This is a genomic window from Streptomyces sp. NPDC045955 (assembly GCF_056430805.1).
Map to the genome: position 1 here is coordinate 382,229 of NZ_JBWKKY010000004.1, position 56,618 is coordinate 438,846.

Annotated in this window: 51 protein-coding genes and 2 pseudogenes (2 of these 53 running past the window's edge); 27 read left to right on the forward strand and 26 right to left on the reverse strand. The window is 71.4% G+C overall.

The window, feature by feature from the left end; all coding sequences use genetic code 11:
• The 7 genes and pseudogenes from AC07F0_RS10945 to AC07F0_RS10975 form a co-directional block, all read right to left on the reverse strand.
• Positions 1 to 253 (reverse strand): annotated as a pseudogene (locus tag AC07F0_RS10945) (hypothetical protein) (its annotated part extends 326 nt beyond the left edge of the window); the annotation flags it as partial.
• 86 nt (positions 254 to 339) lie between these two features.
• Positions 340 to 960 (reverse strand): Uma2 family endonuclease, encoded by a 621-nt coding sequence (locus AC07F0_RS10950; protein WP_478976978.1) that lies wholly within the window; start codon positions 958 to 960, stop codon positions 340 to 342.
• Between the two features lie 152 nt (positions 961 to 1,112).
• A complete protein-coding gene (locus AC07F0_RS10955) occupies positions 1,113 to 1,892 on the reverse strand; it encodes a succinate dehydrogenase iron-sulfur subunit (RefSeq protein WP_010047069.1) in 780 nt (259 codons plus the stop codon).
• Positions 1,892 to 3,646, reverse strand: coding sequence for a succinate dehydrogenase flavoprotein subunit (sdhA, locus tag AC07F0_RS10960; RefSeq protein ID WP_436729919.1), 1,755 nt, complete (start codon positions 3,644 to 3,646; stop codon positions 1,892 to 1,894). The genes AC07F0_RS10955 and sdhA overlap by 1 nt, the downstream gene beginning before the upstream one ends.
• A gap of 19 nt (positions 3,647 to 3,665) precedes the next feature.
• A complete protein-coding gene (locus AC07F0_RS10965) occupies positions 3,666 to 4,148 on the reverse strand; it encodes a succinate dehydrogenase hydrophobic membrane anchor subunit (RefSeq protein WP_020273764.1) in 483 nt (160 codons plus the stop codon).
• Positions 4,149 to 4,153: 5 nt separating this feature from the next.
• Positions 4,154 to 4,534, reverse strand: a complete 381-nt coding sequence (gene sdhC, locus AC07F0_RS10970; RefSeq protein ID WP_010047075.1) for a succinate dehydrogenase, cytochrome b556 subunit — start codon at positions 4,532 to 4,534, stop codon at positions 4,154 to 4,156.
• Positions 4,535 to 4,725: 191 nt separating this feature from the next.
• Positions 4,726 to 5,220, reverse strand: a complete 495-nt coding sequence (locus tag AC07F0_RS10975; RefSeq protein WP_478976981.1) for a 2-oxo-4-hydroxy-4-carboxy-5-ureidoimidazoline decarboxylase — start codon at positions 5,218 to 5,220, stop codon at positions 4,726 to 4,728.
• Between the two features lie 299 nt (positions 5,221 to 5,519).
• On the opposite strand from AC07F0_RS10975, the gene AC07F0_RS10980 reads away from it, so the two are divergent.
• From AC07F0_RS10980 to AC07F0_RS10995, 4 genes are all read left to right on the forward strand, one after another.
• Positions 5,520 to 7,115, forward strand: a complete 1,596-nt coding sequence (locus tag AC07F0_RS10980; protein WP_478977267.1) for a beta-N-acetylhexosaminidase — start codon at positions 5,520 to 5,522, stop codon at positions 7,113 to 7,115.
• Positions 7,116 to 7,212: 97 nt separating this feature from the next.
• Entirely contained in the window at positions 7,213 to 7,725 is a 513-nt protein-coding gene (locus AC07F0_RS10985; RefSeq protein WP_478976984.1) for a hypothetical protein, read from the forward strand.
• Positions 7,726 to 7,830: 105 nt separating this feature from the next.
• The gene (locus AC07F0_RS10990) at positions 7,831 to 8,385 is read left to right on the forward strand and encodes a hypothetical protein (RefSeq protein ID WP_478976987.1); all 555 of its coding nucleotides are present in this window, start codon (positions 7,831 to 7,833) and stop codon (positions 8,383 to 8,385) included.
• A 153-nt stretch (positions 8,386 to 8,538) separates the two neighbouring features.
• Entirely contained in the window at positions 8,539 to 8,934 is a 396-nt protein-coding gene (locus AC07F0_RS10995) for a hypothetical protein (protein WP_391083899.1), read from the forward strand.
• Between the two features lie 2 nt (positions 8,935 to 8,936).
• On the opposite strand, the gene AC07F0_RS11000 is transcribed toward AC07F0_RS10995, so the two are convergent.
• Both AC07F0_RS11000 and AC07F0_RS11005 read right to left on the reverse strand, forming a co-directional pair.
• Positions 8,937 to 10,127: an N-acetylmuramoyl-L-alanine amidase gene (locus tag AC07F0_RS11000; RefSeq protein ID WP_478976989.1), complete on the reverse strand. Its 1,191-nt coding sequence runs from the start codon at positions 10,125 to 10,127 to the stop codon at positions 8,937 to 8,939.
• Positions 10,128 to 10,242: 115 nt separating this feature from the next.
• A complete protein-coding gene (locus AC07F0_RS11005; protein ID WP_478976992.1) occupies positions 10,243 to 12,906 on the reverse strand; it encodes an N-acetylmuramoyl-L-alanine amidase in 2,664 nt (887 codons plus the stop codon).
• 202 nt (positions 12,907 to 13,108) lie between these two features.
• Here AC07F0_RS11005 and AC07F0_RS11010 point away from each other — a divergent pair, with 202 nt between their 5' ends.
• The 4 genes from AC07F0_RS11010 to AC07F0_RS11025 all read left to right on the forward strand — a co-directional run bounded on the left by AC07F0_RS11010 (position 13,109) and on the right by AC07F0_RS11025 (position 17,091).
• A complete protein-coding gene (locus AC07F0_RS11010; protein ID WP_478976994.1) occupies positions 13,109 to 13,726 on the forward strand; it encodes an RNA polymerase sigma factor in 618 nt (205 codons plus the stop codon).
• 171 nt (positions 13,727 to 13,897) lie between these two features.
• On the forward strand, positions 13,898 to 14,830 hold the full coding sequence (locus AC07F0_RS11015; RefSeq protein WP_478976996.1) for a hypothetical protein: 933 nt from the start codon (positions 13,898 to 13,900) through the stop codon (positions 14,828 to 14,830).
• A gap of 486 nt (positions 14,831 to 15,316) precedes the next feature.
• Entirely contained in the window at positions 15,317 to 15,991 is a 675-nt protein-coding gene (locus AC07F0_RS11020; protein WP_436729261.1) for an RNA polymerase sigma factor, read from the forward strand.
• The gene (locus tag AC07F0_RS11025) at positions 15,991 to 17,091 is read left to right on the forward strand and encodes a hypothetical protein (protein WP_478976999.1); all 1,101 of its coding nucleotides are present in this window, start codon (positions 15,991 to 15,993) and stop codon (positions 17,089 to 17,091) included. The genes AC07F0_RS11020 and AC07F0_RS11025 overlap by 1 nt, the downstream gene beginning before the upstream one ends.
• 157 nt (positions 17,092 to 17,248) lie before the next feature.
• Here the strand turns inward: AC07F0_RS11025 and AC07F0_RS11030 are convergent, their stop codons facing one another.
• On the reverse strand, positions 17,249 to 18,100 hold the full coding sequence (locus tag AC07F0_RS11030) for a L,D-transpeptidase family protein (RefSeq protein WP_478977268.1): 852 nt from the start codon (positions 18,098 to 18,100) through the stop codon (positions 17,249 to 17,251).
• Positions 18,101 to 18,246: 146 nt separating this feature from the next.
• On the opposite strand from AC07F0_RS11030, the gene AC07F0_RS11035 reads away from it, so the two are divergent.
• Positions 18,247 to 19,830 carry an acyl-CoA mutase large subunit family protein gene (locus AC07F0_RS11035; protein WP_478977002.1) on the forward strand — a complete coding sequence of 528 codons (1,584 nt, stop codon included), beginning with the start codon at positions 18,247 to 18,249 and terminating at the stop codon, positions 19,828 to 19,830.
• Positions 19,831 to 20,003: 173 nt separating this feature from the next.
• Here the strand turns inward: AC07F0_RS11035 and AC07F0_RS11040 are convergent, their stop codons facing one another.
• Complete coding sequence (locus AC07F0_RS11040) at positions 20,004 to 21,401, reverse strand: FAD-dependent oxidoreductase (RefSeq protein ID WP_478977005.1); 1,398 nt, start codon at positions 21,399 to 21,401, stop codon at positions 20,004 to 20,006.
• 75 nt (positions 21,402 to 21,476) lie between these two features.
• Between AC07F0_RS11040 and AC07F0_RS11045 the strand changes: the two genes are divergently transcribed.
• Positions 21,477 to 22,127, forward strand: coding sequence for a TetR/AcrR family transcriptional regulator C-terminal domain-containing protein (locus tag AC07F0_RS11045; protein ID WP_478977008.1), 651 nt, complete (start codon positions 21,477 to 21,479; stop codon positions 22,125 to 22,127).
• Positions 22,128 to 22,136: 9 nt separating this feature from the next.
• On the opposite strand, the gene AC07F0_RS11050 is transcribed toward AC07F0_RS11045, so the two are convergent.
• The 4 genes from AC07F0_RS11050 to AC07F0_RS11065 all read right to left on the reverse strand — a co-directional run bounded on the left by AC07F0_RS11050 (position 22,137) and on the right by AC07F0_RS11065 (position 26,777).
• The gene (locus AC07F0_RS11050) at positions 22,137 to 23,063 is read right to left on the reverse strand and encodes a class I SAM-dependent methyltransferase (protein WP_478977010.1); all 927 of its coding nucleotides are present in this window, start codon (positions 23,061 to 23,063) and stop codon (positions 22,137 to 22,139) included.
• A 63-nt stretch (positions 23,064 to 23,126) separates the two neighbouring features.
• Positions 23,127 to 24,281: an acyltransferase family protein gene (locus tag AC07F0_RS11055; RefSeq protein WP_478977013.1), complete on the reverse strand. Its 1,155-nt coding sequence runs from the start codon at positions 24,279 to 24,281 to the stop codon at positions 23,127 to 23,129.
• A 178-nt stretch (positions 24,282 to 24,459) separates the two neighbouring features.
• On the reverse strand, positions 24,460 to 25,791 hold the full coding sequence (locus AC07F0_RS11060) for an alpha-2,8-polysialyltransferase family protein (RefSeq protein WP_478977016.1): 1,332 nt from the start codon (positions 25,789 to 25,791) through the stop codon (positions 24,460 to 24,462).
• The gene (locus AC07F0_RS11065; RefSeq protein WP_478977019.1) at positions 25,791 to 26,777 is read right to left on the reverse strand and encodes a glycosyltransferase family 2 protein; all 987 of its coding nucleotides are present in this window, start codon (positions 26,775 to 26,777) and stop codon (positions 25,791 to 25,793) included. The genes AC07F0_RS11060 and AC07F0_RS11065 overlap by 1 nt, the downstream gene beginning before the upstream one ends.
• 198 nt (positions 26,778 to 26,975) lie before the next feature.
• Here AC07F0_RS11065 and AC07F0_RS11070 point away from each other — a divergent pair, with 198 nt between their 5' ends.
• From AC07F0_RS11070 to AC07F0_RS11085, 4 genes and pseudogenes are all read left to right on the forward strand, one after another.
• A complete protein-coding gene (locus tag AC07F0_RS11070) occupies positions 26,976 to 28,349 on the forward strand; it encodes a DUF6716 putative glycosyltransferase (protein WP_478977022.1) in 1,374 nt (457 codons plus the stop codon).
• Positions 28,350 to 28,393: 44 nt separating this feature from the next.
• The gene (locus AC07F0_RS11075; RefSeq protein WP_478977025.1) at positions 28,394 to 29,659 is read left to right on the forward strand and encodes a cytidylyltransferase domain-containing protein; all 1,266 of its coding nucleotides are present in this window, start codon (positions 28,394 to 28,396) and stop codon (positions 29,657 to 29,659) included.
• Between the two features lie 14 nt (positions 29,660 to 29,673).
• Complete coding sequence (locus tag AC07F0_RS11080) at positions 29,674 to 30,612, forward strand: N-acetylneuraminate synthase family protein (protein WP_478977028.1); 939 nt, start codon at positions 29,674 to 29,676, stop codon at positions 30,610 to 30,612.
• A gap of 47 nt (positions 30,613 to 30,659) precedes the next feature.
• A pseudogene (locus AC07F0_RS11085) lies at positions 30,660 to 31,709 on the forward strand (hypothetical protein); the annotation flags it as partial.
• 657 nt (positions 31,710 to 32,366) lie between these two features.
• On the opposite strand, the gene AC07F0_RS11090 reads toward AC07F0_RS11085, so the two are convergent.
• Entirely contained in the window at positions 32,367 to 33,047 is a 681-nt protein-coding gene (locus tag AC07F0_RS11090) for a class I SAM-dependent DNA methyltransferase (RefSeq protein WP_478977031.1), read from the reverse strand.
• Positions 33,048 to 33,346: 299 nt separating this feature from the next.
• Here AC07F0_RS11090 and AC07F0_RS11095 point away from each other — a divergent pair, with 299 nt between their 5' ends.
• From AC07F0_RS11095 to AC07F0_RS11135, 9 genes are all read left to right on the forward strand, one after another.
• Positions 33,347 to 34,579, forward strand: coding sequence for a M20 family metallopeptidase (locus tag AC07F0_RS11095; RefSeq protein WP_478977271.1), 1,233 nt, complete (start codon positions 33,347 to 33,349; stop codon positions 34,577 to 34,579).
• Positions 34,580 to 35,116: 537 nt separating this feature from the next.
• Positions 35,117 to 36,157: a BMP family lipoprotein gene (locus AC07F0_RS11100; protein WP_478977034.1), complete on the forward strand. Its 1,041-nt coding sequence runs from the start codon at positions 35,117 to 35,119 to the stop codon at positions 36,155 to 36,157.
• A gap of 288 nt (positions 36,158 to 36,445) precedes the next feature.
• Positions 36,446 to 37,492: a BMP family lipoprotein gene (locus AC07F0_RS11105; protein ID WP_436729275.1), complete on the forward strand. Its 1,047-nt coding sequence runs from the start codon at positions 36,446 to 36,448 to the stop codon at positions 37,490 to 37,492.
• 211 nt (positions 37,493 to 37,703) lie between these two features.
• Positions 37,704 to 39,275 (forward strand): ABC transporter ATP-binding protein, encoded by a 1,572-nt coding sequence (locus tag AC07F0_RS11110; protein ID WP_478977037.1) that lies wholly within the window; start codon positions 37,704 to 37,706, stop codon positions 39,273 to 39,275.
• Positions 39,275 to 40,396, forward strand: coding sequence for an ABC transporter permease (locus tag AC07F0_RS11115; protein ID WP_478977040.1), 1,122 nt, complete (start codon positions 39,275 to 39,277; stop codon positions 40,394 to 40,396). Before AC07F0_RS11110 ends, AC07F0_RS11115 begins: the two co-directional genes overlap by 1 nt.
• On the forward strand, positions 40,393 to 41,658 hold the full coding sequence (locus AC07F0_RS11120) for an ABC transporter permease (protein WP_478977043.1): 1,266 nt from the start codon (positions 40,393 to 40,395) through the stop codon (positions 41,656 to 41,658). The genes AC07F0_RS11115 and AC07F0_RS11120 overlap by 4 nt, the downstream gene beginning before the upstream one ends.
• Positions 41,655 to 42,059, forward strand: a complete 405-nt coding sequence (locus AC07F0_RS11125) for a cytidine deaminase (protein WP_279540766.1) — start codon at positions 41,655 to 41,657, stop codon at positions 42,057 to 42,059. Before AC07F0_RS11120 ends, AC07F0_RS11125 begins: the two co-directional genes overlap by 4 nt.
• A gap of 86 nt (positions 42,060 to 42,145) precedes the next feature.
• Positions 42,146 to 43,429 carry a thymidine phosphorylase gene (locus AC07F0_RS11130; protein ID WP_478977046.1) on the forward strand — a complete coding sequence of 428 codons (1,284 nt, stop codon included), beginning with the start codon at positions 42,146 to 42,148 and terminating at the stop codon, positions 43,427 to 43,429.
• Between the two features lie 96 nt (positions 43,430 to 43,525).
• Positions 43,526 to 44,119: a Uma2 family endonuclease gene (locus AC07F0_RS11135; protein WP_478977049.1), complete on the forward strand. Its 594-nt coding sequence runs from the start codon at positions 43,526 to 43,528 to the stop codon at positions 44,117 to 44,119.
• Positions 44,120 to 44,125: 6 nt separating this feature from the next.
• Here the strand turns inward: AC07F0_RS11135 and AC07F0_RS11140 are convergent, their stop codons facing one another.
• Positions 44,126 to 45,046, reverse strand: a complete 921-nt coding sequence (locus AC07F0_RS11140; protein WP_478977052.1) for an AEC family transporter — start codon at positions 45,044 to 45,046, stop codon at positions 44,126 to 44,128.
• A gap of 136 nt (positions 45,047 to 45,182) precedes the next feature.
• On the opposite strand from AC07F0_RS11140, the gene AC07F0_RS11145 reads away from it, so the two are divergent.
• On the forward strand, positions 45,183 to 45,569 hold the full coding sequence (locus AC07F0_RS11145) for an STAS domain-containing protein (RefSeq protein WP_478977055.1): 387 nt from the start codon (positions 45,183 to 45,185) through the stop codon (positions 45,567 to 45,569).
• Here the strand turns inward: AC07F0_RS11145 and AC07F0_RS11150 are convergent.
• The 3 genes from AC07F0_RS11150 to AC07F0_RS11160 form a co-directional block, all read right to left on the reverse strand.
• Positions 45,453 to 46,469 carry a sigma-70 family RNA polymerase sigma factor gene (locus AC07F0_RS11150; protein ID WP_478977058.1) on the reverse strand — a complete coding sequence of 339 codons (1,017 nt, stop codon included), beginning with the start codon at positions 46,467 to 46,469 and terminating at the stop codon, positions 45,453 to 45,455. The two genes, AC07F0_RS11145 and AC07F0_RS11150, sit on opposite strands and share 117 nt — an antisense overlap.
• Positions 46,470 to 46,588: 119 nt before the next feature.
• Positions 46,589 to 47,761, reverse strand: coding sequence for a DNA polymerase III subunit beta (gene dnaN, locus AC07F0_RS11155; protein WP_478977061.1), 1,173 nt, complete (start codon positions 47,759 to 47,761; stop codon positions 46,589 to 46,591).
• Between the two features lie 100 nt (positions 47,762 to 47,861).
• Positions 47,862 to 49,133 (reverse strand): MFS transporter, encoded by a 1,272-nt coding sequence (locus tag AC07F0_RS11160; protein WP_478977064.1) that lies wholly within the window; start codon positions 49,131 to 49,133, stop codon positions 47,862 to 47,864.
• Positions 49,134 to 49,196: 63 nt separating this feature from the next.
• Between AC07F0_RS11160 and AC07F0_RS11165 the strand changes: the two genes are divergently transcribed.
• Positions 49,197 to 50,159: a LysR family transcriptional regulator gene (locus AC07F0_RS11165; protein WP_478977067.1), complete on the forward strand. Its 963-nt coding sequence runs from the start codon at positions 49,197 to 49,199 to the stop codon at positions 50,157 to 50,159.
• Between the two features lie 67 nt (positions 50,160 to 50,226).
• Here AC07F0_RS11165 and AC07F0_RS11170 read toward each other — a convergent pair whose 3' ends face one another.
• Entirely contained in the window at positions 50,227 to 50,985 is a 759-nt protein-coding gene (locus AC07F0_RS11170; RefSeq protein WP_478977070.1) for an alpha/beta hydrolase, read from the reverse strand.
• A gap of 123 nt (positions 50,986 to 51,108) precedes the next feature.
• Between AC07F0_RS11170 and AC07F0_RS11175 the strand changes: the two genes are divergently transcribed.
• Complete coding sequence (locus tag AC07F0_RS11175; RefSeq protein ID WP_478977073.1) at positions 51,109 to 52,266, forward strand: adenosine deaminase; 1,158 nt, start codon at positions 51,109 to 51,111, stop codon at positions 52,264 to 52,266.
• Between the two features lie 157 nt (positions 52,267 to 52,423).
• Here AC07F0_RS11175 and AC07F0_RS11180 read toward each other — a convergent pair whose 3' ends face one another.
• The 5 genes from AC07F0_RS11180 to afsQ1 all read right to left on the reverse strand — a co-directional run bounded on the left by AC07F0_RS11180 (position 52,424) and on the right by afsQ1 (position 56,273).
• Entirely contained in the window at positions 52,424 to 52,636 is a 213-nt protein-coding gene (locus tag AC07F0_RS11180; protein WP_356927922.1) for a PspC domain-containing protein, read from the reverse strand.
• Between the two features lie 62 nt (positions 52,637 to 52,698).
• Complete coding sequence (locus AC07F0_RS11185) at positions 52,699 to 53,283, reverse strand: VanZ family protein (RefSeq protein ID WP_478977076.1); 585 nt, start codon at positions 53,281 to 53,283, stop codon at positions 52,699 to 52,701.
• Between the two features lie 94 nt (positions 53,284 to 53,377).
• On the reverse strand, positions 53,378 to 53,995 hold the full coding sequence (locus AC07F0_RS11190; RefSeq protein WP_436731287.1) for a hypothetical protein: 618 nt from the start codon (positions 53,993 to 53,995) through the stop codon (positions 53,378 to 53,380).
• The gene (locus AC07F0_RS11195) at positions 53,995 to 55,599 is read right to left on the reverse strand and encodes an ATP-binding protein (RefSeq protein ID WP_478977079.1); all 1,605 of its coding nucleotides are present in this window, start codon (positions 55,597 to 55,599) and stop codon (positions 53,995 to 53,997) included. Before AC07F0_RS11195 ends, AC07F0_RS11190 begins: the two co-directional genes overlap by 1 nt.
• On the reverse strand, positions 55,596 to 56,273 hold the full coding sequence (gene afsQ1, locus AC07F0_RS11200; protein ID WP_010048893.1) for a two-component system response regulator AfsQ1: 678 nt from the start codon (positions 56,271 to 56,273) through the stop codon (positions 55,596 to 55,598). The genes AC07F0_RS11195 and afsQ1 overlap by 4 nt, the downstream gene beginning before the upstream one ends.
• Before the next feature lie 237 nt (positions 56,274 to 56,510).
• Between afsQ1 and AC07F0_RS11205 the strand changes: the two genes are divergently transcribed.
• Positions 56,511 to 56,618, forward strand: the 5' end (the start) of a protein-coding gene (locus AC07F0_RS11205; protein ID WP_478977082.1) for a SigE family RNA polymerase sigma factor. The gene runs 684 nt beyond the window's last position; the window shows 108 of its 792 coding nt (coding positions 1-108); it begins with the start codon at positions 56,511 to 56,513; the stop codon falls past the right edge of the window.

Here is a 56,618-nt window from a genome sequence, read left to right on the forward strand (position 1 = left end):
ATGCGCGGCCGTTGCCCTCGGTACGGACGCGGAGTTCACGGCCGTGACCGGCGGAGGCGGGGGTGACGGTCAGCGTGCCGTCGGAAGCGTCCGAGGTCCAGTCGCGGCCTTGCGTGACCGGGCCGAGAGGGAGGCGATCGAAGCTCTCCCGCGCGAGGATCGGGGAGGGTGTCGCCGAGGCCGTGGGGGATGCCGAGAGCAGCGCGGAGGCCGTGGCCAGCAGCGCGGCGGTGGCCCGTCTGAGGTATGCCATGCGGGCAGTCTGGCCACCGGAGTCACAGCCGTGACAGATGCCGTGCCCCAAGTGGCCGGTCACGTTCCGTTTCTGGCCGGATCGGGTCAGCCGACCTTTTTCGCCTGACCTGCTTTCAGGATCTCCGCAACGTCCAACGTGACCTTGGCACCGATGGAGTCGGGAAGGGCGACGATCTCGCCGGGGGCGTGAGGACGGTGGTTCTCGTACCCGTTCCCGGCGGGGTCGGTGAGGACGTGAAGGCGCTGGTGCTTACGGTCGACGATGACGTAGACGGGCACCTTGGCCTCGGCGTAGGCGGCGACCTTGGTCTTGAGGTCGTCCTTCCAGTTCCCGGACGTGACCTCCAGGACGAGACGGAAGCAGGCCGGGTCGTACGCGTTGTTCTCGACGAAGTGGTCGTCGATGTCGGCGTCCACCACCACGAGGTCGGGGATGGCGTAGTCCTCGGCGCCGGTGGGCAGCCAGAGCCCGACGTTCTGGAGGACCTCGGTCTCGCCGCCGTGCAGGCCCGCGGCGATGAACGGGATCATGAGGCCGGTGAGGGCACGGGCATGGGGAGCATCCGGGGACGGGGTCACGAGGAGATGGCCTCCGATGATCTCGACGCGGTAGCCCGGATGGCGCTCCATGATCTCGTCGGCGATGGTCGTCAGGGTGACCGGCTCTTCCTCGTGGAAGGGCTGCTCGACGGAAGCTGCGGACATCAGGTGCCTCCTGGGGGCTGGTGTCGAGACCATCATCGTAGGCCGGACGACACCCGTGGGTCCTTCGCAGCCATGTTCACCCGATGGTGTGGCATATGCCAGAGGGCCCCGTTTCCAGCGGAAACAGGGCCCTCATGAGCAAACGGTCGACCTCAGTAGCGGCGCGTGATCAGCGCCCTCTTCACCTCGGCGATCGCCTTCGTGACCTCGATGCCGCGCGGGCAGGCGTCCGTGCAGTTGAAGGTCGTGCGGCAGCGCCAGACGCCGTCGCGGTCGTTGAGGATCTCCAGGCGCTGTTCGCCCGCCTCGTCACGCGAGTCGAAGATGAAGCGGTGCGCGTTGACGATGGCGGCCGGGCCGAAGTACTGGCCGTCGTTCCAGAAGACCGGGCACGACGTGGTGCAGGCCGCGCAGAGGATGCACTTCGTCGTGTCGTCGAAGCGCTCGCGGTCCTCGGCCGACTGCAGACGCTCACGCGTGGGCTCGTTCGTGTCCTTCGTGATGAGGAAGGGCATGACGTCCCGGTACGCCTGGAAGAACGGCTCCATGTCCACGACCAGGTCCTTCAGGACCGTCAGGCCCTTGATGGCCTCGACCGTGATCGGCTTCTCGGGGTTGATGTCCTTGATCAGCGTCTTGCAGGCAAGGCGGTTCTTGCCGTTGATCCGCATCGCGTCCGAGCCGCAGATGCCGTGTGCGCAGGAGCGGCGGAACGTCAGCGTGCCGTCGAGGTCCCACTTGATCTTGTGGAGGGCGTCGAGGACGCGCTCCTTCGGGTCGATCTCCAGCTGGAAGTCTTCCCAGCTGGCCTCCGCCGCGACCTCCGGGTTGAACCGGCGGATGCGGAAGGTGACCGTGATGTAGGGGGAGTCGGCGAAGCCGGGCTCGGGCTTTCCGGCCGCGTCCGACTTGTCCAGAACGGGGGTAGCCATCAGTACTTACGCTCCATCGGCTGGTAGCGGGTCTGGACGACCGGCTTGTAGTCGAGACGGACGGTTTCGGAGCCGTCGGCGCCGACCTCGCGGTACGCCATGGTGTGCCGCATGAAGTTGACGTCGTCGCGGTTCGGGTAGTCCTCGCGGTAGTGACCGCCGCGGGACTCCTTGCGGGCGAGCGCGGAGACCGCCATGACCTCGGCGAGGTCGAGCAGGTTGCCCAGCTCGATGGCCTCCAGCAGGTCCGTGTTGAACCGCTTGCCCTTGTCCTGGATCGAGACGTTCTTGTAGCGCTCGCGCAGCTCCGCGATCTTCTCGACCGCCGTCTTGATCGTCTGCTCGGTGCGGAACACCATGACGTTGGCGTCCATGGTCTCCTGCAGCTCACGGCGCAGCGTCGTCACGCGCTCGGTGCCGGTGGAGTCGCGCAGCATCTCCACCTGCTTGAGCACGAACTCGGCCGGGTTCTCCGGCAGCTCGACGAAGTCCGCCGTCCGGGAGTACTCGGCCGCGGCGATGCCGGCCCGCTTGCCGAAGACGTTGATGTCCAGCAGCGAGTTCGTGCCGAGACGGTTCGCGCCGTGCACCGACACGCAGGCGACCTCGCCGGCCGCGTACAGGCCCGGGACGACCGTGGTGTTGTCCGCCAGGACCTCACCCTCGACGTTCGTCGGGATGCCGCCCATCGCGTAGTGGGCCGTGGGCTGGATCGGGATCGGGTCCGTGTACGGCTCGATGCCGAGGTACGTACGGGCGAACTCGGTGATGTCGGGCAGCTTGGCGTCCAGCTGCTCCGGCGGGAGGTGGGTGAGGTCCAGGTAGACGTGGTCGCCCTCGGGGCCGCAGCCGCGGCCCTCGCGGATCTCCGTGTAGATGGAGCGCGAGACGACGTCACGCGAAGCGAGGTCCTTCATGACCGGCGCGTACTTCTCCATGAAGCGCTCGCCGTCCTTGTTGCGGAGGATGCCGCCCTCACCACGGGCGCCCTCCGTCAGCAGGATGCCCATGCGCCAGATGCCGGTCGGGTGGAACTGGAAGAACTCCATGTCCTCCAGCGGGATGCCCCGGCGGTAGACCGCCGCCTGGCCGTCACCCGTCAGCGTGTGCGCGTTCGACGTCACCTTGAAGAACTTGCCGCAGCCGCCGGAGGCGTAGATCACGGCCTTCGCCTGGAAGACGTGGATCTCACCGGTGGCCAGCTCGTACGCCACCACACCGGCCGAGCGCTTGACGCCGTCGACTTCGGTGATCAGCTGGTCCAGGACGTAGAACTCGTTGAAGAACTCCACGCCCTCCTTGACGCAGTTCTGGTACAGCGTCTGGAGGATCATGTGGCCGGTGCGGTCGGCCGCGTAGCAGGAGCGGCGGACCGGGGCCTCGCCGTGGTTGCGGCTGTGACCGCCGAAGCGGCGCTGGTCGATGGTGCCGTTCGGCGTGCGGTTGAACGGCAGGCCCATCTTCTCCAGGTCGAGGACGGAGTCGATGGCCTCCTTCGCCAGGATCTCGGCGGCGTCCTGGTCGACCAGGTAGTCACCGCCCTTGACCGTGTCGAAGGTGTGCCACTCCCAGTTGTCCTCCTCCACGTTGGCCAGCGCGGCGGCCATGCCGCCCTGCGCGGCGCCCGTGTGGGAGCGGGTGGGGTAGAGCTTGGTGAGCACGGCGGTGCGGCTGCGCTTCGTCGACTCGATGGCGGCGCGCATACCGGCGCCACCGGCGCCGACGATGACGGTGTCGTACTTGTGGATCTTCATGATTCTCGCAGCCCCGTGCCTAGCGGATGTTCGGGTCGAAGGTGAAGATCACCAGCGTGCCCAGCAGGATGGTGAACACCGTGGCGGTGTAGAGCAGGCCCTTGAGCCACAGCCGGGTGTTCGCGCGCTCCGCGTAGTCGTTGATGACCGTGCGCAGGCCGTTGGCGCCGTGCAGCATCGCGAGCCACAGCATCAGCAGGTCCCAGACCTGCCAGAAGGGGCTCGCCCAGCGGCCCGCCACGAAGGCGAAGCCGATCTTGGAGACACCGCCGTCCAGCACCAGCTGGATCAGCAGATGGCCGAGGACCAGCACGACCAGCACCACGCCCGACAGGCGCATGAACAGCCACGCGGCCAGTTCGAAGTTGCCGCGGGTGGACTTCGGGGTCTTCTTGGTGCGCTTGCGCGGGGCCTCGATGAAGGGCGCCGGGTTGTCGACGGTGTAGACGGCGCCACCCTCGACGGGGCCGACGCCGGCGGCGGTCTTCTCAGACGTGGACATTGGCGTCAGCTCCCGAAGAGTTCACGAGCGGCGTGGCCGAGGACGGGGTAGATGGCCCCGAGCATCAGCACGACCCACAGGGCGACGACGGTCCAGAGCATCTGCTTCTGGTAGCGGGCGCCCTTGATCCAGAAGTCGACGGCGATGACGCGCAGGCCGTTGAGCGCGTGGAAGAGGATGGCGGCGACGAGGCCGTACTCCAGCAGCGCGACGATCGGCGTCTTGTACGTGGCCACGACGTTGTCGTAGGCCTCGGGCGACACACGGACGAGTGCGGTGTCCAGCACGTGAACGAACAGGAAGAAGAAGATGAGGACGCCGGTGACTCGGTGAGCCACCCAGGACCACATTCCTTCCCGGCCGCGGTACAGCGTTCCAGCCGGCACGGAAGTTTCCTCCGGGAGCGGGGATTGGGGCCGCGCCGGCTTGGTGTGTCGGTCGGGCCCGGCCGGGTACGGTCCACCGGCCCCCAGCATCGTAGCGAGGCGCTGCCGCTGGGCTCAGCCGGGGTCTGTCTGTGTGATCAAACTGGCATGCGTACGGGCTAGCCTTGCGGCTTCTGGGGTGGGGTGTCCGGTTATCTGCCGGGCGCGGCGCCGTGGGGGCTTGTCGCGCAGTTCCCCGCGCCCCTGAGGGCGCTGACCAACCGCGCCCTTGCGAGGTGCCGTAGTTCTTCCGCCACCACCACGCGTTCTTCCTCTGGATCGTTGGTCAATCGTGACCGGATTCCTTCGAGGATGTGGTCCAGGCATTCACCCCGGGGGACCCCCTCCAGGCAAATGACGAACACATGTCCGAAGCGGGCCTCGTAGGCGGCGTGGGCCGCGCTCAGGGCCGTGTGGGCGGCGGAGTACGTGCCCGGCGGGAGGGGCGGCAGGGACTCCGCTGCCAGGGCCTCCGTCAGGTCCGGCCAGGTCAGGTCGTAGGCCGCCTCGTCCGCCGCGGCGAGCAGGGAGGCCAGGTCCGGATAGGGGCGGTGTTCCGCGACACGCCGGGACCAGCGGGGGCTGCGCAGGCAGGAGAGGAGCATCTGCTCCAGGGCCTCGGCCGAGGCCGCGTTGAAGTGCTCCACCGGTATGGCGCGCCGGCCGGGGAGGTCTGGGAGACGGTGCGCAGGCAGCGTGGGTCCTCGTGGGCGTCACGTGTGTCGGCAGGGCATGTTGTGAGAGATGTGACCTCACGCTATCGAGTACGACCATGACGTGTCCGACGGATGCCCGAATTTCACCCAGGGGAGAGAGATTCCGAACGCGTGGTGGACGGGCATGAGGTGGCAGGGGGTCTTAGGTTGGCGATGTGAGTCAGCACAGGCGCCGAGGTTCGGCGAAGCAGACGAAGCAGGGCAAGCAGCGGCAGGTGCTGGTCGTGGCCATGGCCGTCGTCCTGGTCGTGATCGCGGCCGGGGTGAGTCTGGGGCTCTGGGCGGCCTCGGGCGGCGACGGCGGGGCCGCCGGGCCGGAGGGCAGACCCTCCCAGGGCCGGTCCGCGGCCGCCCCGCAGGGCACCTCGCCGGAGGACGCCCCGAGTCCGAGCCGCTCCTACGCCCTGTCCAAGGCGCCGCGGACGATCCCCGCCGTGCGCGAGCACACCGCGGCGCGCGGCCCGGGCTGGCGCCCCGCGCGCGGGAACCGCGTCGTCGTGGACGACCCGGCGCTGGCCGACGAGGGCCGGCTGATCGCCGGTGAGCTCGGGCTGAAGTACGAGGGTGAGAAGGACGACCGGCGCGCCGGGGACCTGCGGCTGACGCTGAACGAGGACAAGGGGGCGAACCCGGAGTCGTACGTCATGACCGTGCGCGACGGACGGGTGGAGATCGGCGGGCCCGCCGACGCGGGCGTCTTCTACGGCACCCGGACCCTCAAGCAGGAGGTGCACGACGGCGGCACGGCGCCCGAGGGCGTGGTGCGGGACGAGCCGGCCAAGCCGCAGCGCGGGCTCATGCTGGACATCGCGCGCAAGAACTACACGGCCGGCTGGATCGAGGACCGGATCCGCGAACTGGGCGATCTGAAGTTCAACCAACTCGGTCTGCACTTCTCCGACGACCAGGGGTTCCGGATCGAGTCCGACTCGCATCCGGAGGTCGTGTCCCGGCAGCATCTGTCCAAGGCGCAGGTGCGCGAGATCATCGACCTCGCGCAGAGCCGGCACATCACAGTCGTACCCGAGATCGACTCGCCCGGGCACCTCGGCGCGGTCCTCGACGCCCACCCCGACCTGCAGCTGCGCACCGCGCAGGGGTCGGCGGTGCAGGGGGCCATCGACATCTCCAAGAGCGAGAGCGCCGAGATCGTCGACGACCTGCTGAACGAGTACGCGGACCTGTTCCCGGGCGGGCCGTGGCACCTCGGCGGCGACGAGTACCAGGCACTGGTGCGCTCCGACCCGGAGGCGTCGTTCCCGCAGCTGGCCGCCGCCGCCCGGGAGAAGTACGGCTCCGGCGCGACGGTCGCCGACCTCACCACCGGCTGGCTCAACGACCGGGCGGCCACGGTCCGCAAGCACCAGCGCGTCCCGCGCGCCTGGAACGACGGCTTCTTCCGGGACACCTCCGTCGACGCCGACAAGGACATCCAGGTCGGCTACTGGACCGGCAAGGAGATCGGGGCCCGGCCGCCGGCGGTGTACCTGAGTGCCGACCGGAAGGTGATCAACTACAACGACGAGTTCCTGTACTACGTGCTGGGCGAGCCGCAGACCTTCGTCTACCCGACGGGGCAGCGGATCTACGAGCAGTGGACGCCACGGGTGCTGCGCGACACGCAGGCGGTGCCGGAGCGCTACGACGGACAGATCCTCGGCGGGGTCTTCGCCGTCTGGGGCGACATCCCGAACGCGCAGACACAGGACCAGGTGGCGGCCGGGATCCGGATGCCGCTGCGGGCGACCGTCCAGAAGCTGTGGGACCCGGGCCGGCCCGAGCTGTCCTGGGCGGAGTTCCGGGCGCTTGCGGACAGGCTCGGCTGACCGCACACGAATGGGCCCGTACGGCTGCGAACCGCCGTACGGGTGTGGTGGTCTTCTGAACGCGAGCCGAATCGAATACGCCGGGGGGAACCGGAGCATGGGGTACTGGGGGTACTTCGTCGTGGGCCGTGGGGAGCGGCCGCTGGCGGAGCTGGAGGCGCTGGCGGGGGCGGCGGACGGGATGGTGCGGCACACCTCCGCGCCGGGCGGGTGGCAGGTCTGGGAGTACCCGAGCAGCGACGGCGACGTGGGGAACATGAACGCCCTCGCCCGGGAGACCGGGGCGCCCGCGCTGTTCGGGTACGTGATGAACAGCGAGTGCGTGGTGCTGGAGGCCGCCGCGCCGGAGAGCGGGACGTGGACGACCTGCCTCGCCCGGGCCGCCATGGCCGGGTATCTGGGGGCCGCCGGGCGGGAGGGCGGCCTCACCCTGGAGGACTACTTCCTGGAACCTCGCGACGCCGCCGAGCACGCCGTCCGCTGGGCCGCCGAGGCCGGGCACGAAGTGAACGCCGACGCCCTTGTGGACGTACTCACTTCAGACCCCGATCCCCTGGCTGAAAACCTCCTCTTCCGCTTCCTCGACCGACTGGGCGTCGTGCCCCTGTGACGTTCCGGGGCCGTTGCGCGCAGTAAGGGGAAGTGCGGGTTCCGTGAGGGGTGAGGGCTAAGCGGCCTGGTAGGGCCCCTGCAAGGCCCGCGGAGGGAGGCGTGGATGAGCCTGGTGGAGTTGATCGCACAGGCCGACGAACGCGGGCTGGCCGCGAGCGGGCTGGCTTGTCTGGATCGGTGCGTGCCCCTGCTGGGCGGCGACGACGAGACCCTGCGGCCGCTGTGGGCGAGCCTCAGCGACGGCGCCGGTACCGGCGACTGGGGTGAGGGGCTGGAGCAGGCGCGCAAGCAGCTGGACGCCGCCGGCACCGGGGACGAGGCGGCCGTGCTCGCCCACCGGATGCTGGAGGCCGCTCCCTGCGAGCGGTCCCCCGCCGAGGTGCGGGTGTGGGCCGACGCCTGCTCCGTCGCCGCCCTCCAGATCCACCGCCTCCTCGACACCGCCGCCGACGACGCCTCGTCGGTCGCCGTGCGCCGCGAGGGCCGTACGGACGGCATGTCGCCGCTCGTCGCCGCGGAACTGCGCCGCCAGATCACCGTCCTTGAGGTCCTGGCCGGCCACGGGCCGGCCGGGCTGCGGCGGGCGCTGGAGGTGTCGACCGAGGGGCGCCGGGTGCTGCGCGCGGTCGTCTCGCGCCGGAGCCGGCAACGGGGCTGAGGACCGGGCCGCCGGGCCTTTGACCGGCCTAAACCCCCGTTCCTGGAAGAGTCCTGTGACCGTCGTAGGGCCGAGATGGGGCGGTCCTGCGCGACTTCCGGGAAGTCGCCGATTCCGTGTGACGAAGTGTCACGCCGCAGCGCTTACCGGGGTGTGACGACTCAAGCGGAAACCAGGCCCTCGGCCGCGGCGAAGCCGCTGCGGTGGGCGGCGGACACGGTGGCGACGATGCGCGAAGGGGCACGGCTGCACCTCGACTACTCGGCCCAGAGCCTGTGGAGCATCGACCGGATGATCGAGGGGATACGGCGGGAAGGAGCCCCGTACGCCGCCGTGCGGGAGGTGCTGCGGGGATTCGGCGCCTACGCCGGTGAGGTGATGGCGCGCCAGACCGGCGCCGAGTGGTGGGCGACGGGCGGCGACCACTGGATCCGCACCCCCGACGGACGCCTCTGGGACCCGATCGACGAGGCCCGCCGCTGCTATGCAGGGCACGGCTCGCTGCGGCTGCTGTGCCGGGACGCGACGGCCGCCGCGCCCCGGCGGTAGCGTCAGCGCGCGAGCGCCACCGTGGCGTCGTCCTCGATGACGGGACCGGCCGCCCCGGGGGACGGCTCGTCGGACTTGGCGGCGCTCCCGGCGAGGGTGCGGATCCCGGGCAGGTCGTCGTAGAGGTGCTGGCCGGGGCACTCGGTCGGGTAGCCGTCGCGGTGGCCGGAGATGCGGTGCAGCGTGACCTTCTGGCCCGCCTTGTACTTGCCGTTGTCGGCACCGGCGGTCAGCACCACCGTGCCGGTCGGGTCGATGCCGTACAGACCGAGCTTCCAGGCCGCGACCTTGGCGACCGACTCGCGCACGGCGGTGTTCGCGGTCGTCCTGCCGTAGTCGCCGAGCACCGAGACGCTGCTGGTGGCGGTGTTGAAGCCGTAGGTGTGGGCGCCGAGGATGGGCTTGTCGATGCCGCCCGCACGGCCCTCGAAGACCGTGCCGCACTTGTCGACGAGGAAGTGGTAGCCGATGTCGTTCCAGCCGTTGCTGCGCACGTGGTAGAGGAACACGCCGCGCACGATCGACGCGGACTCGGCGCACGTGTAGTCGTTGGTGCCCGCCGTGTGGTGGACGAACAGCGCCCGGGTGTTGGTGGTGTAGGTGGGCGGGTCCTTCACCAGTGACTCGTCGGCGCCCCAGGCGGAGCGTGACGTCACGGCGGGACGCCCGGCGGCGGGCGCGCCCGCCGCCGGTCCGGCCACGTCCGGTTCGACGACCGTGCTGTGCACGGCGTCCGACCCGCCGTCCGGGTCGACCAGTTCGACCCGCAGCCCCTCGGGCAGCCGCCCGCCCGACACCCGCACCTGGATGCCGTCCGAAGGCCCGGTCCACAGCGGCTGGGTGCTGCCGCGGACTCCGGCACGGTGGCGGTCGGGGCCGGTCTCGGGCGTCCGGGCGTCGGTGTCGAGCGCGCGCCACGCGCTCCACTCGCCGCTCTCCCGGGAGCGCGTGCGCACGTGAGCGGTGCCGTCCAGGGCCGCTTCCGGGTCGTCCCAGGTGATACCGGTCATGCTGAACGGCTCGGTGGTGCGCGGGGCGAGGGACCGCTCGTTCGGGTCGCCGTCCGGCACCCGGACGGTGTGCACACCGTCGGAGGAGGCGGTGTCGGAGGAGGTCCGGGCGGGCTGGGTCAGGCCGAGCGTGCCGGCGGCCAGGGCGGTGGCGACGGCGGTGTGCAGCAGAAGGCGTGTCATTCGCGGCTCGATTCCGGTCCTCTGGGCGGGCGATGAGGGAGCCTTTCCCCCTCGCCCGCCCGTCCGTTCGGTCTGCCGGAGAAATCCGGCAAACGGCCGAGGACCGGTCGAGTCGTCACGGCGTCAGCGTCTGGCCCAGGCGGGCGTCTGTCGGGGTGCCCAGCGTGGTCTTGCCGAAGACGACGGAGTCGGCGTAACCGAGACCGGTGCTGTTGCTCGGCAGGTGCAGTAGGACGCCGTCGCCCCCGTCCTCACCGTCTGCGCCGAACGTGAGGTCCGCCCGGCCGTAGCCGGACAGGTCCGTCAGCGACACCGACGAGCCGAAGCGGTCGCCGCTCTCCGTGGAGCCCGGGACGCCGGAGGTGTCCTGCGAGATCCCCACCGAGCCGGAGCCGGTCAGACCGGACGCGGTGCCCTTGACGAGGATCGCGTCGCCCGCGTCGGCGCGGTTGACGCCGTCCCGGGTCAGGTCCTCGCCCGGGGCGCCCGCGAGCACGTCCGCGTAACCGTCGGCGTTGTAGTCGCCGACCGACACGGAGGTGCCGAGGGCGTCACCAGACTCGTCGCCGCCCGGCACGTACGCCGTGTCCTGGTGGATCACGGTCATGCCGGTGGTCGTGAAGCCCGTCGCCGTGCCCGGGACCATGGTGATCTGGCCGCCGGACTTGCCGCCGGACTCGGACGCGACGGGCTGGCCGATGACGATGTCGTCGTAGCCGTTGCCGTTGACGTCACCGGCGGCCAGGGAGCGGCCGCCCTTGACGGAGATGACGCCCACCTTGGCCAGACCGGTCGCGGAGCCCGTGAAGCGGACGACCCGGCCGATACCGCCGGTGTCCCGGTAGTTCAGGGCGATGTCCGCGTAGCCGTCCCGGTTGAAGTCGCCGGTCGCGGCGTCGAGGTAGGCGACGGCGCCCGTGGCCGTGGTGAGGGTGCCGTACGTGGTGGCGCCGCCGGTCAGCCGGGCGTTCCAGTTGCCGCCCTTGCCGGTGCCGGCGGAGAAGACGTCCGCCTTGCCATCACCGTTGAAGTCACCGACGGCGACCGTGGAGCCGAGCCTGGCGCCCGTCGAGGTGACTCCTGACGTGGTGTACGAGAAGCCGGTGTCGAGGGCGGGCCCGTACATCACCGTGACCGCGCCGCGGTCGGCGTGGCCGCTGGTGTCGTCCTCGCCGGGTGCGCCGATCGCGAGGTCGGCGTAGCCGTCGCCGTTGACGTCGCCCCACGCGGCGGACGTGCCGAAGCCGTCACCGGACTCGTGGGAGCCGGGCACGCCCGGGCTGCTCTGGGAGAGGGTCACCTCGGCGGCGGTGACCGGGCCGTCGATGCCGCCCGGGACGACGGTGACGGTGCCGCCGCCGCTCAGTGCCTTGGGTGTGCCCGCGACCAGGTCGGTGACGCCGTCCCGGTTGTAGTCGGAGGTGGCGAGGGCGTGCGAGATGCCCGGGGTCTTGGCGACCTGGGCGATCCGGGAGAGCTGGGAGTAGAGGTTGGCGCCGGGGCAGGCGGTGGCGTTGGTGTCCCGGTGGCCGAAGACCCGGGGCAGGGTGATCGAGACGCCCTGGTCGACCTTGTTGCCGTCCTGGCCGGCCGGGCTGCCGGAGGTGAGCGTCACCTTGCCGGTCGGGTCGATGCCGTACATGCCGAACTTCCAGGCCACGAGCCGGGAGATGGCGTCGAGCGCGGCGCGGCTCGGCCGGGCCTTCTCGAAGTTGCCGATGTAGGAGATGCCGACGGTGTCGGTGTTGAAACCGACGTCGTGGGCGCCGGTGACCGGCAAGTCCATGCCGCCGCTGCGGCCCTCGAAGATCTGGCCGCACTTGTCGACGACGAAGTTGTAGCCGATGTCGTAGTAGCCGCGGGCGAAGTGCTCCTGCTGGATGGAGCGCATCCGGGCCCTGGACTGCGCGCAGGACAGGGTGTTGTCGCTGTCCATGCCGGTGTGGTGGACGACGGCGGCCTTGATCTCGGTGCCGTAGGCCGGTGTGCCGTCGTAGTCCGTGGAGGCGCCCCACTCGGCCTGCGTGATGATCGGCGGCTTGACGACCGTGGAGGGGCGGGGCGCGGGGACCGTGGGGGTCGGGGAGGGGGAGGCCGTCGGGGACGCCGGGTCGGTGGGGGTACCGGTCGGCGTGGCCGTCTCGGTCGGGGCCTCGGTGGGAGCCGTGGGGGTCTCGGCGGGGGCCGTCGGCTCCGTCGTCGTCGGGGCGGGGGTCTCCTCGGCGTAGGCCGCGGGCCGGATGGCGCCCTTCGGGTCGGTGCCCGGGTCGAGGAGCTTCACGTCCATGCCGGCGGGCTGGCCGCCCGCCTCCGTACCGTCCGCGTTCACGACGCGCACCTCGACGCCGTCCGCGTCGCCGGTCCAGAGGGACTCGGTACCGCCGCGCAGCGCGGCCCGCTCACCCTCCGCGCCGTCGGCCTGGACCGGGTCGGCGGACAGCTTCTGCCAGCCGGACCAGCGCCGGCTCTCCAGATCCCGGGTCCGTACCTCGGCCGTGCCCCGGACCCGGGCGTCCGGGTCGTTCCAGGTCACCAGTACCGCGCTGAACCGGTCCGTGTCCTGCTTGTCCAGGCCCTTGCGCCCGGAGCCCTTGTCCTGGAGCCGCACGGTGTGGACGGCCGGCTTGCGGCTCTGGGACGCGCCGTCGGAACCGCCGGGCGGGTCGGCCACCGCGTAGGTGACGACCCCTGCTCCGCTCAGGACGACGGCGCCGATGGTCAGCCACGCCCGTCTCTTCAGACTGAGCGGCTTGTACCCGCGCGTGCTGCGACGACTCACTACCCCACCCCTGGAACTGGTCACATTCGCACCCGCTGTCACAGGGGTGCCACTCACCCAGCGCACATCCATGGCCAAACGTCACCGGGTGTGCTGATGTCGCGGCCCGTACCGGGCGGAGGCCTTCCGCTTGCTGTGACATTTCTGCGGGGCGCGGCGCTGAAGATCGTGGAGGGCAACCCAGTACGGACGAGGACGGTTCTTGGGCCAGCGAGAGGAACCCCGGCGCACGCAGGGACGCGACGGGGAACTGGGCGAGGCCGTCGAGCGGGCCCAGGACGGTGACGAGGCGGCCTTCGCGGTCGCCTACCGGATCGTGCAGCCCGGACTGCTCGGCTATCTGCGTGGACTGGTCGGGGACGACGCGGAGGACGTGGCCTCCGACGCCTGGCTGGAGATCGCCCGCGACCTGGGGCGGTTCAAGGGCGACGGGGCCGGCTTTCGCGGCTGGACGGCGACCATCGCCCGGCACCGGGCGCTGGACCATCTGCGCCGCCGGCGCGTACGGCCGAGGTCGTCCGCGCTGGAGCAGGACGTCCTGGAACTGCCCGGGCCGCACAGCACCCACGACCAGGCGCTGGAGGCCATGTCCACCGAGCAGGCGCTGCGGCTGGTCGGGGGCCTGCCGCAGGACCAGGCCGAGGCCGTGCTGCTGCGTGTCGTGGTGGGGCTGGACGGGCCGGCCGCCGCCCGGGTCCTCGGCAAGCGGCCGGGTGCCGTACGGACGGCCGCGTACCGGGGATTGAAGCGCCTGGCCACCCGGCTGGGCGCCGAAGGTGTGACGGATGAGGCTCCCCGGACGCTGGGGGAGTCGAAATGAACGATGCCGGCGGGCCGGGCGGAGTCGCCGGGTCCGGTGCCCTGAACAGGGCGGACGAGCACAACGTATGGATCGGACCCGGAACGCCGGGACGGTCGGCCGGACCGGCCGGGTCGCATGGACCCGGCGGGCACCGAAGGACGCGTGGATCGAGCAGGGACGGAACAGGACATGGGTGAACAGCAGAGCGACGGCGGGGTTCCGGGCCGTCGGCGTGTACACCCTGAGGGCTCCGCCCACGACCACCGGGCGCGGCAGGACGCGGACGGCCCGCTGCCCGGCCACCGCGGGACGCCCGGCCCGGGCGGCCCGGGCCTCGGCGCCCGGCCCGTCTTCGACGAAGCCGAGCTGGAGGCGCTGCTCGTGGCCGCCCTGGTCCGGGACCGGATCGACGCCGAGGCGGAGCATCGGGCGGTGGCCGCGTTCGTGGCCGCCCGGGACGCCGGCGCGCATGTGGCCCGCCCCCGCCGCCGCGACGACTGGCGGCCCCGGGAGCGGTGGCATCCGGGCCGCTCGCTGAAGGCCACGCTCTCCGTGCTGCTCGCCAGTCTCACGCTGGGTGGAGTGGCGGTCGCGGCGATCGGCTCGGTGGGATCCACGGACGGCGCCGACGACCGCGGTCGTCCCGCCACCTCCACCAGCGCCCCCGGTGCCTCGGCGGGCGAGCCCACCGGCACCCCGTCCGGCTCCGCGTCCGCGCGCCCGGACCGCCCCGCCCCCTCCCGGGACACCGAGGCCCACTGCCGCGCCTACGAGCAGGTCGACGGCCGGGGCAAGGCCATGGACGCGACGGCTTGGAAGCACCTCGTCCAGGTCGCGGGCGGTGAGAGGAACGTCACGGCGTTCTGCGCGGAGCAACTGGCCCCGGCCGGGGCGAAGCCCGGCAGCACCGCCCGGCCGGAGAAGAGCGCGGGCGCCCCCGATTCCGTCGGCGCCGGCAACGGCTCGGACAACGCGGACAGCGGCGCGGGCAACGCGGACAGCGGTGCGGGCAACGCGGAGAACGGATCGGGGGCCGCGCGCAGCGGCGGGGACCGCGCCGCCGACGGCGCCTCGTCCGGGGCGAAGGGCCAGCCCGCCCAGCCCAACGACCGCCGCCCGTAGCGGGATTCGGCAACAGGGGCCGGAGAGCCGTGTGTCCACGCCCGGCCGTACCATCAGGGTGCCAGGCCGTATCGCTCGGATGCCCGACTGCGTCACCAGGTCGCCGATCGGGTCCGCCATGGCAACGGCCGGGGCCGCCACCCCCCACAGGAGAGGCCCCGGCCGTCGCGCGGCACGGGCCGCGCGGCGGCCCGTACTACCTACAGCGCCCGGGGTGCGTTTTCTGTCACACCCCAGCGTGTCACGGCTTAGTTGCATCATGGACGGACATGGACGGGGAGTGGTTTCAGGTCGTAACGTGCCTTTCGCGCCAACGCGGAGGCACCAAGACCACCGCAACCACCTGCGGTGATCACACCGCAACCACTTGCGGTGATCACACCGCAACCACTTGCGGTGATCACACCGCAACCATCAATTGAGGAACCACGACGGCGAGAACCCGGTCCGCGTAAGCGGCGCCGGTTCGGGCGCATAAGGGGTGCGGTGCTGGGGGACGACGCGGAGCTGACCGCCGCGGTGCGCGCGGCACAGGACGGAGACGAGACCGCGTTCCGGACTGTGTACCGGGCCGTGCACCCGCGGTTGCTCGGGTACGTACGGACGCTGGTAGGCGACCCCGACGCCGAGGACGTCACGTCCGAGGCCTGGTTGCAGATCGCCCGGGACATCGAGCGGTTCACCGGGGACGCGGACCGCTTCCGCGGCTGGGCCGCCCGCATCGCCCGCAATCGCGCGCTGGACCACATACGCATGCGCGGGCGCCGGCCCGCGATCGGCGGCGACGAGACGGAACTGACCGGCCGGGCCGCCGAGTCCGACACCGCCGACGAGGCCATCGAGGCGCTCGCCACCGACGGCACGTTCTCCCTGATTTCCCGGCTCCCGCAGGACCAGGCCGAGGCGGTCGTGCTGCGTGTGGTGGTGGGGCTCGACGCGAAGACCGCCGCCGAGACCCTGGGCAAGCGTCCGGGCGCCGTCCGTACGGCGGCCCACCGGGGCCTGAAGCGGCTCGCCGAACTGCTCGGCGACGATCCGGAGGCCGATCCGGAATCGGCCGGGGTACTCGACGCGCTGCCGCCCCAGCGAGAACCGCGCGGTGGTGCCATGGCGTCCGCACGTGTGACGCAGAGCGTCGCACGGACGCAGAAGGATGTGTGATGGCCGACGAGCAGCACGGGTGGCTGGACCGCGAAACGGCGGAGCGTTTGCTGAGCGGAGAGCCACCGGAAGCTGTCGACGGCGCCGCCCGGGGCGAGGCCGAACGGCTCGCCGCAGCGCTCCGCGCGCTCGCCGCCGCACCCCCGCCGACCAGCGAGGAACTCCCCGGTGAGGCCGCGGCGATGGCCGCCTTCCGCAAGGCACGCGCGGAACGCGCCGACAACTCGGCCGCGCCCGCGGCCTACGGCGGACGGGCCGGTGCGGAGGTCGCCGACGCCGGGCTGGTCCGGATCGGAACGCGGCGCGGCAGCGGCTCCGGCGGTGTCCGGCGGCCTCGCCGGGCCCGTCCCGCGCGCCTCGCGCTGGCCGCCGTGCTGGCTGTCGGCGTGGCCGGTGGTGCCGCCCTCGTGGCCGGAACCGGAGGCCTGAACGCACCGTTCGGCGACGACGAGCCCCAGCCCGGTTCCTCGGTCTCGGCCGCTGTCACTCCGCCCGAGCGCCCGCTGGTGCCGCCCTCGCCGAGCGACGCCGTGCAGGGCGGGTCCACGCCCGAAGGCACGCCGAGCGGCGGCGATTCCGGACGGGACGTGGCAGGCGACGACCCGTCCCGCAAGCCCGGCTCCGGCGACCGGGGCGAGCGGGAAGACGGCCGCGGTGACAGCCGTGGTGACGGTCGCAGGGAGGTCGCTTCCGCCTGCCGCGACCTCCGCGACGGCAAGCGGCTGGACGCCGACCGCAGGCGCGCCCTGCGCGACGCGGCGGGCGGCTCACGGGTCTGGAAGTACTGCGAGGGCGTCCTGTCCGGGTCCGGCGGCCGCGCGGAAGAGCGGCACGACGAGGACAGGGACCGGCGCGACCACGGCGACAGGTCCGGCAAGCACGACCGCAAGCAGGACGAAGACCGGAAGAAGGCCCGCGAGAAGGACCGGAAGAAGGCCGGGCGCAATGCCGGGGACCAGGCCGGGCAGCGGGCCGGGAAGCTCGCCGAGCGGCAGGACGGCGACGCCGGCGCCGCGGACCGCGGTCGGTCCACACGCTCTCTCGCACCCCTGCGACCTGCGGTTTTGTACCCCGCGAAAATCTCCTCGCCGAGGGTGTGACGTTTTCGGCCGCCCCGGCGCAGTAATGAGTGAGCCGACTGGTCATCGGCCGTCGCACGGAGCCGGGGTTCCCCCCGTACCTACGGCTCGTGCACCTGAGCGCGGGCGGGACACGTTCCCCCGGTCCCGCCCGCGCCCCAATTCCCCTTCCGCGTCCTCACCAGGACACGACGACCTTGTCGCCGTCGCGGACCTGCGCGTAGAGCTCCGCGATCGCCCCCTCGTCCCGTACGTTGACGCAGCCGTGCGAGGCGCCCGCGTAGCCCCGGGCCGCGAAGTCGGGGGAGTAGTGCACGGCCTGGCCGCCGCTGAAGAACATCGCGTAGGGCATGGGCGAGTCGTAGAGCGTCGACACGTGGTCGCGGGACTTCCAGTAGACGGAGAACACGCCCTCCCGGGTCGGTGTGCCGCGTGAGCCGAAGCGGACCGCCATCGTCGACACGGTCCGGCCGTCGATCATCCAGCGCAGCGTCCTGCTGGTCTTGTCGATGCACATCACCCGTCCGGTCCTGCAGCGCGGGTCCGGCTGATCGGCCGGCTGGCCGCCCATCAGGTACAGGTCCCAGGTGCCCGGCTCGCGGGTCATCCGCAGCAGCCGCTGCCAGGTGACGGTGTCGGTTCTCCCGGTGCGCGGCAGCCCCCGCTTGCCCTGGAAGCCGCTGACCGCACGCTCCGTCGACTCGTCGTACGTCCCGGTCGGCCCGTCGAAGAGCCAGGCGACCTGCCGCAGCCGGGCCTGGAGCTCGCGGACGTCCCGGCCGGTGTCGCCGCGGGACCACAGCACGCGGGGCGGCACGGCTGCGGCGCTGGGCTTGTCGTCGCCGGGCGGGGCGGGAGCGGTGCTCGGCCCGCCGCCGTCGTGGGGGGTCCGGGCCGGGGACGGGGTGTCGCCGGGTAACTCGATGTGCACCGGTGAGCGGCTCTTCCCGTCGCCGCCGGGGGCCTGCACGGTGCAGCCGGCCAGGACGGCCGCCCCGGCGACCGCCACTGCGATCGTTGCTCTCCCCATGCCCGTGGTACGCACGCGGCCCTCCGTCGTCTCGCCCGTGTGCCCGGATGTCACCTGAGATGTTCCCCGGGGGTGACCGGTCGCGAACCACGGGGCATGGTGGTGAGCGAGGTCACTACCGTCCGTCCTGCGGGAGGCATCAGACCATGGCGCGCGAGTCGGAGTCCGGGCTGCCCATCGAACCGGTCTACGGGCCGGACGACCTGCGGGACTGGGACCCGGCGCAGCAGCTGGGGGAGCCGGGGGCGTACCCCTTCACCCGTGGCGTCTACCCGACCATGTACACCGGCCGGCCCTGGACGATGCGCCAGTACGCGGGCTTCGGCACGGCCGCCGAGTCCAACGCCCGCTACCGGCAACTGATCGCCCACGGCACGACGGGCCTGTCGGTCGCCTTCGACCTGCCCACCCAGATGGGCCACGACTCCGACGCCCCGCTCGCGCACGGCGAGGTCGGCAAGGTGGGCGTCGCCATCGACTCGATCGACGACATGCGGGTGCTGTTCGGCGGCATCCCGCTGGACCACGTCTCGACGTCGATGACGATCAACGCCCCCGCGGCCCTGCTGCTGCTCCTCTACCAGCTGGTCGCGGAGGAACAGGGCGTCGGCGCCGGCCGGCTGACCGGCACGGTCCAGAACGACGTGCTGAAGGAGTACATCGCCCGCGGGACGTACATCTTCCCGCCGAAGCCCTCGCTGCGCCTGACCGCCGACATCTTCAAGTACTGCCAGGCCGAGATCCCCAAGTGGAACACGATCTCGATCTCCGGCTACCACATGGCTGAGGCGGGCGCGAGCCCCGTGCAGGAGATCGCCTTCACCCTCGCCAACGGCATCGAGTACGTCCGCACGGCCGTGGCGGCCGGCATGGACGTCGACGACTTCGCGCCCCGCCTGTCCTTCTTCTTCGTCGCCCGTACGACGCTCCTGGAGGAGGTCGCCAAGTTCCGTGCCGCGCGCCGGATCTGGGCGCGGGTGATGAGGGAGGAGTTCGGCGCGGAGAACCCCAAGTCGCTGATGCTGCGCTTCCACACGCAGACGGCCGGCGTTCAGCTGACGGCCCAGCAGCCGGAGGTGAACCTGGTCCGCGTCTCGGTCCAGGCCCTGGCGGCGGTGCTGGGCGGCACCCAGTCGCTGCACACCAACTCCTTCGACGAGGCCATCGCCCTGCCCACGGACAAGTCCGCGCGCCTCGCCCTGCGCACCCAGCAGGTCCTCGCCCACGAGACGGACGTGACGGCGACCGTCGACCCGTTCGCGGGCTCCTACGTCGTCGAGAGGATGACGGACGACGTCGAGGCCGCGGCCGTCGAGCTGATGGCCCGGGTGGAGGCGCTGGGCGGCGCGGTCGAGGCGATCGAACGCGGCTTCCAGAAGGACGAGATCGAACGCAGTGCCTATCGCATCGCGCAGCAGACCGACTCGGGCGAGCGGGTCGTGGTCGGCGTCAACCGCTTCCAGCTCGACGAGGAGGAGCCGTACGAGCCCCTGCGCGTCGACCCCGCCCTGGAGGCCCAGCAGGCGGAGCGCCTGGCCAGGCTCCGCGCGGAGCGCGACCAGCAGGCGGTGGACACGGCCCTGGCCGCCCTGAAGAAGGCCGCCGGGGGCGAGGACAACGTCCTGTACCCGATGAAGGACGCCCTGAAGGCCCGGGCGACGGTGGGCGAGGTCTGCAACGCCCTGCGGGAGGTGTGGGGGACGTACGTCCCGGCGGACGCGCGGGCGTGACCAGCGGCTCTGGGCCGTGTCCGCGAAGTCCCGCCCGCCGTGAACGGTCAGCCGGGCATTACGGTGGGACATGAAGGCCTCCGTGCGGTGAAGATTCGACACCTCCACCACACACGGAGGCCTTCGCCATGATCAAGCCCGGCCAGCGTTAACAACGCTCGTGATCAATACACCTAGAGACCGGCTCGCTCCAGGTACCGCCCCAGTCCGTCGCCCGTTTCGCCCGCCCAGCCCACATAGCCGTCCGGGCGGACCAGGAACAGGCCCTTTCCGTACGCCGCCTGCTGTGCCCCGCCGACCGCGCGCACCTGCTCCGGCAGGTCCGGCGCCGCCGTCCCCACCGCCACCAGCGTCCAGTGCGGTCCCCGGAAGGCGTCGAAGAGCCGTACGCCGTCCAGCGTGCCGTCGGGCGCGCGGTCGCCGGCCCGGAGGGCGCCCGGGGCCGTGCGGGTCTCCCGGGTGAGGGACGACTCCCGGTATCCCAGCCCCAGTTGGCGGGTCGCCGCGCCGCGCCGCGTCTGCCCGCGGTGGACGCGCGTCGACAGGCCGAGCATGTCCGCGGCGATCGGGCGCCGTTCCTCCTCGTAGGTGTCGAGGAGGGACGCCGGCGCACCGCCCGTCAGCACCGCGCCCAGCTTCCACCCCAGGTTGTAGGCGTCCTGGACGCTGGTGTTGAGGCCCTGGCCGCCGGCCGGGGAGTGCACGTGTGCCGCGTCGCCGGCGAGGAAGACCCGCCCCGAGCGGAAGCGGTCCGCCAGGGCCGCCCGGGGGCGGAAGTCCGAGGCCCAGCGCACCTCGGTCACGGCCTCCGGCGCGAGGTGCGAGCGGGCGGCCACGACCTTCCGTACGCCCTCCAGGGAGGCGTCCGGGGCCGTCCCGTCCGGGAACTGCGCCACCAGCTGGAAGTCCTCCGTGCCCGGCAGCGGGCAGATCGCGAGGAAGCCGTCGCCGTCCCCGCGCGGCGGGAAGATGTGCCAGTTGTCCCGGTCCAGGCCGCTGATCCGGACGTCCGCCACCAGCATCGGGTTCGGGTCGACGGTCTCGCCCGTCATGCCGATGCCGAGCAGCCGGCGTACCGTCGAGCTGCCGCCGTCCGCCGCGACGGCGTACCGGGCGGTGACGGGCTCACCCGAGGCGAACTCCGCGCGGACCCCGTCCGCGTCCTGCGTCAGGCCGACGAGTTCTCGGCCGAAGGCCACCGTCCCGCCCAGCTCCGCCAGCCGTGCCCCGAGGATCTCCTGCGTGCGCCACTGCGGCACCATCCACGGCCCGGTGTACGGAGAGTTCTCGCTCTCCTCGGCCGGGTCGAACATCCGGTGCTCGCCGGTCCGCCTGCCGTCCTGCCAGATCATCCCCACCGGGTAGGGGCCGCCCGCCGCGCGGATCGCGTCGAGCACGCCGAGGTCGTCGAAGACCTCCATCGTGCGCGGCTGGATGCCCTTGCCGCGCGAACCGGGGAACAGCCCCTCCGTCCGCTCGACGACCAGCGCGGCCACGCCCCGCCGGGCGAGGTCGACGCCGAGCGCCAGACCGGTCGGGCCCGCGCCCACGACCAGTACGTCCGTGTCCATATGCCACCGTCTCCTTAACGTTGTTAAGTGCCTGCCGATCCCGAGCGTGGACTTAACGGTGTTAAGTTGTCAAGCGTGAGTACCGAACGACGGGCACCCCTGGACCGCCGGCGGGTCGCGAACACCGCGCTGCGGCTGCTGAACGAGGTGGGTCTGGACGGCCTGACCCTGCGCGCCATCGCCCGGGAACTGGACGTGAAGGCGCCCGCCCTCTACTGGCACTTCAAGGACAAGCAGGCGCTGCTCGACGAGATGGCGACGGAGATGTACCGCCGGATGGTCGCCGGGGCCTCGCTCGACCCGGCCGACACCTGGCGGGAACGGCTGCTGAAGGCCAACCGGGGACTGCGTACCGCCCTGCTGGGCTACCGGGACGGCGCCAAGGTGTTCAGCGGCTCACGCTTCACCGGCATCGAGCACGCCGGGCAGATGGAGGACAACCTGCGCCTGTTCACGGCCGCCGGCTTCACCCTCGCCCAGGCGGTCCGCGCGCTCACCACGACCTATCTGTACACGCTGGGCTTCGTCACCGAGGAACAGGGCGTCCAGCCGCTGCCGGGCGAGCGGCGCGAAGGCTACGACGTGCACGAACGCGCCCGCCTGATGGCCGACTTTCCCTTGTCGGCCCAGGCGGGCGCGGAGATCTTCGAGGACTACGAGGGGCACTTCGAGGAGGGACTCGCCCTAGTGATCGAGGGGATCGCGGCGCGGTACGGGGTCTCATGACACCCCGGGTCAGGACCGCCGCGCGCGTGCCCGCCGTACGGCCCGGGTGACCACGGGGGGCAGCAGGTCCTTGGCGAGCCGGCGGGCCCGCGACGGGGCGGGCCGGGCCGGGCGTGCCGCGCGGGACTCGGCGACAGGCGCGGCCGGGGCACTGGCCTGCGCCGGCACCGGTGCCACGTAGTGCCGGGAGGACGGGAAAGCCGGCGGCTTCATGCCCCTGGACCGGGCGCGGACCAGCCGGTGCCCGGCCGCCTCCTGCACGCTCAGCCCGACATCCGTGCGCTGCCGCAGCATGTCGAGCAGCTCCTCCTGGACCGGCTCCGGGTCCCCCCAGGTGCCGTACAGCTTCTGCGTGCTGAGGCAGACCGGGCGCAGGCCGCGGTTGAGGACGGCCTCCCAGGCGGCGACCGAGACACCCGGCGTGTGCTCGGAACGGAAGTCGTCGAGGACGACGATGCCCTCGGGCATCAGGATGTCGTGGGCGGCGCCGATGTCGCCGTACACGTGCTCGTACAGGTGCGAGGCGTCGACGTGGACGAAGCGGCAGGTGTCCGGGGCCACCTTCTCGGGCACCACCGAGCTGGGGGCCGCGATCACCGTCGGCAGCGTGTCGTGGAAGGACAGGTAGTTCCGCTCGAAGGCCTGCCGGGTGAGCGAGGCGTACGACTTGGTGGACTCCGCCCTGTTGGCCTCGTCCGGGGCGTCGCCCTCGAACAGGTCGCAGACCGTGAACTTCTCGCCGTCCTGGAGGTGGTGGCCGAGGAGGATCGCGCTCTTGCCCATGTAGACGCCGAGCTCCAGCAGGTCTCCGCTCATGCCCTGCTTCTGCTGCCGCTCCAGGAACCAGGTGAACAGCATCTGGTCCAGTGGCGGGAACCAGCCGGGGACGTCGGTGAGTTCGCCGGGATACGTGTCGGTCGCTTGTGCGTTGGTCATGAGACGAGCCTTCTCCCTGAGCGGTGCTGAAACCGACGGCTGGTTGAACGTCCCGTGAACAGCTCAGCGGGCCTTGGCCAGCAAGGCCCGCAGCCGTGGCGTCAGCGGCTTCTCCACATACTGGTTCAGCAACCACGCCAGCCCCAGCATTGAGCCCACTGTCAGGGCGAATGTCGCCACGGACGGCAGACCCAGACCGCGGTGCAGGGCGTGGATCACCACCCAGCCGAGGTGCTCGTGGACGAGGTAGAACGGATACGTCAGCGCCCCCGCCACCGTCAGCCAGCGCCAGTTCGCCCAGCGCAGCCAGCCCAGCGCGATCGCCGCGACCGCGACGAAACCGAAGGTCACGACCAGGACGATGCCGATCGAGGAGCGGTAGGAGAAGCCGTCCGCGCCGGGGGCGTGCCACAGTGCCTGCACCGCGAAGTGCTGACCGATCAGCCAGCTCACGGCGACGATGCCCCACCCGTAGGCGTCCCGCCGGTCCAGGTGGACGAGGTAGAGGCCGACACCGCCGATGAAGAAGGGGGCGTACTCCGGCATGACGACGATGTCGAGCAGCGGCATGTTCGCGTTCTGCGCGATCACCGTCGCCAGCATCCAGCCGGCGCAGAACATGATCACCCGGCGGCGGTTCGCCCCGGGGAGCACGACACACAGCGCGAACAGCGCGTAGAAGCGGACCTCCGCCCACAGCGTCCAGCACACCCCGAGCACCCGGTCCACGCCCAGCGGCATCTGCAGCATGGTCAGGTTCACCAGCGCGTCACTCGGCGAGACCGCCTTGTAGGCCACCACGGGCAGCGCGAACACCGCCGTCACCAGCACGACCGCCACCCAGTAGGCGGGCAGCAGCCGGGAGGCGCGGGAGGCGAAGAACGACTTCAGCGGCCTGCCCCAGCCGCTCATGCAGATCACGAACCCGCTGATCACGAAGAAGACCTGGACGCCGAGGCAGCCGTAGGCGAAGAACTCGTGCAGCGTCGGGAACTGCTCCTTGGGCGAGCTGCCCCACGCCTGGGAGACCTCACCGTCGCGTCCGCCGTAGTGGTACGCCGCCACCATCAGCGCGGCCACCAGCCGCAGCCCGTCCAGGGCCCGCAGGCGGCCCCCGGAGTCCTTCCGGCGCCCTGGGACGGTCGTGACGCCCGGTGGTTCCACCAGCACGGCGACCTGGGGACCGGGCTTACGGGTGCTGACGACCGTCTCGGTCACGCTGAAAACCTCTGTGTGGCTCGTATGTCCTTTTCCTGAGCCGCCTGTGGGCGGGCAGGGCGCCTGTCACCCTAGGGCGGGAATTGACGCAATTACGTTCGATGACCGCAGGCTTCGCCTGGCCGTTTCCATGGGTTCATCTCGATGACGCCGGGACGGGCCGCCGGGCACGCCTTCTTCAGCGGCGCACCGCCTTGCGCAACGCCCGTGCCCGCCGGACCACCCGGCGTGCCGTGGAATTGCGGGGCAGGAATGCCAGCCGCTGCGGAATACCGCCGGGCAGCCCGAGCGAGGTGAGCCGACGCTTCTTGAAGTAGCGCCGGGTCCGCGGACCGAGATGGCGGGAGAGGAACTGTTCCGCCCGCGGGCGAAGGTCCGGATGGATCTGCGGCTGCATGGTGAACCCGACGGCGGTCACCAGGTCGGACAGCAACTCGGCCCGCAGCAGGTCGCCGTCCTCGCCGCCCTCCAGGTCGGGCAGCAGCGCGTCCGCCAGGGTGGTGGGGATCCGGTTGCTGTTCTGGTACGGCGTCAGCCGCTCCAGCAGCAGCTCGGTGCCGATGCGCGCGACCGGCAGCTCGTAGAGGACCGAGGCCGTGAACAGCGCCGTGGAGAAGCAGCCGACGACCAGCGCGGGCCGGGTCCGGTCGAACAGCACCTCGGCGAGCACGGGCGTGTCCAGCACGGTGAGGTCCACGCCGAGCTTCTCGGCCTCGGTCTCCAGGGCGCGGCTGTAGCGGGCCGGTGCGGTCGGGTGCGGCTTGAAGACGACCGCGCGGTGGCCGCGGGCGACCGCGCCCCGCATCATCCGCACGTGCAGGTCCTCTTCCTCCTCGGGGGAGAGGATGTTCAGCGCCGACAGGTACTGGCCGAGCAGCAGCGCCGCGTCGCCCGGCAGGTCGGGCAGCTCCGGCACGGTCTCGGTGACCTCGCCCAGCACCTTCAGGAACGCGGCCGACGGCACCAGCCGCGCCGGCACCTCGAACTCGGTCAGCAGCATGGGCGTGAGCCCCGGCACCAGATCGAGGTGCAGCAGCCGCCGTACGCGCGTGCCGACCAGCGGGTCGAGCTTGTTGCGCGTGGGGCCGTAGCTCATCAGCCCGTCGGCGTAGACGTCGATGGGGGCGTCGGTGAACAACTGCGCCACCGTCAGCGCGGGCGCGACCTGGATGGACTCCAGCACCAGGCTCACCCGGTCGTCGCCGAGGCCCCACAGCATCCGCAGATAGCGCTCGAACAGCGGGATGTCGTCGGAGCGCGGCGCCCACGCCCCGGGGTGGAACGGGCGGATGGCGTCGTTCCAGGACAGCACGTCGTCGAAGTGCTCGCGCAGCGGCGCGAAGCCCGGCATCTCGTCGAGGGCCGGGGTGGTCTCCGGGTTCGCGGAGTTGTTGCACACCAGCAGCACCCGGCGATCCGGCTCCTCGAAGAGGTCGGAGTCGATCGCGGCGGCCAGGGTGGCGACGCCGTACAGCGTCGAGGCGCAGAAGATCTGTGTGGTCCCGGGCATCAGGCGGCCGCTCCCGCCGGCGTGACCCTGCGCCGCAGCCGCCGCAGCTTGGACGAGCGGTCCATGTCCATGGCCTCCAGTGCGTCACCGAGCGCGTCCTGCGGCATGCGCTTGATGGCCGCCGCGCTCATCGACCGCAGCTGCCTCGCCACGGCCGGTTCGAACCTGTCTTCGTTGGAAAGGTGGTGCGCGATGATCGCGCAGTACGTCCGTACCGCCTTCGGCAGCAGCCGGTCGGCCTCACGGTCGGCGGCCGTCTCCTCGATCACCTGGTCGAAGGCGCGGATGAAGTCGAGCTGGCGGACATCGCCGATCTGGGTCAGGGACGAGGCCACCCCGCGCCGGTAGAACACGCCCAGCAGGCTCACCACGGCGAACGACTCCGCCTCGCGGTGCAGCTTCCAGATCCACGGCCGGTCCTCGGCCGTGCGCAGCCCGTCGGTGAAGTGGAGCACGCCCCTTTCGAGGAGGCGGCGGTGGTAGGCGCCGGCCCAGGCGTAGGCGTAGTCCACCGAGGTCGAGCGGTGGGTGGGGAGGATCGCCTCCCGCGGGTCGAAGGCCTCCCAGCGCCGGCCGATCGGGACCCGGGAGACGGAACGGGCGCGCGCGGTGGCCTGCACATGGTCGGTGCGGATGAAGTCGCAGCCCAACTCCTCCAGGGCGGACACCAGTTCGGCGAGATAACCGGGGGCCAGCCAGTCGTCGCCGTCCAGGAACGTCAGGTACTCGCCCTGCGCCGCGTCCAGGCCGGTGTTGCGGGCGGTGGCGAGCCCCCCGTTCTTCTCGTGTCGGATGTAACGCACCTGCGCGACATCCGAAAGGTCCTCGGCGGCCCGTTCGAGAATGGCCGGCGTTTCGTCCTTCGAATGGTCGTCGACCAGGATGAACTCGAAATCGCGGTCGGCGTTCAACCGAAGGCTTCTGAGGGTGTCCGGGGCGTATTGCTGCACGTTGTAGAACGGCACGATCACGGAAAGCTTAGGCACCCGCAAAACGTTAGGAGGCCGTCCGGCTCCGCAACTTTCCGGTGCACATACACTGGGTGAACTCAATGTGTCAGAACGGTGCACCCCGTGTACTTCCCCGTTCGCCACGGGCCAGTTCGGCTCCCGGTGGCGCGTTGTTAACTTTTCGTTGAGTCGTGGTTCCGCCATACCTAGGAATTGCTTCCTAGCGTCTTCGACGTGCCAGCAAGTACACCGAAGCGCCCGCGAATCGCCGTCCTCGCGGACTCCGACACCCGCTGGAAATGGGGTGCGCTCACCGCGCACCGCATCGCCCCGGGACAGTCCATGGAAACCGGACCGCGCGAGAGCGCGCAAGTCGGCCCCGCCCTCGACGGATTCCTGCTGCGCGGCCGGGCCACGCCCACGCCGCGCCAGCTGGAGGAGGTGGGCGTGCGCGCCGACTCGCTCCGGGAGGTCACCGCCGCCGAGTTCCTGCGCACCATGGCCGAGGAGTCCTACGACGTCCTCGTCCTCGCCCTCGTCGGCGGCGGTGTGCAGGCGATGCTGCACGGCCTGGCGCGCGTCTGGCAGAACCGGACCTCACGGCCCGTCGTCGTCACCGGCTACGTCGGTGTCGTCTACGAGAAGCTCGCCGACGGCCTGCTGCTGCGGCACGGCGCGGACCTGGTCCTCGCCAACTCCCGCCAGGACGCGGACCGTTTCCGGGCCGTCTACGAAGGGGTGGGCGCCGACGCCACGTCGGTGACCGAGGTGGCCCTGCCGTTCCTCGGCGGTGCGCCGTACGAAGGTGAACACGACCCTTACACGGTCGTCTTCGCCGCCCAGCCCTCCGTGCCGGAGAGCCGCAAGGACCGTACGTACCTGCTGAACCGGCTGGTGGAGCACGCCCGCAGGCACCCCGAGCGCGAGGTGCTGCTGAAGCTGCGCTCCAAGCCGGGCGAACACACCACCCACATCGAGGAGTTGCCGTACCAGAAGCTGGTGCAGCGCCTCGATCCGCCAGCCAACTTCCGCCTGGTCTACGGGAACATGGGAGAGGTCCTCGACCGCACCGACCTGCTCGTGACGGTCAGCTCCACGGCCGCCCTGGAGTCGCTGCACCGCCGCATCCCGACGGTCGTGCTGACCGACCTCGGCGTCCGTGAGGCCCTCGGCAACCACCACTTCGTGGGCTCCGGCTGTCTCGCCTCCTGGGACCAGCTCGACGTCGGGCACCGGCCGGCGCCCGACGAGGAGTGGGTCGCCCGGCAGGGGGTCGTGGCTGGGGGCACCTCCCGGACGGAGTCCGGGGGAGGGTCCTACGAGTCCGCCTTCGACGCGGCCCGCGAACGCATCGCCAAGCTGCTCGACCGGCCCGGCGGCCTGCCGCCGCTGGCCCCGTACTACACACCCGTCACCGCGCCCGGCTATCTGCCCGGGATCCTCGCCCGCCACCACCTCGGCCCGGACGGCACCCCGCTGCCCGGCGCGCCTGCCGCCGACCGGGAGCCCGGACCGGTCCGGCAGATCGTGCGCCGGGCGGCGCGCGGCGCCTACCGGCACGGCGTGCAGCGCGTGGCGCCCGTCATCCGGCGGATGGGGGAGCTGTGAGCCGCCCCGCGCCCTCCGCCCAAGGAGCCCAAGGAGTAGACCCCATGTCCCAACCCCAAGCGGGCCGAGGTGCCTCGGTGCGCCGCGTGCTCGCGGTGATCCCCGCGCGCGGCGGCTCCAAGGGCGTCCCCGCGAAGAACCTCCTCCCCGTCGGCGGTGTCCCGCTGGTGGCGCGGGCGGTGCGCGAGTGCCGCGCCGCCCGGCTCGTGACGGACGTCGTGGTCTCCACCGACGACCAGGCCATCGCGGCCGCCGCCCGCGAGGCCGGCGCCGAGGTCGTGCTGCGGCCCGCCGCCATCGCGGGCGACACGGCCACCTCCGAGGCCGCCGTCCTGCACGCCGTGGACGCGCACGAGGCCCTGCACGGCGCGGTCGTGGACGTCGTGCTGCTGGTGCAGTGCACCAGCCCGTTCATCACCCGCGAGGACGTGGACGGAGTCGCCGCGGCCATCGTCGAGAACGGCGCCGACACGGCCCTCACCGTGGCCCCGTTCCACGGCTTCGTCTGGCGCGACGCCGAGGAGGAGGTCGCCGCCGGTACCGTCGCGGAGGCCGACGCGGCCACCGGCGGCGGCTACGGCGTCAACCACGACAAGTCCTTCCGCCCCCGCCGCCAGGACCGCCCCCAGGACCTGCTGGAGACCGGCGCCGCCTACGCCATGGAGGCGGCCGGCTTCCGCAAACACCAGCACCGCTTCTTCGGCCGGACCGAACTGGTCCGCACCGACGCCGCACGCGTGCTGGAGATCGACGACCCGCACGACCTCGCCCGCGCCCGGGCCCTCGCGCCGCTCTTCGACGCGGACCGCCCCGGCGCGCTGCCGACCGCCGACGACATCGACGCGGTCGTCCTCGACTTCGACGGCACCCAGACCGACGACCGGGTGCTGGTCGACTCCGACGGACGGGAGTTCGTCTCCGTGCACCGCGGGGACGGACTCGGCATCGCGGCCCTCCGCAGGAGCGGCCTGAAGATGCTGATCCTGTCCACGGAACAGAACCCTGTGGTCGCCGCCCGGGCCCGGAAGCTCAAGCTCCCGGTGCTGCACGGCATCGATCGCAAGGACCTCGCGCTGAAGCAGTGGTGCGAGGAGCAGGGCATCGCGCCGGAGCGCGTGCTCTACGTCGGCAACGACGTCAATGACCTCCCGTGCTTCGCCCTCGTGGGCTGGCCCGTGGCGGTCGCGAGCGCCCACGACGTCGTGCGCGGCGCCGCACGCGCGGTCACCACCGTCCCCGGTGGCGACGGCGCGATCCGAGAGATCGCCAGCTGGATCCTCGGCCCCTCTCTCGATTCCCTCACCAAGTAAGGACATCTCCTGCCATGAGCACCAACTCCCGTATCCGCCGGTTCGGCACGCGCGAGGTCGGCCCGGGCCGTCCGGTCTACGTCTGCGGTGAGATCGGCATCAACCACAACGGCGAGCTCGAGAACGCCTTCAAGCTGATCGACGCCGCCGCCGAGGCCGGCTGCGACGCCGTCAAGTTCCAGAAGCGCACCCCCGAGATCTGCACCCCGCGCGACCAGTGGGACATCGAGCGCGACACCCCCTGGGGCCGGATGACCTACATCGACTACCGCCACCGCGTCGAGTTCGGCGAGGACGAGTACCGCGCGATCGACGACTACTGCAAGTCGAAGAACATCGACTGGTTCGCCTCCCCGTGGGACACCGAGGCCGTCGCCTTCCTGGAGAAGTTCGACGTCCCCGCCCACAAGGTGGCCTCCGCCTCCCTCACGGACGACGAGCTGCTGCGCGCCCTGCGTGCCACGGGCCGCGCGGTGATCCTCTCCACCGGCATGTCGACGCCGAAGCAGATCCGCCACGCGGTCGAGGTCCTCGGCTCCGACAACATCCTGATGTGCCACGCCACCTCGACCTACCCGGCCAAGGCCGAGGAGCTCAACCTCCGCGTCATCAACACGCTCCAGCAGGAGTACCCGAACGTCCCGATCGGCTACTCCGGCCACGAGACCGGCCTTCAGACCACCCTCGCCGCGGTCGCCCTGGGCGCCACCTTCGTCGAGCGTCACATCACCCTCGACCGCGCCATGTGGGGCTCGGACCAGGCCGCCTCCGTGGAGCCGCAGGGCCTCACCCGCCTCGTCCGCGACATCCGCACGATCGAGGCCTCCCTGGGCGACGGCGTGAAGAAGGTCTACGAGTCCGAGCTGGCCCCGATGAAGAAGCTGCGCCGCGTCGCCGGCGTGGTCGCCGAGGCGGAGATCGCCGACGCGGCGGGCGAGCCGGTCGGCGTCTGAGCGCACCACCCCCCACAACCCCCTTACGACGGGACGGTCGTACGTCGATGAGCCCCCGCGCCGGGAACGCCGGTCCCCACACTCTCGCGTTCGTCGAGAGTCCGGTACAGCTGCTGAACGTGCTGGAGTGGGCGCACGCGCATGCGCCCGGCGTGGGGCTCACCCTCGTGGTGCTGTCACCCGTCGACCCGATGACGCGCGGCCAGCTGCGGCGGATGTCCGACCTGGCCCGTGACGAGGGGCACGAGGTCCGCTGGGAGGAAGCGCGCGGCGGGCCCCTGGCGCCCTTCCAGACCATCGGCGGCCTGGCCGGCCTGCTCCGCAGGGCGCGCCGGATCGTGCTGGGGGACCCCTTCTCCCGCTACGTACAGCTGCTGCTGACGATCACCCGGGCCCGTGACCTGGTCGTCGTCGACGACGGCACGGCGACCATGGAGTTCGTCGGCCAGCTGGCCCGGGGGGAACGGCTGGTGCGCTGGCACCGCAAGGGCGGCCGCCCCGGCCCGCGGGACCTGATCTTCGCGCCGGTGTCCTCCTCGGCCCGGCGCCGCCTGACCCCGGGGGACAGGCGGCAGGTCGAGATCTTCTCCTCCATGCCGATGGAGCAGACCCCGGCGGGCGTCACCGTCAGCGCGAACGACTTCGCCTGGACCCGCGCCCGCTTCGGCCCGCCCCGCATCACCAAGGGCGCGGACATGGTGGGCACGTCCCTGGTGGAGACGGGCGTGGTCGACGACGACCGCTACCTGGAGGCCGTCCGCGCCCTGGCCAGGGCCCACGGCGCCACCCGCTACTTCGCTCACCGCCGCGAGAGCACGGACAAGCTTCACCGGCTCGCGGTCGAGACGGGCCTGGAGATCGTCCGCCCCGAACTCCCCCTCGAACTGATCGCCCGCCGCGGTCCCATCGGCCGCACGATCCTCAGTTTCCCCTCCACGGTCGTCCACACCCTCCCCCTCGCCCTCTCCGGCACGGAGGTCCGCGTCGCGGTCTGCGACATCGACCCCTCCTGGCTGACCGACCACGCCTCACCTCGCGCCCAGGGCTTCCTGTCGGGGGTGACGGGGGCGGCGCGGGACGTGCATCGGGTGTCCGCGGCCGGGCCGGGGCACGGGGCCGGAGTGGAGGACCAGGAGGGTCCGGGGAGCGCGGCGGGTCCGGCGGGGCCGGAGGACCCGGCGAGCACGGCCGGCCCGGTGGGACCGAGGGACTCGGCGGCTGCTGGGGGCCCGGCTGGTCCGGCGGGTCCGGCCGGTCCTGGGAGTGTCACGGGGACGACGGGCTCGGCCGGTGCGGCGGGTTCGGCGCGCATGGCCGGTTCGGCCGGGGCGGTGGGCTCGGCGGGTATCCCCGGACCGGCCGGGGCGGCGGGCGCGGTGGCTGCCGGCTGACTTGCCGGAAGCGCCTCGGGAACCGGCGGGGCCGACCGGGTCAGCGGACTGTCAGGCGGCTCGGCGGTTGGCGGTCGGCGGCTCAGGAAGACGTCCGGCGGACCCTGCGCCCGCAGCGCCGGAGCCGCCCGCAGGCCCACGGGACCGGCGCCCTCGCGGACGTGGCGGCCAGGTGCGGGCCGTCGCCGCCGACGTGCCGGGGCCCGGCGACGGTGACGGGCCGAAGCCCCGCGGCGGCTCACGCACCGGCAGGAGCGACCTGTGCCCTGACCGCGGCACGCGCACCGGTGGGCTCACGCACAGGCAGGGGCGGCCGCACCTTCCCCGACCTCCAGCCACCGCTCACGGCTCACCGCTCACGGCTCAGACTCCGCCAGGAGCCAGCTTGCGGGCCAGCAGGAACGCCCGGGGACGCTGCTCCTCGCCCTCGGCCTCCCGCAGCACACGGGCGTAGATCTCCAGGCCCGCCTCCCTGAGCTGCGCCGCGACGGTCTCCGGCGTGCGCCAGAAGTAGTCGAGCGAGATCTCCCGCCCGAAGCGCTCGGTGAGGTGCGCGCGGCCGTCCTCGGCGCCTGACTGGAAGCCGAGCAGCACGGGTGCGCCCGGCACCAGGACGCGGTGGAACCCGGCGAAGACCGAGGGCAGATGCTCGTCCGGCACATGGATGATCGAGTACAGCGCGACGATGCCGCCGAGTGTCTCCTCCGGCAGGTCCAGGGCCGTCATCGAACCGACGTGGAACCGCAGCCGAGGGTGCGCCCGGCGGGCCAGGGCCACCATGCGCGGTGAGACGTCCACCCCGAACACGGGCAGGCCCATGTCGTGCAGCCGGGCAGCCACGTGCCCGGGCCCGCTGCCGATGTCGGCGACCGGCGGCTGCACCGGCGCCCCGGGGGCACGCACCAGATCGACGAAGGCCGTGAGGAGGGCCCGCTCCAGCGGCCTCCCGGCGAGACTGTCCGGGAACCCGGCGGCGTAGTCCTCGGCGATGGCGTCGTAGGAGGCCTGGATGGACTGGACGAACTCGGGGCTGTCGGCGCGCACGGGGCGCACACTATCGGGGCCGGGCGTCCGCCGGACGAGCAAGCCCGTGTTCCCCGCGCGGGGCGTGGTATCCGTGGAGGAGGATGGATGGATAACAGTGCTGCGGCGCGAGTGTGGTCGAAGTCACACTTGTGGACCGTGGTGACCGGCTCGACCCTGAAGACGGGCGAGTTTACCCATCTCACTTGATAGCTATACGTTCGGCGGTCATATTTTCTGCCCCTAACGGGTTGAAGTTTTGTTGATCGAGGGTCAGCCGACCGCCCTGGCGCCCTACCCTTCAGAGGGTGAAGCAATTGATGTCACTGGAGTCCGAGGTCGATCTCCCCGGGGGAGCCGTACTTCCCGGTGCGCTGCCCGACGCTCTGCGCGCCGAGCTCATCGCGTTCCGACGCGACCTGCACATGCACCCGGAGCTGGGCAACCAGGAGTTCCGCACGACAGCCGCGATCAAGGAGCGGCTGGAGAGGGCCGGCCTCAAGCCGCGCGTCCTCGCCGTCGGGACAGGACTCGTCTGTGACATCGGTGTAGAGGGCGAGCAGTGGGACGGGGGCCCCAGCATGCTCGCCCTGCGGGCCGACATCGACGGCCTGCCCATCCCCGACATGAAGAGCGAGTGCCCGTACCGCTCGACCGTGCCCGACCGCGCGCACGCCTGCGGCCACGACGTGCACACCACCGTCGTCCTCGGCGCGGGTCTCGTCCTCGCGGAGCTGCACAAGCAGGGTCTGCTGCCCCGCCCCGTCCGGCTGATCTTCCAGCCCGCCGAGGAGGTCCTGCCCGGCGGTGCCGCCGACGTCATCAAGTGCGGGGCGCTGGAAGGGGTCGGCGCGATCATCGCCGTGCACTGCGACCCCCGGGTGGACGCGGGGCAGGTCGGGCTCCGGGAGGGGGCCATCACCTCGGCCTGCGACCGGCTGGAGATCGCCCTCAACGGCCCGGGCGGGCACACCGCACGCCCCCACCTGACGACCGATCTGGTCACGGCCGCCGCCCGCGTCGTCACCGATGTACCCGCCCTGGTCGGCCGGCGCTTCGACAGCCGGAGCGGGCTCGCCATCACCTGGGGCCGCGTGGAGTCCGGGCACGCGCCCAACGTCATCCCGCAGCACGCCGAGCTCTCCGGCACCGTGCGGTGCCTCGACATCGAGGCGTGGCGGCAGGCCCCCGACGTCGTGGTCGCCGCGATCGACGAGATCGCCAACCTGTACCGCGCCAAGTCGGAGATCAACTACGTCCGCGGCGTCCCGCCCGTCGTCAACGAGCCCGGCGTGACGGAGCTGCTGCGCGACGCCATGATCGCCCGACGCGGCGTCGACTCGGTCGTCGGCACGGAGCAGAGCCTCGGCGGCGAGGACTTCTCCTGGTACCTGGAGCACGTCCCCGGCGCGATGGCCCGCCTGGGCGTACGCACCCCCGGCGAGCGCCAGGTGCGCGACCTCCACCAGGGCGACTTCGACGTGGACGAGTCCGCGATCACGGTAGGCGTGGAACTCTTCACAGCAGCGGCCCTGGTCGACGGCCTGCGCTAGGGCCTGTCGTTTGGATCACGCCGCAGACGCGGGGTCCGGCAGGCGTATCTGCCGCGTTGTCGTCGGTTGCCGACGCTCCGCGTCGACGCCCTCCTCCGCCTTGCAGCTGAACGCACCAGACCCCGCTCACCGGCGCTGAACAGCACACTCACTTTCCTGCGACCTGATCCAAACGACAGGCCTTAGGACCCACCTCCTCGGGGACGCGGGGGACTGCGCGACCGGTCACGACGGCGCCGCACGCGGACGCGGTCCCCCGGTGACGACCACGGCGCGCCCTGGCCGCCCCGGCGGCGTCTCAGGTTGCGAGCGGCGCCGCCCCACGGCAGCCTGGTGCGCGTGACCAGCAGGCATGCGCCGTGTGCCCGAGTACACCTTTCGACCCCGTTCGATCCCGTGGTTCACAAGGGCGTAACCGGCCATCGGCACGAATGGATAACGGCCCCGCGGCGAACCGTTCCCAGGAGTGTCTACGCGCGTTAATGTGCGCCGAACCGAGCACCCACTGCGGGGCTTTGGAGAATGGGGAACTTCACGATGCGTCGGATTTCCAAACTGACCCGCGTCGCGGTGGGGGTCGCGTCGCTCGGGCTCGTCGCCACGGCGTGTGGCGGCACCAGCGGTGACAGTGGCAGTGACAACAAGGACCGCGGCCTCGCCATCGCGTACGACGTCGGCGGCAAGGGTGACCAGTCCTTCAACGACGCCGCCTACGCCGGCCTGACCAAGGCCAAGGACGAGTACGGCTACAAGACCGCCGACATCGAGCCCACCGAGGGCGAGACGGACGCGGACAAGGAACAGCGCCTGGCCTCGCTGGCCAAGCAGGGCTACAACCCGGTCATCGGCGTCGGGTTCGCCTACGGCCCGGCGATGAAGGCCGTGGCGTCCAAGTACCCGAAGACCACCTTCGGCATCGTCGACTCCGTGGTCGAGGGCAAGAACGTCGCCTCCCTCGTCTTCGCCGAGGAGCAGGCCTCGTACCTCGCCGGTGTCGCCGCCGCCAAGGCCACCAAGTCGGACATCGTCGGCTTCGTGGGCGGTGTCGACGTCCCGCTGATCCACAAGTTCGAGGCCGGCTACAAGCAGGGCGTCCAGGACACCAACCCGAAGGTGAAGGTCCTGTCGCAGTACCTGACGCAGACGGCGGAGGAGGGCGGCTTCTCCAGCCCCGACAAGGGCAAGGCCGCGGCCGAGGGCCAGATCGAGAAGAAGGCCGACGTGCTCTACGCGGCCGCCGGCCTGTCCGGCCAGGGCGTCATCGAGGCCGCCGCCAAGGCGAAGGTCTGGGCGATCGGCGTCGACTCCGACCAGTACAAGCAGGCCGCCCTCGCGCCGTACAAGAGCTACATCCTCACCTCCGCCCTCAAGGACGTCGGCGGCGCGGTCTACGCGCTGGCCAAGTCCGTCCACGACGACAAGCCCCTGACCGGCGTCCAGACCTTCGACCTGAAGGTCAACGGCGTCGGCCTCTCCGAGTCGAACCCGGAGTACGCCAAGATCCCGGGGCTGAAGGACGCCGTGAACAAGGCCAAGGAAGGCATCGACGACGGCTCGATCAAGGTCAAGACCGAATAGGCCGTCACGCCGTGAGGCGGTCGGAGCGGGCGGACACCCCCGGGGTGCCCGCCCGCTCTGCCGTTCCCGGGTCGCGCCGGGCCTTGGGATCACCCAGCGCCACCCCGCGTTCGCGGTCGGCAACACCCCGGACAAGGCCGGGTGATGGCTTGGCCACGGGCGCATAACAAGGTGGACAGAAGGGGTTTTCAGGCAGGTCTACGCGCGTTAATCTGCGGCGAAGCCAGCGCCGAAGCTGAACCGTCCCGGCGCTATGCGGCCCCGGTAGTACGACAGGAGCACCCACACATGCGCCGGATTTCCCGGATCACGGTCGCAGGCGCAGCGACCGCCTCCCTGGCCCTCGCTCTCTCCGCCTGTGGCAGCACCTCGACCTCCGGGTCGTCGGACTCGAAGGGGAACAAGGGCCTCGCCATCGCGTACGACGTCGGCGGCAAGGGCGACCAGTCCTTCAACGACGCCGCGTACGCGGGACTGGAGCAGGCGAAGAAGGAGTTCGGGTACCAGACGGCCGACCTGGAGCCCACCGAGGGCGAGACGGACGCCGACAAGGAGCAGCGCCTGGTCTCGCTGGCGAAGCAGGGCTACAACCCCGTCATCGGTGTCGGCTACGCGTACGCCGCGGCCGTCAAGGGCGCCGCGGAGAAGTTCCCGAAGACCACCTTCGGCATCGTCGACGACGCCACGATCAACTCCAAGAACGTCGCCGACCTCGTCTTCAGCGAGGAGCAGGCCTCGTACCTGGCCGGTGTCGCCGCCGCCAAGAGCACCAAGTCGAACGTCGTCGGCTTCGTCGGCGGTGTCGACATCCCGCTGATCCACAAGTTCCAGGCGGGCTTCGAGCAGGGCGTCAAGGACACGAACCCGAAGGTGAAGGTCCTGTCGCAGTACCTGACGCAGACGGCCGAGGAGGGTGGTTTCTCCAGCCCCGACAAGGGCAAGACGGCTGCCGAGGGCCAGATCGAGAAGAAGGCCGACGTCGTGTACGCGGCCGCCGGCCTGTCCGGTCAGGGTGTCATCGAGGCTGCCGCCGCCAAGAAGGTGTGGGCCATCGGTGTGGACTCCGACCAGTACAAGCAGGAGGCCCTCGCCAAGTACAAGGACTCGATCCTCACCTCGGCGATGAAGGACGTCGCCAAGGCGGTGTACAACCTGGCGAAGTCGGTCGAGGACGGCAAGCCCGAGACCGGTATCGTTCGTGGCGATCTGAAGACCGGCGAGGTGAGCCTGTCGGACTCCAACCCGAAGTTCGCGGACGACGCCGAGCTTCAGGAAGCCATCAAGACGGCCAAGGAGAAGATCATCAGCGGCGAGATCAAGGTCAAGAGCAGCTGACGACCGACTGCCTCGAAGCAGGCGGTAACCCCCGGGGTTACGTCCGCTCGACGGGGTACGGGGAGGCTGCTCCCCGTACCCCGTTGTCGCGGTGCGTCAGCCCCTTTGTATGCCGTAGGGGCGCTACGCGCGTAGACGGCCCCCGTCCCCAGGAGAGTGCGCCATCAACGCGTCCAGCAGCCCTCCGGCCGGAGCGGCGGTCAAGGAATCGGTGACCGCCGTCGAGCTCGCCGGGATCACGAAGCGTTTCCCGGGAGTCGTGGCCAACCACGACATCCACCTCAGCGTCCGCAAGGGCACCGTGCACGCCCTCGTCGGCGAGAACGGCGCCGGAAAGTCGACGCTGATGAAGATCCTCTACGGCATGCAGAAGCCGGACGAGGGCACCATCACCGTCGACGGCGAGCACGTCAGCTTCTCGTCGCCGGCCGACGCCATCGCCCGCGGCATCGGCATGGTCCACCAGCACTTCATGCTCGCCGACAACCTCACGGTCCTGGAGAACGTCGTGCTCGGCAGCGAGAAGCTGTACGGCATCGGCGCCAAGGCCCGCCGCAAGATCAAGGAACTCTCCGAGCGCTACGGCCTCGACGTCAAGCCCGACCTCCTGGTCGAGGAGCTCGGCGTCGCCGCCCGCCAGCGCGTGGAGATCCTCAAGGTCCTCTACCGCGGCGCCCGCACCCTCATCCTGGACGAGCCGACCGCCGTGCTCGTGCCGCAGGAGGTCGACGCCCTCTTCGCCAACCTGCGCGAACTGCGCTCCGAGGGTCTGTCGGTCATCTTCATCTCGCACAAGCTCGGCGAAGTGCTCTCCGTCGCCGACGAGATCACCGTCATCCGCCGCGGCACCACCGTCGGCACGGCCGTCCCCGCCGAGACCACCTCGCGCCAGCTCGCCGAGATGATGGTCGGCAGCGAACTGCCCACGCCCGAGACGGCCGAGTCCACGGTCACCGACCGCCCGGTCATCAGCGTCGACCGGCTCCGCCTGGCCGCCCCCAGCGGCAAGGCACTCCTCGACGACATCAGCTTCACCATCCACGCGGGCGAGGTCCTCGGCATCGCCGGAGTCGAGGGCAACGGCCAGACCGAGCTGGTCGACGCGCTCATCGGCCTGCGGGCCGCCGACTCCGGCACGATCCGGCTCGCCGACGAGGAGATCACCACCTGGCCCACCCGCAGGCGCCGTGAGCAGGGCATCGGCTACATCCCCGAGGACCGCCACCGCCACGGCCTGCTCCTGGAGGCCCCCCTCTGGGAGAACCGCATCCTCGGCCACGTCACCGAGAAGCCCCTCGCCAAGGGCGTCTGGCTGGACCCGAAGGCGGCCCAGGAGGACACCCGGCGGATCGTCACGGAGTACGACGTCCGCACCCCCGGCATCGACGTCACCGCCGCCTCCCTCTCCGGCGGCAACCAGCAGAAGCTGATCGTCGGCCGCGAGATGAGCCACAAGCCGCGCTTCCTGATCGCCGCCCACCCCACCCGGGGTGTGGACGTCGGCGCCCAGGCCGCCATCTGGGACCACATCCGCGAGGCCCGCCGGGAGGGCCTGGCCGTCCTGCTGATCTCCGCCGACCTGGACGAGCTCATCGGCCTGTCCGACACCCTGCGCGTGATCTACAACGGCAAGCTGGTCGCGGACGCCGACCCGGCCACCATCACCCCCGAGGAGCTCGGCTCGGCCATGACCGGTGCCGCCACCGGGCACCTGGAGCACGAAGAGACCCCCGAGACCTCGAAGGCCGACGCCCCCGAGTCTCCGGAAGACGAGGCCCGCTGATGAAGAAGTTCGACAGGGAGCGCGTGCTCCTCGCGGTGGCCGGTCCGGTCATCGCGCTCGCCGTGGCCTTCGTCCTGAGCGCGATCGTGCTGGTCGCGTCGGGCAAGAGCCCCGTCGAGCCGTTCGCCCTCATGTTCGAGCAGATCAGCTTCTCGGACATCCAGGTGCTGGTCATCAACCAGGCGTCGATGTACTACATCGCGGCGCTCGCGGTGGCCATCGGCTTCCGGATGAACCTGTTCAACATCGGTGTCGACGGGCAGTACCAGCTCGGCGCGATGCTGGCCGCGGTCGTCGGCGCCCACGTCGCTCTGCCGGCCGCCCTCCAGGTCCCGCTGCTGCTCCTGACCGCCGTCCTCACCGGCGCCTTCTGGGCCGGCATCGCCGGTGTCCTCAAGGTCACCCGGGGCGTCAGCGAGGTCGTCGCCACGATCATGCTCAACGCGATCGCCACCTCCGTGATCGCCTACCTGTGGCTGCCGAACGTCTTCGGCGTGAAGGTCGGCAACAACAACACCACCGGCGAGATGCACGAGTCCGGCTGGATCCCGGGCATCGGCATGGGCGCGGCCGGCGAGATCTACGGCCTGGTGCTGCTGGCCGTCCTGCTCGGCATCGGCTACTGGGTCGTCCTCAACCGCACCCGCTTCGGCTTCGACCTGCGCGCCTCCGGCGCTTCGCAGACCGCCGCCGCGGCCAGCGGCGTGGACCCCAAGCGCATGGTGCTCAGCGCCATGCTGATCTCCGGCGGCATCGCCGGCCTCGCCGGCCTGCCGATCCTGCTCGGCGACACCCACACCTACAGCCTGAACTTCCCCACGGGCATCGGCTTCCTCGGCATCGGCATCGCCCTGCTCGGCCGCAACAGCCCCGTGGGCATCGCCTTCGCCGCCCTGCTGTGGGCCTGGCTCGACAAGGCCTCGCCCGAGCTGGACTTCCACGGCTACGACAAGGAGATCGCGGTCATCATGCAGGGCCTGATCGTGCTCTCCGTCGTCGTCTCCTACGAGGCCGTCCGCGAGTGGGGCCTGCGCCGCCAGCAGCGCCGGGTCGGCGCCGAACTGGCCGCCGGTCACGTCCTCGGCACCAACAACACCACGAAGGAGGTGGCTGGCCGATGACCACCGCGACCGACCTCAACCAGCCCACGCTGCAGCCCGCGGCGCCCACCGGCCGCCGACTGTCGTGGCCCGTCCTGCTGCTGATCATCGCCGGCGGACTGGCGCTCACCTCGATCGTCCGCCTCATCACCGGCGCCGACGGCATCACCAACGTCAGCCAGATGTCCACCGCGCTCCAGCTCGCCGTGCCGATCGGTCTCGCCGGTCTCGGCGGCCTGTGGGCCGAGCGCGCGGGCGTGGTCAACATCGGCCTCGAAGGCATGATGATCCTCGGCACCTGGTTCGGCGCCTGGGCCGGCTTCCAGTGGGGCCCGTGGACCGGTGTCCTGGTGGGCATCGCGGGCGGCGCGATCGGCGGCCTGCTGCACGCCTTCGTGACCGTCACCTTCAACGTCAACCACATCGTCTCCGGTGTGGCCATCAACATCCTCGCCCTCGGCGCCACCCGCTACCTCGCGCCCCTCGCCTTCGAGGGCCACCCGGGCGGCTCCGCCAAGCAGTCCCCGGCGGTCGACTCCCTCGGCAACTTCACCGTGCCGGGCCTGTCCGACGCGCTCAGGGACCTCAACAACCAGGGCTGGTTCTTCGTCTCCGACATCGCCGGCCTGCTCGGCGGCCTGGTCACCAACGTGTCCTGGCTGACCCTGATCGCCGTCGCGCTGATCCCCGCCACCTGGTGGATCCTGTGGCGCACCGCGTTCGGCCTGCGCCTGCGCTCCTGCGGCGAGAACCCGGTCGCCGCCGAGTCCCTCGGCGTCAACGTCTACAAGTACAAGTACATCGCCGTGATCATCTCCGGCGGTCTGGCCGGCCTCGGCGGTGTCTTCCTGTCGATCGTCGCGAACCCCTTCTACCTGGAGGGCCAGGTCAGCGGCCGCGGCTTCATCGGCCTCGCGGCGATGATCTTCGGCAACTGGATGCCGGGCGGACTCGCACTCGGCGCGGGCCTGTTCGGCTACACCGACAGCCTCAACCTGCGCGGCGGCTCCGCCAACGTCCACGCCCTGCTGCTGCTCGGCGCGCTGCTGCTGGTCATCGGCGCGATCTGGCTCGTGGTCCGCAAGAAGTACGTCCCGGCCGTGGCGACCCTGATCGCCGGCGCCCTGGTGTTCACCTGGTACGCGACCACCGACGAGGTCCCGAACCAGGTCGTCTCCGCCACGCCGTACGTCATCACCCTGGTGGTCCTGGCCCTGTCCGCCCAGCGGCTGCGCATGCCGAGGGCGGACGGCATGCCCTACCGGAAGGGGCAGGGCAAGTGACCGGCGCCGGCCCGGACGTCGACTGGGAGAAGCTGCGCGCGGTGGCCCGGGACGCCATGTCCCGGGCGTACGCCCCGTACTCCGGCTACCCGGTCGGCGTGGCGGCCCTGGTCGACGACGGCCGGATCATCTCCGGCTGCAACGTCGAGAACGCCTCGTACGGGCTCGGCCTGTGCGCCGAGTGCGGTCTGGTCTCGGAGCTGCACAACACCGGCGGCGGCCGGCTGACGCACTTCACCTGCGTCGACCGTGACGGCGCCACGCTCGTGCCGTGCGGCCGCTGCCGCCAGCTGCTGCACGAGTTCGGCGGCCCGGACCTGCTGCTGGAGACCCCGGCGGGGATCCTGCCGCTGTCGGAGATGCTGCCCCAGGCCTTCGGCCCGGAGCACCTCACCAAGTAATCCCCGTGCGGCCCCCCTGAGTTGCTCACGCGACCGGCTCAGGGGGGCCGTACGGCTTCTGGAATCCTCGGAAGGAAGCCCAAGCCATGGCCATGGACGCCATCTCCGTCATCCGCACCAAGCGGGACCGCGGCGAACTCAGCGACGAGCAGATCGACTGGGTCATCGACGCGTACACCCGCGGGGAGGTCGCCGACGAGCAGATGTCGGCCCTCGCGATGGCCATCCTGCTCAACGGCATGAACCGCCGCGAGATCGCCCGCTGGACGGCCGCGATGATCGCCTCCGGGGAGCGCATGGACTTCTCGTCCCTGTCCCGTCCGACGGCCGACAAGCACTCCACCGGCGGCGTCGGCGACAAGATCACCCTCCCGCTGGCCCCCCTGGTCGCCGCCTGCGGTGCCGCTGTCCCGCAGCTGTCGGGCCGCGGCCTCGGCCACACGGGCGGCACGCTGGACAAGCTGGAGTCGATCCCCGGCTGGCGCGCCCTGCTCTCGAACGAGGAGATGCTGTCCGTCCTGGACGGCACCGGCGCGGTGATCTGCGCGGCGGGCGACGGCCTGGCCCCGGCCGACAAGAAGCTGTACGCCCTGCGCGACGTCACCGGCACCGTCGAGGCGATCCCGCTGATCGCCTCCTCGATCATGTCGAAGAAGATCGCGGAGGGCACGGGCTCGCTGGTCCTGGACGTGAAGGTCGGCACGGGCGCCTTCATGAAGACCCTGGAGGACGCCCGCGAACTGGCCTCCACGATGGTGGGCCTCGGCACCGACCACGGCGTGAAGACGGTCGCGCTGCTCACCGACATGTCGACCCCGCTGGGCCTGACGGCCGGCAACGCGCTGGAGGTCCGCGAGTCGGTGGAGGTCCTGGCCGGCGGCGGCCCGGCGGACGTGGTCGAGCTGACGATCGCCCTGGCCCGCGAGATGCTCGACGCGGCGGGCATCAAGGACGCCGACCCGGCGAAGGCCCTGGCCGACGGCTCGGCGATGGACGTCTGGCGTCGCATGATCACGGCCCAGGGCGGCGACCCGGACGCGGCGCTTCCGGTGGCTCGCGAACAGCACGTGATCAAGGCCCCGGCCTCGGGCGTCCTCACCCGCCTCGACGCCTACGACATCGGCGTCGCCGCCTGGCGCCTCGGCGCGGGCCGCGCGCGCAAGGAGGACCCGGTCCAGGCGGGCGCGGGCATCGAGATGCACGCCAAGCCGGGCGACGAGGTCACCGAGGGCCAGCCCCTCCTCACCCTCCACACGGACACGCCGGAACGCTTCGAGTACGCACTGGACGCGGTCGAGGGCTCGTACGACATCGCGACGCCGGGGACGGACTTCGAGGCGTCGCCGGTGGTGCTGGAACGTATCGCCTGACCAGGCGGTTTCCCTTTCGGGTGAACGGGATCGGTGGACCGCCACCGGTCCCGTTCGGCATGCTGGGATCGGTGACGCACTGATTGGAGAACCGCCATGAGCGCACTCACCGTCGACCACTCGACGGCCAACGGCCACGAGTGGGACGACCTCGTCCGGATCTGGCAGGAGACGGACGCGCCTGAGGGCTGCAAGGTGGAGATCATCGAGGGGATCGTCACCGTGGCGCCACCGCCGTCCAATGCCCACAACGACATCGCTGATCTGGTTCAGCGAGCCCTGTACGAGGTCATCCCCAGGAACTGGGGCATCTACCAGACTCTGGGTACGGCGGTTCCGTCCCGTGACGGGCTCTACATCCCTGATCTCGCCGTCGCCCCCAGGCAGGTGCTGCGCAGCGAGGACGGCAACTTCATCCCGGCGTCCGCCGCTGAACTCGTCGTCGAGATCACGTCCAAGTCCAATGCGGCCCATGACCGGATCAAGAAGGCCGCGGGTTATGCCCAGGCCGCAGTTCCGCTGTACCTGCTCATCGACGGCTGGGCCCCCGGCGGCCCCACCATCACGTTGTACGGCGAACCCCGAGGCGACGTCTACCGGGTCCTTCACGCAGGGAAGTTCGGCGAGCAGATCGAGTTGCCGGAACCCTTCAGCCTCAAGCTCGACACAGACGAGTTCCTCGCAAGCTGAGCTTCCTCACCCCAAAACCGTCGCCACCACCACCAGAACCGGCACCGCCAACACCGTCGACAACAGAATCGCCTCCCTCGCCAGCACCTCGCCCACCCGATAACTGCTCGCGTACGTGAACAGGTTCTGTGCCGCCGGAAGCGCCGACGTCACCACCACGTCGAGCAGCGAGGCCCCGTGGAGACCGAAGACGCCCGCTGCGAGGGCCCAGGCGACCAGGGGCTGGACGACCGCCTTGAGGGTCACGGCGAGCAGGACAGGGGCCCGTTCCGCGCCGCGCAACGGAAGCGTGCTGCCGCGCAGGGAGATGCCGAAGGCCAGCAGGACCGCCGGGACCGACATGTTGCCGATCAGGGTGAGCGGGTCCATCAAGGGCCCCGGGACGTCCAGGCCCGACGCCGAAGCGGCCACACCGGCCAGGGAGCCCAGGGCTATCGGATTGCGCAGGGGCGTGAGCAGGCGCTGCCACAGGGGCCGCTTCTCGCCGCCGCTCGCCAGGTCCAGGATGGTCAGCGCCACCGGCGTGACGCCCACCAGCTGGAACAGCAGCACCGGCGCGACCAGTGACGCGTCGCCCAGCACGTACACCGCGATCGGGATGCCGAGGTTGCCCGAGTTGACGTAGCTGGAGCACAGCGCGCCGATCGTCGTCCGGCCCACACCCCAGCCGCGCGCGGCACCCACCGCCACGAAGACACCCGCCACCGCCGCCGTGCTCATCGCCGTGACCAGCAGCCGGTCGGAGAAGATCACCGACAGGTCCGCCCCGGCGAGCGTCGTGAAGAGCAGGGCGGGAGACGCCACGTGGAAGGCCAGCTTCGTCAGGACCTCGCGCCCGCCGTCGCCCAGATACCCCCGGCGGCCGATCAGATAGCCGACCCCGATGACGACCGCGATGACCGCGAAGCCGCTCAGCACACCCTGCACGGTGCCCCCTCACCGGCGACACGGGCATCGGGCAGCGCGGGAGGGGCAGATGTATGGGGCATACAGCCAACCCTCCGGGGAAGGCCGTACCGAGGTCAATGTGATCCTTTCGGCGCCGACAGGACGGACAGCCGCGATGAGTTACCGCCACCCGCCCGGTCTACCGATCGTGGACGCCATGACACCGCCCGTGCTCGTGCTCCCCGGCCCCGTATCCCGGGACGAGGTGAGCGGACTGAGTGACGACGTGAGGGCACTGCTGCAGACCAGCCGTGCCCGGGTCGTGGTGTGCGATGTCGGAGGTCTCGGGCCGCCCGGGCTCGCCGCCGTCGACCTGCTCGCACGCCTCCAGCTCGCCGCCCGGCGGGCCGGGGGCCGGATACGGCTGCGCGACCCCGATCCGGCCCTACGCGCCCTGCTCGACCTGGTCGGTCTCCGCTTCGAGGTGGAGGGGCAGGTCGAAGAGCGGGAACCAGCGCTGGGTGTCGAGGAAGCAGTGGAACCCGGTGATCCGGCCGTCTGAGATCTCCAGCACCTGCACCGCCCACGGCGAGAAGCCGCCCTTCTCCGGGTCGGGCTTGTACTGGGCGAACCCCGGCAGGCCGTTGACCTGGACCGGCACCAGCCGGGAACCCGCGCAGGGCGCGCCCAGGGTGGTCATGAAGCCGGTGATGTCGCCGACGCCGGTCAGCCACAGGTCGAACGGCGGCATCGTCATCACCGCGTCCTCGTGCAGCAGGGCCGTCAGCGCCGTCATGTCGTAGCCCTCGAAGGCCGCCACATAGCGGTCCAGCAGCTTCTGCTGGTCCTCGTCCAGCGGGTCGGAGACGGTCGCGTCGGCGCCCGGCTCCTTCCGCTCGGCCAGGGTCGCGCGGGCTCGCTGGAGAGCGCTGTTGACCGACGCCACGGACGTGTCCAGCAGCTCGGCGACCTCGCTGGCCTTCCAGGCCAGCACCTCGCGCAGGATCAGCACGGCCCGCTGCTTGGCCGGCAGCTGCTGAAGCGCGGCCATGAAGGCGAGCCGCACGGACTCCTTGGCTATCGCCGCCTCCGCCGGGTCGTCGGTCGTGGGCAGCACACGGGCGTCCGGCATGGGCTCCAGCCAGGTGTTGTCCGGGCGGGGGGTGAGGGCCGCCTGGGCGAGCGGCGTGGATTCGGTCAGGTCCATGGGCCTGGCGCGCTTGTTGCCCGCGGTCAGCATGTCCAGGCACACGTTGGTCGCGATGCGGTAGAGCCAGGAGCGGAGGCTGGAGCGGCCCTCGAACTTGTCGTAGCTGCGCCAGGCGCGGATCATCGTGTCCTGCACCGCGTCCTCGGCCTCGAAGGAGGAGCCGAGCATCCGGTAGCAGTACCCCGTCAGCTCGGTGCGGTGTGCCTCGAGCCTGCTGTCCAGGTCTGTCGGTGTCGCCGTGCCGTTCGTCATCGTCCACCCACCCCTGTGGAATTTCTGTCACGCGCCATCGCGTTCAGCACTTCGGAAGCTACCGCAGCCCACTGACAACGGCCCCCCGAGCGCACAAGAGCGCAGGCAGGAGCAGTGCTTCAGGCCAGCTGTCTCACCGACATCAGCAGATGCCGGTGCTCCCCCGCCGTCTCCGGGGCCGTCTCACCGGCCATCCCCCCGCCCCGCTCGGCGGCCCCGCCGTCCGGCACCGCGTGCAGCAGCGCCCGCTGTCCCGCCCCCAGCAGTTCCAGCCGTACGCGCGGGCTCTCGAACGACGTCAGCGCGTCCAGCAGATAGGCCGGGTTGAAGGCCACCGGCATCTCGTCGGCGCCGGTCAGCGTGGCCGGCAGGCGCTGGGCGGCCACGTCGTCGCCGTAGCCGGCGCGAAGCATGACGGACCCGTCGGACGAGAAGTCCAGCCGCACCGGACTGTTCGCCTCCGCCACCACCGCGACCCGCCGCACGGCCTCCGCGAGACGCTCGCACTCGACCTCGGCGACCGCGGCCCCCGTCATGTCGAACAGCGACCCGTACGTCGGCAGCCGCCCGTCGAGGAGCCGCAGCGCCGTCCGCGTCCGCCCGCCCTCGAAGCCGATCAGCCCGCCGCCCCCGGCCGGGTCCCAGCCGATCATCACGTCCCCGTCACGGCCCAGCGACCGCGCGACGTCCAGCAGGCGCCGCGCGGGCAACAACACGTCCACCGCACCGTCGGCCGCCGCTCCCGGCCGCCACTCCAGCCGCCGCACGGCGTACCGGTAGCGATCCGAAGCGGCCAGCGTCATCTCACCGCCGTCCAGGCGCAGTTGGACGCCTGTCAGCAGCGGCAGCGTCTCGTCCCGCCCGGCCGCGACGGCGACCTGGGCGACAGCGGTCGCGAACGCGGCGGCGTCCACCGTGCCGTACGGCGCGGGCGGCGCCGGCAGGGCCGGGTACTCGGCGAGGGGCAGCGTCGACAGCCCGAACCGCGTACCGCCCGCCTCCACCGTGAACCGCGATGCCTCCAGCGCGCAGCTCACCGGCCCGTCCGGCAGCACCCGGCAGACGTCCAGCAGCCGCTGCCCCAGGACGAGCACCCGCCCGGGCTCCGTGACCTCGGCATCGGCCTCCACCCGTACCGCCGCCTCGAAGTCGAACCCCGTCACGGCCAGCCGCCCCGCGTCCGCCTCCAGCAGCAGGCCGCCCAGCACGGGCACCGGCGTCCGCGCGGGCAGCGCCCGTACCGTCCGCCCCACGGCCTCGGCGAACGCCGTGCGGTCGATGCGGAACTCCATGGAAAATCCCCCTGGTCGAATCCGGTGGTCAGCAGACGCGGACGTTATCCGCGCCCACTGACAACCGGCCCCGACCAGGGGGAACAGTCCGTTTTCCAGCTCAGGTGGCGGTGGCCGGCCGTCGCTGCATCCGTGCCGCCCGCGTCCCGAACACCGTGATCGTCACGACGCCCAGGACCGCCAGCAGGCCGACCCCGACCGTGCCGGCCCAGCCGCCCGCGTGGAAGGCGATCGCGCCGACCGTGCTGCCCGCGCTGGAGCCGATGTAGTAGGCCGACTGGTACAGCGCCGAGGCCTGTGCGCGGCCGGTCGTGGCCGTCTTGCTGACCGCCGAGGAGGCCACCGCGTGGCCCGCGAAGAAGCCCGCCGTGATGAGGACCAGGCCCAGCAGGACCAGCGGGAGGGAGCCGGCCAGGGACAGCAGCAGACCCGCCGCCGTCGTACCGCCGCCCGCGTACAGCGCGCCCCGGCGGCCCAGGCGGCCCACCAGCCGGCCGGCCGTCGACGCCGACACCGTACCGACGAGGTACACCAGGAAGATCGAGCCGATGATGCCCTGTGGCAGCGAGAACGGCGCCTCGGTCAGCCGGTAGCCGATGACCGTGTACACACCGCCGAACACCGTCATGAACAGTGCGCCGATCGCGTACAGCCGGCACAGCAGCGGGTTCGACAGGTGGTCACGGACCGTCCGGGCCAGCACGCGCGGCCGCAGCGAACCGGTCCTGAAGTTCTTCGGGGCGGGGAGCAGCAGCCGGAAGGCCACCGCGCACGCCACGGCGATCGCGCCGATCACCCCGACGGCGACCCGCCAGCCCCACTCCTGGGCGACCCAGCCGGTGATGACCCGGCCGCTCATCCCGCCGACGCTGTTGCCCGCGACGAACAGTCCGATCGCGGTGACCAGCGCCTTGGGGCTGACCTCCTCCGCGAGGTACGCCGTCGCCGACGCCGGCAGCCCGGCCAGCGCCGCGCCCTGGAACGCCCGCAGCACGACCAGGACACCCAGCGACGGGGCGAAGGGCACCAGCAGCCCGACGGTCACCGCCACGGCCAGCGAGGCCGTCATGACCGTACGCCGTCCGAAGCGCTCCGACAGGGCGCTCATCGGCAGGACGAACAGCGCCAGCCCGCCTGTCGCGGCGGCAACCGTCCAGCTCGCGTCGCTCGCCGCCACACCGAACTCGCCGGAGATCAGCGGGAGCAGCGCCTGCGTGGAGTACAGCAGCGCGAAGGTCGCGACACCCGCGAGGAAGAGGGCGAGGCTCATCCGGCGGTAGCCGGGCCCGCCCGGGGACATGCGTGCGTCGGCGGCAGGGACAGAGGCATCGGCGCCCACGATGGTGGACGCCCCGGTACTGGCGGGAGACATGCCTCGAAACTACGTACGCGCGCACTGATCCGTCCAATGCATGGAACCTCCATAATCGTTCCCATGGCGCATCAACACAGTTCAACGGCTCGGCTGTCACCGTCCAGTGACACAGAAGACATGGCGGAGATGTCCAAGGTGCTGGCACCCCGCCTCGCGTACTTCGCCGGGGTCGCCCGCACCGAGCACGTCACCCGCGCCGCCCAGGAGATGAACGTCCCCCAGTCGACCCTCTCCCGGGCCATGGCCCGCCTGGAGCAGGATCTCGGCGTGGACCTCTTCGCCCGCCACGGCCGTACGGTCTCCCTCACCCCGGCCGGGCGCACCTTCCTCGTCTCCGTGGAGCGAGCCCTGGCCGAGGTCGAGCGCGCCGCAGAGGAGGTGCGGGCCGACGCCGACCCCGCCACCGGCAAGGTCGCCTTCGGCTTCCTGCACACCATGGGCGCCGAGACGGTCCCGGGTCTCCTCCAGGCCTTCCGCGCCGACCATCCGCGCGTCCGCTTCAGCCTCGTCCAGAACTACGGCGAGGCCATGCTCGAACGCCTCCGCGCCGGCGAACTGGACCTGTGCCTGACGTCCCCCGTCCCCGACGCCCCCGACCTGGTCGCCCGCCGCCTCGACGAACAGAAGCTCCGCCTGGTCGTCCCCGCGGACCACTCCCTCGCGGGCCGCCGCCGCATCCGCCTCGCCGAGGCCGCGGACGAAATGTTCGTCACCCTGGAACCCGGCTACGGCCTCCGCCGCATCACCGACGACCTCTGCCAGGAGGCCGGCTTCAAGCCCCGCATCGCCTTCGAGGGCGAAGAGGCGGAAACCCTGAGGGGCCTGGTGGCAGCGGGCCTGGGAGTGGCCCTTCTGCCGCCACCGGCAGTCCCGCGCCCCGGTGTGGTCGAACTGACGGTCACGGCCCCGCGAGCGGCCCGCGAGATCGGCGTGGCCTGGCTGGAAGGCCACCCGGACACGCCCCCGGTAGCCGCCTTCAAAAGGTTCCTCCTGTCAAGAAGAGGCAGTCTGCTCCCCACCTGAGGGGCGCGGGGAACCGCGCTGACCGCGGCGAACCCGCACCCCGACATCCACAGCCACCCAAACGGCGCTACCGCCGAGAAGGACTGAACCCCGCAGCCAACGGCATCCGCAACCCCAACGGCGGCGGCGCGGCCAGCGCGTCCCGCACAGGCCGCGACACGGCCCGCCCGAACAACGCCCCCATCACGAAGTCCTCGGCCAACGCCAGTACTTCATCCCGGTACTGATGCAGTCCGTGCCCGTCCGCATGCACCTCGAACCGGCACACATCCCGGTTCGCCTTCTTCGCCCGCGCCGCCAGCCGGAACGACAACTCGGGATCCGTCCGCCCGTCGTTCGTGCCGTGCACGATCAGCACCTGCCGCCCCACCAACTGCTTCACCGGTTCGGGTGGCCCCGCCACATCCTCCTGTGGCAGCCAAGGGGCGAGCGCCAGCACGGAGTTGACGGCCGCGTGGCCACCCGCCCGCAGCCCGGCCCGGCCGCCCATGCCGACGCCGGCGAGGCAGACGGGAACGTCCCCGTAACGCCGTACGACCTCGTCGGCCGCCCAGGCCGCGTCGGCCGCGAGGTTGGCCTCGCTGCCGTTCCAGCCCCGGCACCGGTAGTGCACCACGTGCACGGCGAGCCCCTCCTCCCGGCCCGCGCGGGCCAGCCGGCGCCCCAGGGCGCGGACGGAGGCGGTCGCGAGCAGGGGCGACGGTCTGCGTCTGGAGACCTCGTCACCGCCGGGGAGCAGCAGCACCACGCCGCTCACCGCCGTCGGCTCCGGCCCGAGTGCCCTTCCCAGCCGGGCCCTGCGCGCCGGCGTCGCTTGGTGTGCCATGACAGAACAGTGTCAGAAGGGTGGGTGTACTCGACCCGTCCCGGGGATCACCGTTACGTATCGACGGAAACGTAAAGCAGCCGAGGACGCGCCATCTACGCGCGTAGGAGTTAGAGTGCGGAAATGACGAGCCAGACCATCGCGAACACCCCGACACCGGACCAGATCCACCGGGCGCCCAAGGTTCTTCTGCACGACCACCTCGACGGCGGGCTGCGCCCCGCCACGATCGTCGAGCTCGCCCACGCGACCGGCTATACCCAGCTTCCCGAGACCGACCCGGAAAAGCTCGGCGTCTGGTTCCGCGAGGCAGCCGACTCCGGTTCGCTGGAACGGTACTTGGAGACCTTCTCCCACACCGTCGGCGTCATGCAGACCCGCGACGCCCTGGTGCGGGTCGCCGCCGAGTGCGCCGAGGACCTCGCCGAGGACGGCGTCGTCTACGCCGAGGTGCGCTACGCACCCGAGCAGCACCTCGAAGGCGGTCTGAGCCTCGAAGAGGTCGTGGAAGCCGTCAACGAGGGCTTCCGTGAAGGGGAGCGCCGCGCTCGCGAGAGGGGCCTGCGCATCCGCGTCGGCGCCCTGCTCACCGCCATGCGGCACGCGGCCCGCGCCCTGGAGATCGCCGAACTCGCGAACCGGTACCGGGACCTGGGCGTCGTCGGCTTCGACATCGCGGGCGCCGAGGCCGGCTACCCGCCCACCCGGCACCTGGACGCGTTCGAGTACCTCAAGCGCGAGAACAACCACTTCACCATCCACGCCGGTGAGGCCTTCGGGCTGCCGTCCATCTGGCAGGCCCTCCAGTGGTGCGGCGCCGACCGGCTCGGGCACGGGGTGCGGATCATCGACGACATCCAGGTCCACGAGGACGGCAGCGTCGAACTCGGGCGGCTTGCCTCGTACGTCCGGGACAAGCGCATCCCGCTGGAGCTCTGCCCGAGCTCCAACCTCCAGACCGGGGCGGCTGCCTCGTACGCCGAGCACCCCATCGGGCTGCTGCGCCGACTGCATTTCCGTGCCACGGTCAACACGGACAATCGTCTTATGTCGCACACCAGCATGAGCCGGGAATTCGAGCACCTTGTCGAGGCGTTCGGTTACACGCTCGACGACATGCAGTGGTTCTCCGTCAATGCGATGAAATCGGCGTTCATTCCATTCGATGAACGACTGGCCATGATCAATGACGTGATCAAGCCCGGGTATGCCGAGCTGAAATCCGAATGGCTGTTCCGGCAGACCGCGTCCACCAGTGGTTCTTCGCCTTCGGAGGGCTGACCCCCTAGTCGTCGGCACACAAGTCCATCGGCGTCGCCGCCGGCCTCGCGGTGAACGGCGTTCCGGTCGGCTGACCCTCCCGCCCAGGCGGACACACGCCGATGGGGCGCACCCCGGGCCCGAGGTGCGCCCCATCGGTGTTCCGTCGAAGCAGGCGTCACCAGGCCGTCTGTGCCTTGTTCTGCACCTTGCTCTCCGAGGGCAGCAGGATCCACAGCGCGATGTACAGCAGGAACTGCGGGCCGGGCAGCAGGCACGAGACGAGGAAGATCACCCGCATCGTCGTCGCGGAGGTGCCGAAGCGCCGCGCCAGCGCGGCGCACACTCCGCCGATCATGCGGCCGTGGGTGGGGCGGGCGAGGCGTGACATGTGCGGCTCCTTCGTGAGGTGTCGTGAGGCCTCATGTCCGAGTACCCCATCTGCACTCCACGCTACGGAGACGAAGGGGGCAAAACATCGCTCCACGGGGCGATTCCGACCCTGGGAATCGTCGGGGTCCGACCCTGAGCCGGCTCCTCCGGGGGGAGGGGCGTCCGGGGCGGGCCCGCGGTGGTGCGGCGGCGCAGCCAGGAGCGGCCGGCGGGGACGAGCGCGAGATGCGCGAGGGCCACGCCCGCGGTGTTCAGGAAGAGCGAGTCGACGTCGACGACCTGACCGGGAACGCCGGTCTGGAGCAGCTCGATGCCCAGCGACAGCAGGGCACCGGCCGTGACGGTGTTCAGCAGGGACGCCAGCGGCGAGACGAGCAGTCTGCCGCTCGCCATCGGCAGCAGCACGCCCAGCGGGGCGAGCAGCGCCAGCCCCTCGCAGATCCGTCGGGCCGCCTGAGGCCAGCCCAGGGCGAGATCGGCCTGGATACCGTGGAACGGCCGCAGATTGGCCGGCATCACCCAGGGCACGTCCAGCGGCCGCAGCGTGAGCCAGGCGACGAACGCGAGATGTGCGACGAGGAGGACACCTCCTGTCACACGGATGCGGAACGCGGCGCTGCCGCCGATGGAGCCTTGACGCTGCACGCCCCCCAAGACGCGGCCTCCGGCAGGATCGGTTCCGGGATGGGCCCCGCCAGGCCTGTGAGGCATACACCACAGCCGGACGAACCCGGCCCGCTCACTCCCCGGCCGCGTCCTTGGAAGGCGGTTCCTTGCTGCCCGGCCGGGCCCGCACCTCGTCCGTGCACGCGTAGCGGCGCGGGGAACCGGCACCGGGGCCGCCCAGGACCACGGAACCGTCGCCCTCGGCGGCCGTCGAGTCGGAGAAGGTGCAGACGATCTGGGCGAGGGCGTACGAGGTGAGGCCGTCCGGCGCCATGCTCAGCCGCAGCGTGTCCTCCGGGTCGCCGGGCCGGGGCCCGCCCACGGTGATGCCGCCGCGTACGTCCGTGCTGTACCCGGCCTCCTTCTCGGCGGGCGACGGCTGTGCCGCGAGCTGGTCCAGCAGGCCCTGCGCCACCAGCATCCGCCGCTCGGAGTCGGCCGCGCCGTCCGGAACCCGCACGGTCCGGTCGACGGTCACCAGCGAGGACCCGCACAGCAGGAACACCTGCACCGGCAGCCCCCGCGCGGCCTGCGTCGACACATCCGGCTCGGCGAGCGAACAGCGCACCCGCGAGGGCGCGGGCCCGAAGTTCGTCGGCACCTCCGTGGCCCGGATCCCGCAGCCGGCGAGCAGCAGGGCGAGCACGGACACGGCACCGATCCGGGCCCTGGAGACGAGACGCGTGGTCATCAGGCGTTCCCCTTCGAGTCCGCATCCTCGTCCCGGCCGGCGTCGTCCCCGTGCTTCCGCTCGCCCTCGGCGGGCTGTTCCCCCGGCGCGAACGTGTGGCGCGGGAGCCGCAGGGTGAACACCGCGCCCGAGTCGGGCGAGTTGGCCGCGGTGATCTCGCCACCGTGGATGTGGGCGTTCTCCTGGGCGATGGACAGGCCCAGGCCGCTGCCCTCGGAGCGCGGCCGGGACGCGCTGGCCTTGTAGAAACGGTCGAAGACGTGCGGCAGGACGTCCTCGGGGATGCCGGGCCCGTGGTCCCGCACCTCGATGACGAGCGAGTCGTCCTCCACCCGGACGGACACCCGCACCGGGGAGCCGCCGTGCTTGAGCGCGTTGCCGATCAGGTTGGCCAGGATGACATCCAGGCGGCGCGGGTCCAGGCGGGCGTGGATGCCGCGCTCGGCGTCCAGCTCGACCGCGTCCAGCCAGGCGCGGGCGTCGATGCACGCGGTGATCTGGTCGGCGATGTCGACGTCGTCCAGGACGAGCCGGGCCGTGCCCGCGTCGAAGCGGGTGACCTCCATCAGGTTCTCGACGAGGTCGTTCAGCCGCCGGGTCTCGCTGACCACCAGCCGGACGGCGGGCTCGATCATCGGGTCCATGCTCCCGGTCTCCGCCTCCAGCTCCTCCTCCAGCACCTCCGTCACGGCGGTGATGGCGGTGAGCGGCGTCCGCAGCTCATGGCTCATGTCGGCCACGAACCGCCGGGACGCCTCGTCCCGCGCGGCCATGTCGGCGACCCGCTTCTCCAGCGCCTCGGCCGCCTTGTTGAACGTCCGCGACAGGTCGGCCAGTTCGTCGGTCCCGGACACCCTCAGCCGGGTGTCCAGCTTGCCCTCCCCGAGCCGCCGCGCGGCCGTCCCGAGCCGCTGCACCGGCTTCAGCACGGTCGTCGCCGCGGCCTGCGCGAGCAGCGCCGAGCCGATCAGCGCGAGCCCCGTCGCGATCCCCAGCGACCAGGCCAGCGAGTTGAGGTCCTTCGCCTCCGGCTCCAGCGACTTCAGCATGTAACCGGTGGGTCCACCGCCGGTCACCCGCGTCCCGGCCACGAGATACGGCGTGTCGTGGTCGATGACCCGCTGCCAGTACAGGTGGTATGGGTGCTTGTCGGCCGCGTCGACCTTCTGCGCCCTGTTCACCGCCGTACGCAGCGACACCGGCACGTCCCGCAGCGAGAAGCCGCTCAGCCCGCCGGAGCTGCCGTAGACGGTCCTGCCGTCGGCGTCGGTCGCCACCAGCAGCACGCTGAAGCGCTGGCCGCTGCCCGCCATCTGGCCCGCGGTGTGCTGGAGCTCGTCCTGTGTGGGCCGATCGGGCAGCGCACCGGCCCGGTTCTGCATCTCCTGCTCGAAGTCGCGCAGCACGGCGTCCTGGGCGCGGGTGAGCACGGCCTCGCGGTTGAGCCAGTACGCGATGCCGGACGCGGACACGGCGGCCGTCAGCGCCACCAGGCCGAAGACGACGACCAGCCTCAGCCGCAGGCTGGTGAAGCGCAGCCGCGACAGAACTCCCTTGCGCGCCGCGGTCCAGCCGCGGGTCCCCCCCTGGTTCCCCTGTGTCACTGAGGCGGATCCAGCCGGTAGCCGACACCCCGCACGGTACGGATCAGCGTCGGGGACGAGGGCACGTCCTCGACCTTGGCGCGCAGCCGCTGGACGCAGGCGTCCACGAGCCGCGAGTCGCCCAGGTAGTCGTGTTCCCACACCAGCCGCAGCAGCTGCTGCCGCGACAGCGCCTGCCCCGGCCGCCGGCTCAGCTCCAGCAGCAGCCGCAGCTCGGTCGGCGTGAGCTGGAGGTCCTCGCCGTTCTTCGTCACCGTCATCGCCGAGCGGTCGATGACGAGGCTGCCGAACGTCGCCGCGTCGTTGGACTCCCGCTCGCCGCGCCGCAGCACCGCCCGGATCCGGGCGTCCAGCACCCGCCCCTGCACCGGCTTGACGACATAGTCGTCGGCGCCGGACTCCAGCCCGACAACCACGTCGATGTCGTCGCTGCGCGCGGTCAGCAGGATGATCGGCAACTGGTCCGTGCGCCGGATGCGCCGGCACACCTCGAACCCGTCGATGCCGGGCAGCATCACATCCAGCACGATCAGATCCGGCCGCTGCTCACGCAACAGCTTCAGACCGTCCTCACCACTGGCAGCGGTCGCCACCCGGTGACCCTGGCGCGTCAGTGAGAGCTCCAGGGCCGTCCGGATGGCGTCGTCGTCCTCGATCAGCAACAGGGAAGGCACGGGCACATTCTGGCCCATGGAGGGGTCGCGGTTCGACATGTGGGCCGAGATGAGACCCGCGCACGGCACCGACGTCTGTGCACGAGGTGTGGCGGCCATATGGCCGACCCCTGTGACAGCTCTGTGACAGTCGGCGGACACGGCCATGAAAGTGCCGCGGCAAAGTTTTCGGCACAAGCAGGAAAGCCCGCCCGGCCGGCGGGCCGCACACCGGAAGTCCACGACGGGGGGCGCGAGATGAACACGCTGCACGGCACCAGCACCAGCGCAGTGGTCACGCGTCTGCACGACGTGAGCCGGGGTTCCGAGAAGTCCGGTGCCGATGGGGGTCCCTCCCGCGCGAGC

Bases quoted from the DNA above. Each gene is read 5' to 3' on its own strand.
- AC07F0_RS10950 (WP_478976978.1), bottom strand. From the start codon at position 960: ATGTCCGCAGCTTCCGTCGAGCAGCCCTTCCACGAGGAAGAGCCGGTC.
- AC07F0_RS10955 (WP_010047069.1), bottom strand. From the start codon at position 1,892: ATGGCTACCCCCGTTCTGGACAAGTCGGACGCGGCCGGAAAGCCCGAG.
- sdhA (WP_436729919.1), bottom strand. From the start codon at position 3,646: ATGAAGATCCACAAGTACGACACCGTCATCGTCGGCGCCGGTGGCGCC.
- AC07F0_RS10965 (WP_020273764.1), bottom strand. From the start codon at position 4,148: ATGTCCACGTCTGAGAAGACCGCCGCCGGCGTCGGCCCCGTCGAGGGT.
- AC07F0_RS10980 (WP_478977267.1), top strand. From the start codon at position 5,520: ATGGCCGTCGTCCTGGTCGTGATCGCGGCCGGGGTGAGTCTGGGGCTC.
- AC07F0_RS10985 (WP_478976984.1), top strand. From the start codon at position 7,213: ATGGGGTACTGGGGGTACTTCGTCGTGGGCCGTGGGGAGCGGCCGCTG.
- AC07F0_RS10990 (WP_478976987.1), top strand. From the start codon at position 7,831: ATGAGCCTGGTGGAGTTGATCGCACAGGCCGACGAACGCGGGCTGGCC.
- AC07F0_RS11000 (WP_478976989.1), bottom strand. From the start codon at position 10,127: ATGACACGCCTTCTGCTGCACACCGCCGTCGCCACCGCCCTGGCCGCC.
- AC07F0_RS11015 (WP_478976996.1), top strand. From the start codon at position 13,898: ATGGGTGAACAGCAGAGCGACGGCGGGGTTCCGGGCCGTCGGCGTGTA.
- AC07F0_RS11025 (WP_478976999.1), top strand. From the start codon at position 15,991: ATGGCCGACGAGCAGCACGGGTGGCTGGACCGCGAAACGGCGGAGCGT.
- AC07F0_RS11030 (WP_478977268.1), bottom strand. From the start codon at position 18,100: ATGGGGAGAGCAACGATCGCAGTGGCGGTCGCCGGGGCGGCCGTCCTG.
- AC07F0_RS11035 (WP_478977002.1), top strand. From the start codon at position 18,247: ATGGCGCGCGAGTCGGAGTCCGGGCTGCCCATCGAACCGGTCTACGGG.
- AC07F0_RS11040 (WP_478977005.1), bottom strand. From the start codon at position 21,401: ATGGACACGGACGTACTGGTCGTGGGCGCGGGCCCGACCGGTCTGGCG.
- AC07F0_RS11050 (WP_478977010.1), bottom strand. From the start codon at position 23,063: ATGACCAACGCACAAGCGACCGACACGTATCCCGGCGAACTCACCGAC.
- AC07F0_RS11060 (WP_478977016.1), bottom strand. From the start codon at position 25,791: ATGCCCGGGACCACACAGATCTTCTGCGCCTCGACGCTGTACGGCGTC.
- AC07F0_RS11075 (WP_478977025.1), top strand. From the start codon at position 28,394: ATGTCCCAACCCCAAGCGGGCCGAGGTGCCTCGGTGCGCCGCGTGCTC.
- AC07F0_RS11080 (WP_478977028.1), top strand. From the start codon at position 29,674: ATGAGCACCAACTCCCGTATCCGCCGGTTCGGCACGCGCGAGGTCGGC.
- AC07F0_RS11095 (WP_478977271.1), top strand. From the start codon at position 33,347: ATGTCACTGGAGTCCGAGGTCGATCTCCCCGGGGGAGCCGTACTTCCC.
- AC07F0_RS11100 (WP_478977034.1), top strand. From the start codon at position 35,117: ATGCGTCGGATTTCCAAACTGACCCGCGTCGCGGTGGGGGTCGCGTCG.
- AC07F0_RS11105 (WP_436729275.1), top strand. From the start codon at position 36,446: ATGCGCCGGATTTCCCGGATCACGGTCGCAGGCGCAGCGACCGCCTCC.
- AC07F0_RS11115 (WP_478977040.1), top strand. From the start codon at position 39,275: ATGAAGAAGTTCGACAGGGAGCGCGTGCTCCTCGCGGTGGCCGGTCCG.
- AC07F0_RS11120 (WP_478977043.1), top strand. From the start codon at position 40,393: ATGACCACCGCGACCGACCTCAACCAGCCCACGCTGCAGCCCGCGGCG.
- AC07F0_RS11130 (WP_478977046.1), top strand. From the start codon at position 42,146: ATGGCCATGGACGCCATCTCCGTCATCCGCACCAAGCGGGACCGCGGC.
- AC07F0_RS11135 (WP_478977049.1), top strand. From the start codon at position 43,526: ATGAGCGCACTCACCGTCGACCACTCGACGGCCAACGGCCACGAGTGG.
- AC07F0_RS11145 (WP_478977055.1), top strand. From the start codon at position 45,183: ATGAGTTACCGCCACCCGCCCGGTCTACCGATCGTGGACGCCATGACA.
- AC07F0_RS11150 (WP_478977058.1), bottom strand. From the start codon at position 46,469: ATGACGAACGGCACGGCGACACCGACAGACCTGGACAGCAGGCTCGAG.
- dnaN (WP_478977061.1), bottom strand. From the start codon at position 47,761: ATGGAGTTCCGCATCGACCGCACGGCGTTCGCCGAGGCCGTGGGGCGG.
- AC07F0_RS11160 (WP_478977064.1), bottom strand. From the start codon at position 49,133: ATGTCTCCCGCCAGTACCGGGGCGTCCACCATCGTGGGCGCCGATGCC.
- AC07F0_RS11165 (WP_478977067.1), top strand. From the start codon at position 49,197: ATGGCGCATCAACACAGTTCAACGGCTCGGCTGTCACCGTCCAGTGAC.
- AC07F0_RS11170 (WP_478977070.1), bottom strand. From the start codon at position 50,985: ATGGCACACCAAGCGACGCCGGCGCGCAGGGCCCGGCTGGGAAGGGCA.
- AC07F0_RS11175 (WP_478977073.1), top strand. From the start codon at position 51,109: ATGACGAGCCAGACCATCGCGAACACCCCGACACCGGACCAGATCCAC.
- AC07F0_RS11180 (WP_356927922.1), bottom strand. From the start codon at position 52,636: ATGTCACGCCTCGCCCGCCCCACCCACGGCCGCATGATCGGCGGAGTG.
- AC07F0_RS11190 (WP_436731287.1), bottom strand. From the start codon at position 53,995: ATGACCACGCGTCTCGTCTCCAGGGCCCGGATCGGTGCCGTGTCCGTG.